This window comes from Phyllobacterium sp. P30BS-XVII (assembly GCF_014138335.1).
GTDB lineage: Bacteria > Pseudomonadota > Alphaproteobacteria > Rhizobiales > Rhizobiaceae > Phyllobacterium > Phyllobacterium meliloti.
Map to the genome: position 1 here is coordinate 342071 of NZ_JACGXO010000001.1, position 55985 is coordinate 398055.

Consider the following 55985-nt stretch of genomic DNA (forward strand, 5'->3'; position numbering starts at 1 on the left):
GTTCTTCGCAACGTGGGCAACGCCATCGGGAATAAACAGTGCCTCACCCGCCTTGAGCGTTACGGGCGGCCTGCCTTCAAGCTGGTACTCCATTGTTCCTTCAAGCACATAGGCAACCTCAACACCGGGATGGGAGTGCTTTATGGAGACAGCGCCCGGTTCGAAATCGACCCGCACCTGACTGAATTCGCGCCCGGCGACACCGAGGTCATTGTGCAGAACATCGGTCCTTTGAACCGCCTGTTGCTGTGCATGTGCCAGAGACAGCGGCATGCCGATCCCGAAAGCCAGCACCGCAGCAGCCATGATACGCGTTGTTTTCATGTCATCATCCTTTCGCACCTTAAATGGCGGATGAACTTCCCATTCATCCGACGTCCGGATTTGAACGCAGGCTTGTATCCGGGATATTTCGGCTTGGAGGATTTTTGTAACACCATGTATTTGCCCCAAAGGATATATCGGTCTGTGTGTTCCGCAGCCTGGGCTTATCGAACCAATTGTTTTCATTACGAAATCGTAATGCCACCAGTCATCTCCCGTTCATTTTCGCAACGCTACGTTGTCTTCACGGAGCGAAACAAACGCTCGCGCTACAAAGGAGACGACCATGAAACGCATTACTCTTCTCGTCCTTTCGGGCACCTTCCTCACGGTATTTGCCGCCGGTGGAGCATTCGCCCAGACCGAGACCCCTGCAAAGGACCCTGCCCCGGTAGCAACGGATGCAGCAGCAAATGCCGGCCATTCGAAACGCGCAAAAATCGATGCCAATGATGATGGCGTGGTTGATCTTGCCGAGTTCACCAACATGGATCGCCTGAAGCAGGCCGACACCAATGGCGACGGCACGCTTTCCAAGGAGGAAATCGATGCCATGGCCTTGAAGCAGCTGGTGGAACAGCGGGCGCGCCGCATCACCAACCGTCTTGATGTCAATGGCGACGGGGTGGTGACACTTGCCGAAGTTGAAAAACAGAAGGCAAAGCGATTTGCGCTATTGGATCGCAACGATGATGGAAAGCTCGATAAGAGCGAATTGCGGCACGGTTGGAAGCATCACAAAGGCCGCGAACATGGCGGGCACAAGCATCGTCATCATGCCGATAGTGAGAAGCCAGCCCCCAAGGAATAATTGACGAGTGGGTGGCGGTCGCCCCCGGCAGGCGACCGCCATCAGACTGGTATCAGCCAAGCCGCATGGATAGTTCAACATCCTCGCCAAACGGCGTAGAAAGATACCCGTTCGCAGGCGAGCGCACATAAGCAAGATATTCAGGGCTATAATCGGCATTATCAGCGACGATGAATGCTCCCGGCCGCAGACGGCTCTCCATCAGACCGAGGATTTCCGGATAAAGTGCCTTGGCACCGTCGAGCAGAAGCAGGTCCACTGTTTCAGGAAGGTCAACGCCCAGCGTCTGCAAGGCATCGCCCTCGCGGATTTCCACCAGATCGATGAGACCACCATCGGTCAGGTTCCTGCGCGCCCGCACCACTTTTGACGGTTCGAACTCACTGGTGATCAGGTAGCCACCGCCATTGTCCCGCAAGGCTGCGGCCAGATGCAGGGTAGAGATACCGAAAGATGTTCCGAATTCCACGATCGTGCGTACATTGCCGCTTCGTGTCAGCATGTAGAGCAACACGCCGGTCTCTCGCGAGACGGCAAGCGGCAGATCCTTGAGGCGCCCGTAAAAATCGAGGTAGTCGGTTTTGCTGCGCATAAGGCGCGACCGCTCGGCAGAGGAGAGCGCGGCCACCGCAGGGCTCTCCTGCACGGACTGGCTGTCGGCCTCTTCGAACAAGCGATCCAACAGCGGCGCCAGCGGGGTTGATGTCAGGGTGGTCATAGGCAGTCTCCGGTTTGAATTGAGCGCTTGCTTGCGCCGGATCAAAAATACGACTAATTCGTCATATTCGCTATTCGCATTGCCGGAGGCCGCCATGACGGATCGACCAAGAGCCCAGATTTCCTCAAGAAAACAGCCCAAACAGGCACGCTCGGCGGACCTTGTTGCCGCAATTTTGGATGCAGCTGTTCAGGTTTTGGAAAAGGAAGGTGCCCAGCGTTTCACCACCGCAAGGGTGGCCGAGAAAGCCGGTGTCAGCGTCGGCTCGCTCTATCAATATTTTCCGAACAAGGCAGCAATTCTCTTCCGGCTTCAAGGAGACGAATGGCGGCAGACGAGCGATTTGATGCGCAACATTCTCGAAAACGTTGCGCAGCCGCCTTTTGAACGGCTCCGTATATTGGTTCACGCCTTTATTCGCTCCGAATGCGCTGAGGCGGCGATCCGTATGGCACTCCACGATGCCGCCCCGCTTTATCGCGATGCACCGGAATCGCGGGAAGCGCGCGCCTCGGGAGCCCGCACCTTTGCAACCTTCATGCGGGAGATACTACCCAAGGCTTCGCCAGAGGTCCTCGCCTTGGCGGTTGATCTGATCGCAACGACATTCAGCAGCGTGGGAAAACAGTTTTCGGAAAGCCCACGAACTCCTGAGGAGATCGAAGCCTATTCGGAGGCCATGGCCGATATGTTTTGTGCTTACCTCAAGGACCTCGGCGGCCGCGCAAATTGATACTGGAACCGGGGCTAGAGCCTCAGCGGCATGGAAAGCAAAGCGCGGAACCTTCCGGTCTCATCATGCCCCGCATTGCACGAGCCAATACCGGGAAACCGGGTTTCCAAACGATGGGCAACGTTGGCAAGACCGATACCCATGCCCTGGATTTTAGCCGGCCCCGCCATACTGGACTTGGCACTGTCATTTTCCACCGTCAGATACAGAACCTGCCCGCTGCTTGTGGCGCTGATGGTTATCTCGACCATACCCGGCGTGGTACCCACACCATGTTTGATGGCGTTTTCGATCAATGGTTGAAGTATGAGGTTTGGAACAAGCGCGTCTTCAAGCTCCGCTGCAACATCGATGCGCACCTTCATTCGATCAGAGAAGCGCTCACCTTCAATGTTCAGGTACTCAGCCTGCAAGGCCAGCTCTTCACCCAGCCGAACGTCATTCATCGGGTCAATTTCAAGGGTGGTGCGCAGGAATGAGGAAAGAGACAACACCATACGCCCGGCGCTTTTGGTTGCGCCCTCTTCTATCAACCCGGCTATGGAATTGAGCGTATTGAAGAGAAAGTGCGGATTGACCTGATAGCGCAGCGCGCGCATTTGCGCCGAGAGGGCTTCCTCCCGCGAGGCCGCCAGCAACCGTTCATTTTCCCGCATCTCATAGGCATAGAGGATGGATATGAACAGACAGGACCAGCCGAAAAACAGCGACATATCGTAAACGAGTGTATAGCCAAAATCAGTGAAGTTGAATTTTGCCACCTCGGGCCATGCACTCACCACATAGACAAGGTGATCGCAGACCGAATGCATGGCGCCACCCACTATGGCCAGCGAAAAGCACGCGAATATTTTTACGGCCAGATTGGCGTTTCTCAACCTGAACAGGACGAATGTAATTGAGAATGTTATGAGCAAACTGAACAATGACAAGATGAGCTTGGCAATGATCGAGTTGATCTGCGTCAGGCCCAGAATCTGGAACAGCGTATTGCTGATGACAAATTCACTGGCCCAGTAAAACAGACCCAAGCGGAATGCTGTTCGCCGTATGTCTGTGACATACGAACCATCATTCACCGCGACCCTTTCTTGGACATATTCCATAGCGCTCTTATCCCCCAAACAACCGCATCTGTCGAGGAACGCGTAACCGTCTGAGCCAACGGGATTGGCGGGAAGAGAAAACCCAAATTCTCTATTGTTTTCAGAGCACCAGAGCTGCCTGGGCTTGTTAGCGAATGAAACGGACGCTATGCCCATCCGGTAACAAAGAGAAAGGCAATTCCATGAACATGATGTCCCTGCCAGCTATCCTCGGCATATCGGCTGGAGCCGCTATCGTGACCACATTCTCAAAAAAGAATCGCGAGAAAACAGCAGCAAAAAGGGCATTGTTATTTGTTGGCGGCTTTGCGGCCACTCTCGTGGTGCTTCTCGCTCTCAACTTCGGCATCTATTATTCCAAGACTGCCTGATGCCTTTAAGGCAGCTTTGATGGAAACGCCGCCCTTACCGGCGGCGTTTGATTTTCGTAACAACGATCAGACCGGCTGTGCCAGAAAATCGATGTGATCACCGTCAAATGTGTTCACATCATTCATGATTGCAGCAATGTCAGTTCCCCGATGAAGCAGGTTTCCTTCCGGGGTAATGACCGAAACCTTGTAGCCAAGCGAAAACAGGAACCCCAGATAGTCTTCCGGTTTGACACTCGATATCCATCCGATCAAGCTGGGATTGAATTCACTGATAATCAGCGGACGGAAACGCCGGAGTGTCCGGATCATCCCGTTCAGTGCCTTATACTCCGCCCCTTCAATATCGATCTTGACGAAATCCACCCTGTCCCATTCATGCAGGACATCATCAAGACGCACACATGGCACGAGCCGCTTGATCTCAAGCGACTGGCCGGAAAAGACTGTCGCCGTTGTTCCGTTTGATGATGACCCGCTCAACGAGAGAACATCCGTCCTGTCGCTCACCGCTGTCAGCAGAATTTCGATCTGGGTGAAGGCATTGGCGTCACGGCTTGCGGCAAGCAACCGGCCATTTTCCACATTCGGCTCAACAGAAAGAACGCGCCCGGTATGGCCCACCAGCGCCGCCGACAGCATTGAGAAATATCCGATATTGGCACCAATATCGACCACGCGCATGCCCGGCTTCACACACTCCTGGAAAATGCGGGTGACATTCGGCTCATAGGCACCGGAGACGATGTGTTCGCCGACATCACCGTCGTTACGGTCGGCAAAGACCCAGGTGTTATTGATGAACACTTTCTCCAAACCCGTCTGCGCCGGGGGATCGAGCATGCGACGGCCCTGAAACTCAAGGGAGTTCAGATATTTCCTCACGACAGTTTCAAGCGGCAAACCAACAAATGTATAGTGGTCTTTCTCCACTTCGTTCATCAGGCGTCCAAGTATCAACCGGAAACAGTAGTCAATGTCTGCCGCTGTCGCTTCCATAGGCCGGTCGTCCTCCTTTTAACTTTACGCATCACCTTATGACGTCATGTATACAAAATTAGATTGCAGAAAATCGAATATCACAAGATTTTTTTCGTTCGCCTATTTGAAAAAATACTTTGAGCGATTTTAACCGCTCGCCAGTTTAACTTTATGCCTTCGACGTAAATCATTGGAAATCGACAGAAGCGTCAATCAATGCTTTGATTGGCATATTCAATCGATCGCGAGGGGGTTCGGTCGATAATTTTTGCGTTTTATATGAAAATAAAACAATTGAAGTGAAACAAGAAGCTGCTAGAACGGCCTCATTCACAGCGGGGAGATATCCGATGAAACTATACGGACACGGTTTAAAACTGATTTTGGCAATGGGTTTTCTATGCGGCACGATCAACTGGGCGCAGGCGGATGCCACGAATCCCACAAGCGATCTTAAAGGAACAAGCGACAATGCGCAGGTTAAGCGCTATGACGGCTCCTTCATTGTCAGCTATGAGAAGTTCTCCTTCACGGACTTCTCCGTACCGCTTGCCCCATTGAAGGCGAGCGAAAACACCGAGGAGCGGGACAGCATGAACAACAGTGTTTTTGCTCCGGAAAAGAAACTCGATGTCGAGGGCGCGCTGACCCGGATCACCTATGTGACACCGGCCGAGCGTTCACCGCTTGAAGTGTTGCGCAATTACGAGGACGAAATCACAGCTGCCAAGGGCGAAATCCTGTTCGAATGTAAATCCGAAGGTTGTGGTGGTGACGCGACACGCTCGGCCAGCGGCGGCGGCGGCGATATGAGCCTGATGATGCAGTTCTTCCACGAGGCTGATCTCAAGGATGCGGCGTTTTCCAACGGCGCCTGTGCGCTCACATCACATATCAAAGATCAGCGGTTCTTCGCGGCGAAACTGTCAGCAGCTGATGGTGACACCTATGTCACCGTGCAGACCTATACTCTTCTTGATGATCTCTATTGCAAGGAGTTGAATGGACGTACGATCGCTCTGGTGCATGTGCTTGAGCCTAAATCCCGCGACAAGAAAATGGTTGTCGTCGGCGCCAAGGAAATGGCCAGCTCTCTCGGCTCGCAGGGGAGTATCTCGCTCTATGGTATTTATTTTGACACGGACAAGGCAGAGCTGAAGGCGGAATCTGCGCCGACATTAAAGGAAATCGCCGGTCTTCTCGAATCCGATCCCAAATTGTCCGTGATCATCGTTGGCCATACGGATAATCAGGGTAAATTTGCCTACAATGCCGATCTCTCAGGCAAGCGGGCGGCGGCGGTCAAGAAGGACCTTGTCTCCACCTACAAGATCAAGGCGGATCGCCTGACAACTGCAGGTGCCGGGATGATGGCACCTGTTGCCAGCAACGACAACGAGGAAGGCCGCGCCAAGAACCGCCGGGTCGTTCTGGTCAAGCTGAACTAGATGGAATTCAATCGGGCCGCGCCTGAAAAGGTGCGGCTCATGGTTGAGAAGTTTGCGCGGGATGGTTAGGTTATGAGGAGAAGCAGCATCAATACAGTGCGTGGTATGTGGTGCGTGGTTCGACAAGCTCACCATGAGGGAGATGGGTGATGAAAGGCTAATGGCAGAGATTGCACTTCGCCAAGTTTGCAGAACTTGACTCCCTTTCATCACCCATCTCCCTCATGGTGAGCTTGTCGAACCACACACCCATAAACCACTCACTCTTGCGCTGCAAAACGCCCCATACTGGAGTAGATAATGCGGTTTGTCGTTCTTGCCTGTGCGTTGATGATCCTGAACGGTTGCGGTGGCGGCGCCATTGCACGGCTGAACCCATCACCGGACTCTGAAGCGCAATACCGTCTTGGCGGGTGTCAGCTGCGGGGGCATGGAACCTGCAAGGAACAGCTTGATCCGGCAGCCACGCAAGCGCCGCCGGGCACGCCAGCCAGCTGAAATTGCTCTTCAATCCGAATTAATACATTGGCGCATTTTGTCGATTCTTGGCGCGCGAAAAGATTATTATTCTTGTGCTCTTGAAAATCGAACGCAGCAGTTATATTTTAGTGTTGCGTAACGAGCGGTTCTCCTCCCATTTTTTCGCTCGTTACGTGTTCCCCTCTGGACGCATTTGCGTTCACAATTCGCCGGGCTCTTGCCCGGCTTTTTTGTATCTTGATCCGGCAAGATGATATTCCGAGCCAATTGGCCACCCGGATCGCCCGTTCGCAGCGTATTTTTGCTACCATCACCTGAATTTTACTTCCCGTTTTGAATTATCGCGTATCAAAGAGAGTAAAATCGGGGGGACGGACCAATCATGAACGCTGGCGAGAAAATGCGCGTCGACTGGGTCGATATTGCCAAAGGCATCTGCATTATCTTTGTCGTGATGATGCACTCGGTGCTCGGCGTCGAGAGCGCCGCCGGAGCGCGTGGCTGGATGCACCCGGTCGTGTCTTTTGCCCAGCCATTCCGCATGCCTGATTTCTTTCTGATCTCCGGTCTGTTTCTCGGGCTGGTAATTGATCGCTCATGGCGGCGCTATGCCGATCGAAAGATTGTGCATTTCATCTATTTTTATCTGCTCTGGCTGACGATCCAGTTTCTGTTCAAGGCACCGGGTATCGTCGGCGAAAGCGGCGTTGGCGGCGCTGTCAGCGCTTATCTGCTTGCACTTGTTCAACCGTTCGGCACGCTCTGGTTCATTTATCTCCTGCCGATATTCTTTGTCGTCACGCGGCTCGTCAAATCCATCAATGTCTGGATCGTTCTGCTCATTGCCGCTGCTCTCGAAACGTTCCCTATCCACACGGGTTGGCTTGTGCTTGACGAATTCTGCAGCCGCTACGTCTTTTTCTTTGCCGGTTATGCCTTTGCGCCGGTGATTTTTGAGCTGGCGCAGTGGTTGAGACAACGGCCATGGACGGCGCTTCTCATTCTTGGCGTATGGGCGTTCGTTAATGGATGGCTGGTGTTTCATCCGGCGTCGGCACCCTTTGCTGCCTGGATCCCCGAAGAGGCCTATACGTCAGGCGGGCTTGGCGGATGGAGCAATGTGCCCATCATCTCACTGCTGGCAGGTTTTGCCGGGGCATTGGCCATCGTTTCGATTTCGGCTTTGATCGCCAGGCTTGGCTCCGTACCCGCAGTACAATGGTTTGTCCGTGCTCTGCGTTGGCTTGGTGCCCATTCCATTGTCGTCTATCTGGCGTTCTTCCTGCCGATGGCGATCGCAAGAACCCTTCTGCTGCGATCAGGCTTCATTACGGATATCGGCACGATTTCGGTGCTCACCATCATCAGCGGCGTGCTGGGACCAGTTATCCTTTATGGACTGGTCCAGTGGACAGGTTATGGCCAGTTCCTGTTCAGGCGCCCGCAATGGGCCCATATAGACAGCGCGCCCACACCGCATGGCAGGGGCGCGCTCGCATCGGCTGAATGATCTATCAGCTGTGGGCGAAAATATCCTGTTCGTCCCAACCCATCAGATCAAGCTTGGAGCGGGTCGGCAGGAACTGGAAACAGGCAGCAGCCTCTTCCGCGCGTCCGTCACGCTTCAGCCGCTCGATGAGAATGGCACTGAGGCGATGCAGATAAAGCACGTCCGACGCCGCATATTCGAGCTGTGCCTGTGACAATTCAGGGGCGCCCCAGTCTGACGATTGCTGCTGCTTGGACAGGTTCACGTCAAGCAATTCGCTGCAAATCTCTTTCAGGCCATGCCGGTCCGTATAGGTGCGGGTCAGGCGCGAGGCAATCTTGGTGCAGAAAACCGGCTTCGGCATGACACCGAAGGCGTGATAGAGGACTGCAAGGTCAAAACGGCCAAAATGGAAAATCTTGGTGATGGCGTCATCACCAAGAAGTTTCACCAGATTGGGGGCTGATGTCTGTCCCTTGTCGATCTGGATGACATCCGCCGAGCCATCGCCGGGCGAAATCTGCACAACGCATAGCCGGTCACGATGGGGGTTGAGCCCCAGGGTTTCCGTGTCGATAGCGACGGCATTGACCTGATAATTGGCAAGGTCGGGCAGATCATTGCGGTGAAAGCGGATGGTCATCAAAATCTCTCCGGTTTTATTTCGCCAGCACGTCAAGAATGCGTGCCCACGAGCGCTGCCCCTTGTGGAAGGAATTCAGCTCATATTTTTCATTGGGGGAATGGATACGGTCATCTTCAAGACCGAAGCCAACGAGCAGCGATTCCATGCCGAGCATATGCTGGAAATCGCCAACAATCGGAATGGAACCACCCATGGCGATGAGAACAGCTGGCTTTGGCCATTCATCGCTCAGCGCGGTCTTCGCCTTGGCCAGAAGCGGCGAGTCGTAGGAAAGCTGAATTGCCGGCGAGCCACCATGTTCGTGGAATTCCACCGAGCAGTCGGCAGGAATACGCGCCTTTACGAAGGCACGGAAAGCCTCGCGGATTTTTGCCGGGTTCTGCTTGTGGACAAGACGGAAAGACACTTTTGCGGAGGCCTGAGCCGCAATCACTGTCTTGAATCCCTGTCCGGTATAGCCGCCGATAACGCCGTTGATCTCCGCAGTTGGGCGCGCCCAAACCAGCTCCAGAATGGAACGGCCCTTCTCACCGGATGGAATGGACAGGCCGATAGGTCCAAGAAAGTTTTCAGGCGTGCAATCAAGCCCCTTCCATGTCTGCAATATCTGCGTTGGCGTCTCTTCAACTCCATCGTAGAAGCCCGGAACAGTCACGGCACCTGTCTCATCATGCAGATCAGCCAGAATCTTTGTGAGAATATGGATCGGGTTGGCAGCGGCGCCGCCGAACGAGCCGGAATGCAAATCGCGATCCGCAGCCTTCACAACAATTTCTTCGCCGACCAGACCGCGCAGACCAACGGAAATTGCCGGGGTTTGCATATCCCACATGCCCGTATCGCAAACGAGCGCGAAATCCGCCTTGAGTTCGTCCTTGTGGGCATTCAGGAAAGGTTTTAGCGACGGCGACCCGGACTCTTCCTCTCCTTCGAACAGAATGGAGATTTTTACCGGCAGCTTACCGTGTACTTCCTTGTAAGCGCGGCAAGCTTCGACAAAGGTCATCAACTGCCCCTTATCATCAGCCGTGCCACGACCGGTCAGAATCTTGCGGCCATTGCCCATATCCTTGATCTCAGGTGCAAAGGGATCGTTTTCCCACAGCTCAAGCGGGTCGACCGGCTGCACATCGTAGTGACCATAGAAGAGAACATGCGGCGCATCGGCGCTTGGTCCCTCATGGTGAGCCACGACCATGGGATGCCCCGGCGTGTCGCGCACGCTGGCGTCAAAACCAATGGTCTTCAAATCGGCAACCAGCCATTCGGCAGCCTTACGGCATTCTGCCTTGAATGCTGGATCGGTCGAAATGGACTTGATCTTCAACAGTTCGAACAGCCGTTCCAGACTTTTATCGAGATTGGCATCAAGGGCGTTCAAGACAGGTTCAAGCGCTGACATGGTATTTCCTGAATTTGTTGGACCGGGACTTATGAAGGGAATTCTTCTTAACCCATTTTCGGGAAAACGGCAGAAAAAAATGGACCCGAAAAAGAAATGGCCGCCGTGGCGGGGGGACCACAGGCGACCAGATCACTACACTCAGATGCGACAACCCGGAGAGGGGGGATGAGGTTGCCGCAAGTCCGGGGAAGGCGGGGGACGAGCCTTAAATCCCGGACATCGATCTAACGTCGACAAGTTGGATTTGGGTCTCAAACCGTGGCATTTCAAGGGCACGGAACATTACATCTTTGTAACAAACGCGTGATGAGCAGGTGATATGTTCATGCCGCGGGATTTCCGGCATAACGTTCGCTCAAACGAGGGGCGAATCTCATGCCGAAAGCCGCGACGGACTTGCCAGTGCTTTTCTTCCCGACAGGCGCAGATTGGGAAGCATGGCTGGTGATCAATCATGAAATCTCTCAAGGCGCTTGGCTCAAATTCTGCAAGAAGTCAGCCGAGATAAAAACCCTGTCCAGACAGGAGGCAATTGATGGTGCGCTTTGCTATGGCTGGATCGATGGCCAAGCCGACAAGTTTGACGAGCATTATTGGCTCGTCCGCTTCACACGGCGCAAGAGCACGAGCCCTTGGTCCGACATCAACCGCAAGCGCGCCAATGAACTGATCGACCAGAACCGCATTAAACCTGCCGGTCTTTTGGAAATCGAGCGGGCAAAAGCCGATGGGCGTTGGGACAAGGCCTATCTGCCGCAAAGCAAGGCAACCGTGCCCGACGATTTGCAGGCGGCCCTCGACGCAAATCCCGAGGCAACAAAAATGTTCCAGTTGCTGACCAGCGTGAATCGCTATGCCATCATTTACCGCGTCAATGATGCGAAGAAGCCCGAGACAAGGTTGCAGCGCATCGAAAAGTTCGTGACGATGCTAGCGCGCGGTGAAACCATTCATCCGCAAAAGACCAAGCCAGCAGGGTGAAAGCCATCGACTCCTGAATTCTGTCAGGAGGAGTCTGTAATTTCACGATCTTTCAGTGCATGGGAAAGACAGATCATTTCCTTTTTCAGGATGTTCATTTAATCGTAGGCACCATGAAAAAAGGTGATCATCTCTTTCTCGTCGACGGCTCCGGCTATATCTTCCGGGCCTATCATGCGCTGCCGCCCCTCACACGCAAATCGGATGGCCTGCCTGTCGGTGCCGTGTCCGGCTTCTGCAACATGCTGTGGAAGCTGCTGCGTGAAGCCAGGGACACATCCGTGGGCGTTACGCCGACGCATTTTGCCGTCATCTTCGACTATTCGTCGAACACATTCCGCAAGGATATTTACCCCGAATATAAGGCCAATCGCTCGGCACCGCCGGAAGACCTTATTCCGCAGTTCGGGCTGATTCGTCAGGCAACCAAGGCCTTCAATCTGCCGTGCATCGAAAAAGAAGGCTACGAGGCTGATGATCTGATCGCCACCTATGCGCGCATGGCTGAAGCTGTTGGTGCGGAAGTGACCATTATCTCATCAGACAAGGATCTGATGCAGCTCGTTACCCCCATGGTGTCCATGTATGACAGCATGAAGGACAAGCAGATCGGCATCCCTGACGTTATCGAAAAATGGGGTGTGCCGCCGGAAAAGATGATCGACCTGCAGGCACTGACAGGCGATTCCACCGATAATGTGCCGGGTATTCCCGGCATTGGTCCAAAGACTGCCGCACAGCTTCTGGAAGAGTTTGGCGATCTCGATACGCTGCTTGCACGCGCGGGTGAAATCAAGCAGCAGAAGCGCCGTGAAAACATCATTGAATTTTCTGAAATCGCCCGCATCTCGCGCCAGCTTGTGACGTTGAAGACCGACACACCCATTGATGTTGGTCTTGAGGACTTTGGTCTGGAACCACAGGATGGGCCAAAGCTGGTTGCCTTCCTCAAGGCGATGGAGTTCACGTCCCTCACCCGCCGCGCCGCTGAAGCCACCGGCATTGATGCGTCCCTCATTGAGGCATCGCAGGTAGGGGTTGATACGGTTGCCGAGGCGCATGGCCCGGATGTTGAAATCTCCACCGGTGCGGCGGCATCAGCTGCATCAGACGACAAGCCACAGGATAAATCGGACACGGGCGCAATGCTGCCCGCCGATCTGGTCAAGGCCCGCACGGACGAGGCGCTGGCCTCCAAGATCGACACATCAGGCTATACCTGCATTCGCGATCTTGCGACATTGCAGGCTTGGATCAACGAGGCGATGGAAGCAGGTATCGTTGCCTTCGATACCGAGACAACATCGCTCGATCCCATGCAGACCGAGCTTGTCGGCGTCTCCCTCGCTATCCGGCCCGGACATGCCTCCTATATTCCACTCAATCACAAGTCGGGAACCGGTGATCTTCTGGGTGGCGGCACTGTCGAAGGACAGATCCCGCTTGATGATGCCTTGCGCGCGTTGAAACCGCTGCTTGAAAACCGCTCGGTGCTCAAGATCGCGCACAACATGAAGTATGACTGGCTGGTCATGCATCGCTATGGCATCGATGCACATCCCTTCGATGATACGATGCTGATCTCCTATGTGCTTGATGCGGGTGAAGGCACCCACGGCATGGATGCCCTGTCAGAGCGCTGGCTGGGTCACACACCCATTGCTTATAAGGACGTGACCGGCAGCGGTAAGTCATCGGTTACATTCGATATGGTGGATATTGATCGCGCCACCGCCTACGCGGCTGAAGATGCTGACGTAACCCTGCGCTTGTGGCGCCTGCTCAAACCGCGGTTGGTCGAGGATGGTCTTGTCTCGGTCTATGAGCGGTTGGAGCGGCCGCTCGTTGCCGTATTGGCGCGGATGGAAGAGCGCGGCATATCCGTCGACAGGCAAATCCTGTCGCGACTGTCAGGTGATCTTGCCCAGGCCGCAGCCGCCATCGAACACGAGATTTACCAGCTTGCCGGGGAAAAGCTCAATATCGGCTCACCCAAGCAGCTTGGCGATATTCTCTTTGGCAAAATGAGCCTTCCCGGTGGATCGAAGACCAAGACGGGACAATGGTCAACGTCGGCGCAGGTGCTGGAGGACCTTGCTGCGGAAGGACACGAACTGCCGCGCAAGATTGTCGACTGGCGTCAGCTGACCAAACTCAAATCCACCTATACGGACGCCCTGCCCGGCTATATTCACCCGGATACCAAGCGGGTGCATACATCCTACGCCATGGCGGCGACTTCTACCGGACGGCTTTCCTCATCGGAACCGAACCTGCAGAACATTCCTGTGCGCACCAGCGAAGGCCGCAAGATTCGCACGGCGTTTATTGCTGCGCCGGGCAACAAGCTGATATCGGCCGACTACAGCCAGATCGAATTGCGGGTTCTGGCGCATGTCGCCGAGATTCCCCAGCTTACCCAGGCCTTTGCCGACGGCATCGACATTCATGCGATGACGGCTTCGGAAATGTTCGGCGTTCCCGTCAAGGATATGCCATCGGAAGTGCGGCGGCGCGCCAAGGCGATCAATTTCGGCATCATCTATGGTATTTCCGCCTTTGGTCTTGCCAATCAGCTTTCCATCCCGCGCGAAGAAGCCGGGCAATATATCCGCACCTATTTTGAGCGGTTCCCCGGCATCAAGGACTATATGGAAGCCACCAAGGCCTATGCCCGCCAGAACGGCTATGTCGAGACGATTTTTGGACGCCGCGCGCATTATCCTGAGATTCGCTCATCCAACCCGCAGGTTCGCGCATTCAATGAACGCGCATCGATCAACGCGCCGATTCAGGGTTCAGCCGCCGATATTATCCGCCGCGCCATGGTGCGGATGGAACCGGCCCTGAATGATGCAAAACTTTCGGCACGTATGCTGTTGCAGGTGCATGACGAATTGATTTTCGAAACCGCGGAAGCGGAAGTCGAAGCAACCATTCCCGTTGTTCGCGAGGTCATGGAAAATGCCGCCATGCCGGCCATTTCCCTGTCCGTACCGCTACGGGTTGATGCCCGCGCTGCGGATAATTGGGACGAAGCACATTAAGGCGGGTTTCTAACGAACTGAAAGTGGGCATGTGGGCAGGGTCGCTGTGCAGCAGCGGGGGGACGCCCCTCGATAAACGCTGCATGATTTTGGTTCCGCCCCCCACCCCGGACCTTTGGTCCGACCCTCCCCACAAGGGGGAGGGTAAGGGTGGTGCCATCTTAACCCTTACTGTAACCGGTCCAGCACTTTGCGCTGGGCATGCATTTCCAGAAAAATACGGTAATCCCGATCAAAGCGTGTCCGAGCCTTCGGTTCCGGCTGGCGGGGATGCCCGCCCTGTTTCATGGCCATGCAGGCGGCGGGCAGATCAGGATAAAGTCCCGCAGCCGTTGCCGCCACCATGGCAGTTCCAAGCAGCACTGCATCTTCAGCCGCCGATGTAATGACGGTGCATCCCGTCGCGTCGGCATAAAGCTCCATCAGCAATGGATTTTTGGTGTGCCCACCGGTGACATGCATCGTATCAATGGCATAGCCGCGCTCGTTCAGCGCATCGAGAACATGGCGCACGCCAAGCGCAATGCCGACGGAAGTGCGCCAGTAGAGACGGCACAGGCTGTCAAATGATGCATCGAGCGTCAGACCGCTGATCACGCCCACCGCATGCGGGTCCGCCAATGGCGACCGGTTGCCGTGAAAATCCGGCAGAACATGCAGGCGGCCAGCCAGATCAAGCCCTTCCTTTTCCCGCAGTTCCATAACGCGATCGGTGATTTTCTTGTGCAGGGCCGCATTGGGCTCGCCTGCGGCACCATGCCAGCGAATGATATGATCGAGCAGCGCGCCGGAAACGGACTGCCCACCTTCACTCAACCAGCAATCCGGCAGCGCGGCACCATAATAAGGCCCCCAGACACCATTGAAGGAAATCGGCTCTTGCGAGAGGGCCATCAGACAGCTGGAGGTTCCGGCGATCAAAGCCAGATGCCGGTCAATCTCCGAGAGGTCGCCAGCAAAACCACCGAGGACACCCAGCGCTCCCGCATAAGCATCGATCAGACCTGCGCCGACATGGCAGCGGGTGGTCAGGCCCAAAGCCTTTGCCGCCTCCGGGGTCAACGTGCCAACATCGGTGCCAACAGGACTTGCGCACTCGGGCAGATTGCCGCGCTCAACCATATCATCAAGACCGACAGCCTTGAGATAATCCGTCTGCCAACCCGGCTCTTCATGGGCGAGATAAGTCCATTTGCAGGTAATCGTACACTGCGAGCGTGCCAGTGATCCCGATGCTTTCCAGCTAAGGAAATCGGCAAGGTCAAAGAAATAGCCTGACTTGTTCCATGTTTCTGGCAGATGCCGCTTCAGCCACATCAATTTCGGCGTTTGCATTTCCGGCGACATGACGCCGCCGAGATATTTCAGGACATCGTGCCCCGTTGCCGTGCATTCATCTGCCTCATCAAGTGCGCGGTGATCCAGCCAGACGATCGTGTCCCAACGATTATCGCCTTCGGTCGACACGGTCAGCGGCTTGCCGTCCGTGTCGCGCACCACCAGCGAGCAGGTGGCATCAAAGCTGATACCGGTTATATCCGATGGATCGACCTTTGCCGCCGCTATCGCGCCCTGTACGGCAATACAGACGGACTTCCATATATCTTCCGAATTGTGCTCGGCATGGTCAGGCAGTGGGCGATTCATCAAAATGGGGTGCTCGACCCGCCCCAGCAGATTGCCATTGGTGTCAAGAATACCCGCCCGGGCGCTTCCTGTTCCCACATCCACAGCACATACGAAATCTGGCATTCGAACCTTCCGGCTTGTCGTGAACCGGAACGCTCTATTGAACGTTTGTTCGGGCTTGCAATAGCGATAGCAAACCTGGCAATTCCAGCATGTCGCCGAATATAAGGTCTGGCCCGAGAGACGCAAGCGCAGCTTCCAGCCTACCACCGCGTGCATGGGTTCCGCCGGTAAAGGCAAAAACTTTCATCCCGGCACGTTTGGCCGCTTCAATGCCCGCAGGACTGTCTTCAATGACCACGCACTCTTCAGGCGCAGTATTCATGGATTTGGCCGCGTGCAGAAACAGATCAGGCGCCGGCTTGCCGTGCTTGACCATCGTTGCGCTGAAAATATTCGGTTCGAGCAGATCAAGAAGCCCGGTCAATTTGAGCGAGAGCCGAATCCGTTCCGGTTGGCTTGATGAGGCGACGCAGCGCGGCAGGTCAAGCCGGGTCAAGGTCTCTGCAATACCGGGGATCGGCTTCAGGTCCTTTCGGAAGCGCGCGTAGAGATTGGCGCGCATATCCTCCAGATCCGCATCACTGGCGGCAAAGCCATAATCCTCATGCAGAATCTTGCTGATCGTCGTCATGCTGCGCCCGAGAAACATCTCATATGCTTCATCTTCGGACAATGACGTGCCGCTTTTCGCGATCATGTCGAGCAATACGGCAATGGAGATCGGCTCGCTGTCGACGAGCACCCCATCACAATCGAAGATGACGAGCTTTGTCATGGCGTCAGAGCTTGTCAGCGAGATAGAGCGTCAGCGTCTCGCGCGTGCCCTTTTCCCAAAGGGTTTTGAGAATACGGGAAAAGGATTCCACGAAAACGGGTGATGTTCCGACGTCACCGAAAATATCTGACATTGCCAGAAATGCCTTGGGATCGCTTTTGGCTTTCACTGCTACCGTCTTCAATCGCTCCGCATTTGCATCAAGATAGTTCGTCGGCTTGCCGCTATCGGTCGTTCCCTCGCAGAACCGGCACCAGAGTGCCGATACCAGCGAAAGGCCGGTAATGCTCTGTCCTGCCCTCAGCCGGTCCGCCGTTGTCGGCAGGATAAATTTCGGCTGGCGGTTGGAACCGTCCTGACACAGGCGCTGGATCGTGTCGCCAATCTTCGGGTTGGAAAAGCGCCGGTCGATCAGGTCGTAATATTCCTCGAAGGTAATGCCGGGCACTGGTGGCAAAACCGGAATGATCTCTTCACGTTCCAGTTTGCCGAGAAAGCCACGGATCAACGGCTCTTCCATCGCCTCATGGACGAAATGGATATCCATCAGCGCAGCCGGATAGGCAATGGTTGCATGGCCGCCATTGAGAATGCGGATTTTCATCAATTCATACGGCGCAACGTCCTGCACAAAGGTAACGCCGACCTTCTCCAGTGCCGGGCGGCCCGTGGGGAAATGGTCCTCAAGCACCCATTGCTTGAAAGGCTCACAGAAAACCGGCCAATTATCCTCGACACCGAAATCGCTCGCAAGCATTCCGCGCTCGCGGTCAGAGGTTGCCGGTGTGATGCGGTCAACCATGCTGTTCGGGAAAGCAACATTCTCCTTCACCCATTCGGCAAGGTCCGCATCGACAAGCGCGGCAAGGCCGCTGATGGCGTCGCTGGTGACATGGCCATTGCCCGGAATGTTGTCGCAGGACATGACAGTAAACGGTGCCGTGCCCTCAGTGCGGCGACGGATTAGCCCAGCCAGTATGAGGCCGAAAACCGTTTTGGGATCACTGATATTGGCGGCATCGGCAACGATTGCAGGATGCTGCGGGTTGAACACACCCGACGCCGGATCGATGAAATAGCCGCCTTCGGTGATGGTCAGCGACACGATCCGGATTTTGGGATCGGCAAGACGCGCAATGGTATTTTCCGTTTCACCCGGCTTCAGATAATCGATCATCGACCCGGTGACATGCGCCGTGCGATGACCACTGTCCTGTTCGACCACAGTCGTCAGCCAGTCCTGTTCTTTCAGCTTCTGGCGCATTGTTTCATCGGAAGCCAGAACACCGGCACCGATGATGGCCCAATCATGATCGCTGCCCGCATTAAAGAGATCATCGAGATAGACAGCCTGATGGGCGCGATGGAAATTGCCAATACCGAAATGAATGATACCGGCGGTCAAATCGGCCTTGTCGTAGCCGGGTACGGCGACATTGGCGGGAAGCTGCGGCAACGCGCTTCTGGAGAGTTTAACAGTCATCGGGCTTAACCCCTTCTTTCAAATGAAGATGCGCCTGCGCCCATTTTTCAGGGCGCAATTCCGCCTAGTTCATCCAGTTGCCGCCATCGACATTATATGTCTGCGCAACCACGTAATCGCTGTCACTGCTGGCAAGGAAAACCGCCATGCCGGTCAGGTCCTCAGCCGTACCCATGCGGCCATAGGGAACCGCCTCGCCAACCAGACGCTTTTTCTCGCCAAGTGGCCGGTTTTCATATTTGGCGAAGAGCGCATCGACCCCTGCCCAATGTTCGCCATCGACAACACCCGGCGCAATCGCGTTGACATTGATCCTGTGCTTGATGAGATCCTGCCCGGTCGACTGGGTGAGGCTGATAACGGCGGCCTTTGTTGCGCAATAGATCGCAACCAGCGCTTCGCCGCGACGGCCAGCCTGACTTGCCATATTGATGATCTTGCCACCCTTTCCGCGCGCAATCATCGCTTTCGCCACAGCCTGAAGCGTGAAGAGCGTGCCGGAGAAGTTCACCGCAAAAAGCTTGTCATAGCTCGCACGGGTGATCTCGACCGTCGGCGACATATCGAACAGCGCCGCATTGTTGATCAGGATGTCGATCCCGCCGAACGTGTCGACGGCTTCCTTGACAGCGGCATCAATGGACGCCTGATCCGTTACATCAAGTCGAACCGCATAGGCACCGTTACCGAGTTCCGACGCGGTTTCCTGTGCCCGCTTCAGATCAATATCGGCAATCACCACATGGGCGGCGCCTTCCTTGAGATAGGCTTCCGCGAAGGCACGGCCAATGCCCCGCGCCGATCCCGTGATGAACGCCGTCTTGCCTGCCAGTCTGCTCATTTCAAATCACCTGTCCGTCCGCGCCAAATCGATGAAGCCGCGCCGCATCCGGCGTAAGGAAAATCGGCTGGCCATGTTTTGTGTCAAAATCGCCATCGGTCCGCACGGTCACCTGACCGATACCGTCGACATGGGTATGAATGAAGGTGTCAGAACCAAGATGCTCGGTCACACCGACCTTGCCCTTCCACGCGCCTTCCGTTGTCGAAATGCGGATATGCTCCGGGCGAACGCCCAGCGTCGTCGCCTTGTGCCTGGCGGCTTCTGCGCCTTCAATAAGGTTCATGCGCGGTGAACCGATAAAGCCCGCAACAAACACATTCTTCGGGCTGCGATAAAGCTCCATCGGCGAGCCAACCTGCTCAATGCGTCCGGCATTCAGCACCACGATCTTGTCAGCCATGGTCATGGCCTCCACCTGATCGTGGGTCACGTAAATCATGGTTGTTTTCAGCTGATGGTGGAGATCGCTGATCTCCAGCCGCATATTGCCACGCAGCGCCGCATCGAGATTGGACAGCGGCTCGTCAAACAGAAACGCTTTTGGCTGACGGACAATCGCCCGGCCGATGGCAACGCGCTGACGCTGACCGCCCGACAATTGTCCCGGACGGCGGTCCAGATAATTGGTCAGATTGAGGATATGCGCCGCGTCCTTGACCTTCTTGTCGATGGCGGACTTTTCCTGCCCGTCCATTTTCAGCGGGAAGGCAATGTTGCCGTAAACGGTCATATGCGGATAGAGCGCATAGGACTGGAACACCATGGACAGGCCGCGCTTGGCCGGAGCCGCGCTCGACATATCCTTGCCGTCAATGATGATGCGCCCACCGCTCAGGTCCTCAAGACCGGCAATCATGCGCAGGAGCGTGGACTTGCCGCAGCCGGACGGACCGACGAACACAACAAACTCACCATCATTGATTTCAAGATCGATTTCAGGAATGACCGAGGTGGTTCCAAATGACTTCGATACTTTTTCGAGTGTAATGCTTCCCATAATATTTTTCCAATCTCTATTGGCTACGCCAAAGGCCGAAATCTATTTCACAGCGCCAAACGTCAGACCGCGCACCAGTTGCTTTTGCGAGAACCAGCCCATGATGAGGATGGGGGCAATCGCCATGGTGGATGCGGCAGATAGCTTGGCCCAGAACAAACCTTCGGGGCTTGAGTAGGATGCGATGAACTGTGTGAGCGGCGCTGCATTGGAAGTCGTCAGGTTCAGCGTCCAGAAGGCTTCGTTCCATGCCAGAATGATATTGAGCAGCATGGTCGAGGCAATACCGGGCACAGCCATGGGCGTGAGCACATAGATGATTTCCTTCATCAGCGATGCGCCATCCATGCGCGCCGCTTCGAGAATTTCGCCGGGAATTTCCTTGAAGTAGGTGTAGAGCATCCAGACGATGATCGGCAGATTGATCAGGGTCAGTACTCCAACGAGACCGATACGCGTATCGAGCAATCCCCAGTCGCGGAAGATGAGATAGAGCGGCACCAACACACCGACAGAAGGCATCATCTTGGTGGACAGCATCCACATCAAAATGTCCTTGGTGCGCTTTGTCGGCGAGAACGCCATCGCCCATGCGGCCGGAATGGCAAGCGCCAGACCAATCAGCGTTGATCCGACCGAGATCACCACGGAATTGCTGAAATGTTTGAAGTAGTTGGAGCGGCTCTGCACCTCGTGGTAATTTTCCAGCGTCCAGTCAAAGAACAGGAACTGCGGCGGCGTTGCGATAGCCGTGCCTTCCGTCTTGAAGCTGGTCAGGAACGTCCACAGGATCGGGAAGAAGATCAGAAAGCCGATCGTCCAGCCGATAACCGTAAAGATGACCTTGCTGCGTGTTGTCGTTGAGCGGGCCATGATCAGAGCCCTTTCTGGCCATATTGGCCGTATTCTGTTTCACGGATGGCGAGACAATCCGCGCGGAAGGTGGCGAGGCCGATGTGGTTCATCGGACGAAGGTGCCTGACAAAGCGGGTGTTAGCCAGCCGGAAACCCGAAGGGACGGGGCCTGTTGCGCCAATTCCGGCACAAAACCACTCGCCGGCACGAAGAGTGCGGGACTTCCTGTCTTTGCTTGATCTTGTCACAACATGCCTCCGTCAGAATTGGTCAATATGGTCAGAAAGGGCTCTTACCTCTCCAGGTTCTTGCCGATAAGGCGAATGAGGAAGAAGGCAACGATGTTGGCAAGAACCACCGCCACGATACCGCCAGCGGAAGCGCCACCCACATCGAACTGCAAAAGTGCCTGCATATAGATGAGATACGGAATATTGGTCGTCTGGATGCCGGGTCCGCCATTGGTGGTGACAAGAATTTCGGCGAAGACACTGAGCAGGAAGATTGTCTGGATCAGGATCACAACCGTGATCGCCCGCGACAGATGCGGCAGCACCAGATAAATGAAGCGCGAGATCGCCCCGGCGCCGTCCATTTCAGCCGCTTCCTTCTGCTCGCCATCCAGTGATTGCAGGGCGGTCAACAGAATGAGCGTGGCGAAGGGCAGCCATTGCCAGGCGACAATGAGAATGATCGAGAACATCGGCACCTGCGCAAACCAGTCGATCGGCTGGAAGCCGAACAGCCGGGCAATCCATGCGAAGAGCCCGTTGACCGGATGCATCAGCATGTTCTTCCACACCAGCGCCGACACCGTCGGCATGACGAAGAACGGCGCGATGACCAGCAGCCGGACGATACCCTGTCCGAAGAAAGGCTGATCCAGCACCAGCGCCAGCATAATGCCGCCAATAACAGTGATGAGCAGCGTGCCGCCCACCAGAACCAGCGTATTGCCAAGCGCGGTGAAGAATGCCGGATCGGTCAGAAAGTACTGATAGTTGAGAAAGCCGATAAATTCCTCGGTTCCCGGCATTAACAGATTGTAGCGCAGGAACGAGAAATAGAGGGTCATGACAAGCGGCACGATCATCCAGAGAAAGAGCAGGATGACGGCGGGCGACATCATGATACGGGCTGTTGCACGTGTCTGAAGCGTAGCCATGGTCAGGTTCCGATACAGTTTGTGAAAACCGAGAATCCAAATACCCTAAAGGAGGCCCGGGCGGCTTCTGACATTCGCGTCAGGAGCCGTCCGGAGCCAGGAGGATTCTACTTGATATAGCCGCCCTTTGTCATCTCACGCGTCGTGAGAGCCTGAGCGCCCTGCAAAGCCTGATCCACAGTCATGGAACCGGCAAGCGCAGCGGAGAACTGCTGGCCCACGGCGGTGCCCAGACCCTGGAATTCAGGGATGGCAACAAACTGGCCACCCGTATAGGGCACCGGCTTGATGGTTGGCTTGCTGGTGTTCGCGGCGGTCATCGCATCAAGCGTGATCTTGGCGAAAGGCGCGGCCTTCTGATATTCCGGATTGGCATAGAGCGAGGAGCGCGTGCCCGGAGGAACGTTCGCCCAGCCTTCCTTGCTGGCGACGAGTTCCGTATAGGCCTTGTCGGTTGCCCAGGAGACGAACTTCTGCGCGGCTTCCGCCTTCTTCGTGCCAGCCGGAACGCCAAGATTCCATGCCCATAGCCAGTTGCCGTGGTTTTCAACGCCGCCGGTCGGGAAGAGCGCATAGCCCACCTTGTCGGCAACTTTCGATTCTTTCGGGTTGGTTACGAAGGACGCAGCCACCGTCGCATCGATCCAGATGCCGCACTTGCCTGTCTGGAACAGCGCAAGGTTTTCATTGAAGCCGTTGGACGATGCGCCGGGAGGTCCAGCTTCCTTCATCAGGTCCACATAGAACTTCAGCGCATGTTTCCATTCCGGCTGGTCGAACTGCGGATGCCACTTTTCATCAAACCAGCGCGCGCCAAACGAGTTGGCGGTTGCAGTCAGGAGCGCCATGTTCTCGCCCCAGCCAGCCTTGCCGCGCAGGCAGATGCCGTAAGTCTCGGTGGACTTGTCAGTCATCTTCTTCGCCGCATCGGCAATCTGATCCCAGGTCGGCTTTTCCGGAATGGTCACACCGGCCTTTTCAGCCAGATCCTTACGGTACATGACCATGGCGCTTTCGCCGTAGAATGGCGAGGCGTAGAGCTTGCCATCAACCGAAACCGCATCGCGGATCGCAGGCAGCAGATCGTCCTTGTTGTAATCCTTGGCAAGGCCATCGAGCGGCAGCAGCCAGCCCTGCTTGGCCCAGATAGGCACTTCATAAGTGCCGATGGTCATGATGTCGTACTGACCGCCCTTGGTGGCGATATCAGTGGTGACACGCTGGCGCAGCACGTTTTCTTCGAGCGTTACCCATTCCAGCTTGATGTCAGGATTTTTCTTGGTGAAATCATCGGTCAATTTCTGCATGCGAACCATGTCGCCATTGTTGACCGTGGCAATGGTCAGCGTCTCAGCCCATGACGTACTTGCGGCAAAGCTTGCCATAGCCAGAACCGACGCAGCGCCGAGCAGAAGCGTTCTCGTTAACATCTCATTCCTCCCGTGAATGTTATGAGCAATTGCTTGTCTTATGGGCAAATACTCACACAAATGCAAAACAAGTCAAGAGGCAATCGTTGCTGCGGCGCAGCATCGCCCCTTCAACCTGAGCGGAAAAAATGAAATTATGTGGCCAACAACAACGCTTCGGCGGTTCGCTCATCCGTGATCAAGCCATTGATAAGGTTGCCCTTTATCGCGGCGACAATACCCGGCAGCTTCTTCGCACCCTTGGCGATGGCAATCACCATTGCCGTCTCGCGCGATGGGATATGCGCGCTGGCCACGCGGTCATTGGTGAGGCCCTGAATGGCCACGCCGTCGCGATCAAACGCCCGTCCGACGATCTCGCACACGGCGCCCGCCTGCCGCAAAGCCAGCAATTCGGCGCGGGAAATGAAGCCATCAACATAGAGCGGCGCGTCATCTTCGAGGTCGCCAATGCCGAGAAAAGCCACATCGGCCTGCGCCGATAATTCCAGCACCGGACGGATCATCGCCTGCGCATGCAGCAGCTCGCGCTCTTCGGGCGAGGAGGCGATGACCGGCAGCGGCATCGGGAATGAGCGCGCCTTGATCTTGTCGGCAATGTTGAAAATGACATTGTAAAAGGCGGCCGAACCATCGGGCGAAATATTGCCGGTGAGCGACACAACCTTGTGTTGCGGACAGTCAATGGGCGACAGAAGTTCAATCGCCGCTTTCAGCGTGCGGCCCGTGCCAATGCCCAGAATGATCGGCGCTTCGGATTTCAGCCAGCGCGTCATTTCCACCGCCGCCGCATCGGCCACACCCAGCGTGGTCGAGGACGATCCCGGATCAGTCGGCACCACCTCGACCATTTTCAGATCAAAGTGCTTTTTCAACTTCTCCGCGAGGTCAAGACAATGGGCGATGGGATGATCCAGCGTCACCTTCACCAGCCCTTCCGACATGGCCAGCGACACCATGCGCTGCGCCGACTGGCGGGATATGCCAAGCTTTGCCGCAATCTCGTCCTGCGTGTTGCCCGCGACATAATAGAGCCAACCGGCCCGCGCCGCATCATCCAGCCGCGATGTCGTAATCTCCGGCTTACTCATTTCCGGCCTGTCTGGAAGAGCCGGTGGCATCGTTGTTGCGTGGTTCGACGGGCTCACCATGAGAGAGAGCGGTGCTTGCCCCGCCGGCCTTATGTCCATCGGAGTGGCCAAGATCGCGTTCGGGCCAAACGATATCGCGCACCTTCTGCTTGAGCACCTTTGCCTCGGGAAAACCACCATCGCGCTTGCGTTCCCAGATGAGATCACCCTCGACGCGGATTTCAAAAACACCGCCGGTGCCGGGGATCAGCGCCACTTCGCCCAGATCCGCGCCAAAGGTGGAGAGCAGTTCCTGCGCCATCCAGGCGGAGCGGAGGAGCCAGCTGCATTGGGTGCAATAAAGGATGGTAATGCGCGGTTTGACTGTCATACCGGCTTCTTAGCATTTCCGCATCGGGATGTAAGCTCCCCGTTTACAGGCAGGGCTGCGGTGTCAGTATTTCAGTATTGAGATAGGCCCTCACCCCCCTCTGTCCTGTCGGGCTACCGGGGGGTTAATGCTTGCAGAACCATCGTTGCGCCCTTCGACAAGCTCAGGATGAGGGAGAGTGAGGATTGCAGGGAGCCAAGTTCTGCAATCTTTGCACTGCAACACCTGTAATCTGAAATGTCGGCGATTATCTTTGCAACCCTCCCTCTCCCTCATCCTGAGCTTGTCGAAGGGCGCGGCTATGGTTCTGCAACCACTCATTTTCAAAAAAATCGTGCCAACTTATCCAACACCATCCCACCTCGCTTATTCTGATGGTGTCCTTTCCGGCGGGAATGCTCCGGAAAACTTTCTGAAGTCAGGAAAGGATCGGTGATTTCATCTGCGGGGAGAACCCAGCCGCAGGGGAAGCGGTTTTATCTCACAAGGGTAAAACCAGTCATCGGGACGGGTGATCCGGTTGTTTTCTTGATTGAAACAGGAAAATCTCCGGGGAACGCATGACTACACTACCAATACCAAGACACCCGCGTTCCCCCTTTGGATCGCCCGTCTTTCCCACCTCATCAATAGCCAGACGCAAAAGCGGGCGTGGTCATGAGGGAGGTATGTGGCTCTTTCTCAGAGGTGGAATTTACCAGAGCGTCACATACAGATCGTCCCAATCGGGATTGATGCTTTCGATCAGTTCGATCTTCCATTGGCGATACCAGCGCTTCAACGATTTCTCCCGCTGAATCGCATCGCCAATCCGCATATGCTCCTCATACCAGACAAGCCGTGTGCAACCATATTTCCATGCAAAACCGGGCGTATGTCCCTCGCGGTGCTGATAAATGCGTCCCTCAAGATCAGACGTCACGCCGATATAAAGCGTTCCCCGCTTATGATTTGTCAGAATGTAAACATACCCAGCCACGCCAAGTCTCCTTGGCGGATTTTGGATGGGACTGATGATTTCGTAAATTCGACGAAAGGTGGAGATGTAGAAAACATAGCGGCTCTTTCTTCGTACATCGCAGAGTATGCCTCCCTCCTCCATCCTTAGATGTCTCTCATCTCCGTCATTCTCGCCCCCTTTCCGTCATCCAAAAACATCCCCCATCTCCGTCATCCTCGCCCCTTTCTCCGTCATCTTAAAGCATCCTCCTCTCCGTCATCCTCGGGCTTGACCCGAGGACCCACCTCTAGAAACCTCTGGAATGCGCAGCACTTGGTGCAAATGAGGTGCTCCTCAGTCGTGGGTCCTCGGGTCAAGCCCGAGGATGACGGTAAAGGGAGAGAGGAGTGAGCCGCTCCACTTCACCCCGCTTCCCGGCGCTGCAACTCCCGGCGCACCCGCCGCCAGATGCCCTGCTGGAGTACATCACAACGGCGCCATGCGCGGTCTTCCTCGATATAGGCCCGAAGGGCGGCGCGTGGACCATGCTCTGCAATCAACTGATCGGCCATCCCGTCGATTTTCTCCTTCGGGATCAAGCGCGGCTTTATGGAAAACTCCCACGCATCAAACAGAAAAATACCCCAGATGGGAGAGGTGAAAATGAACCACTTAAAAAAACAAAACACGATTATAACCTATAACGAAACGTGGTAGTATAATCGCTCGTATTGTACATCGACCCGTGGCATTTGCCAGAACATTTTGTTCCGATGGAACAGTTTGCATCGAACCTGAAGAAACGCGCAGCCGAACTCGGCATTTCCAACTCGGAAGCTGGCCGCCGGGCGGGTTTGAGCGAAAGAAGATACGGAAACTACATCGCTAATAGCCGCGAGCCCGATCTTGCAACGGTGGTTCGCATTGCCAAAGTCCTGGAAACAACACCGAACAAACTGTTGTCATTCGGGGAGGATACGAATGACCCCGAGCCGATTGAGCGGCAACGTATCCGGGCTGCTATCAGGGTACTGTTGCCCGACGATCTTGAGACCGTTGCGATCATGGTCGAGGCTCTGGCAAGCAAGCGCTACAAGAGCGTGGAATAGATTATTGGCAGCATTAACATAATGCGTGGTTCGCCCTTCGGCAGGCTCAGGAAGCGCACCATGAGGGAGGGGGATGCAATGCTGATTACAACGTCGCAGAACTTGGCTCCCCGCAATCCTTATCTCCGAAGACCACAGTGGCTCCATCCTCGGACCTCCCTCGCCGCCATCCTCGGACCTCCCTCGCCGCCATCCTCGGATACCTCCTTCACCGTCATCCCCGGATACATCCTTCACCGTCATCCTCGGGCTTGACCCGAGGACCCACGGCAAAGAAGCACACGCGCGTTGCCCCGGAGCATTCCAGCTATTTTTAAAGGTGGGTCCTCGGGTCAAGCCCGAGGATGACGGAGAGGTGCGTTGCAGGGAGCCAAGGTCTGCAACGCCGTGATTAGCGTTACTGCACCACTCTCCCTCATGGTGAGCTTCCTGAGCCTGCCGGAGGGCGAACCACGCCCACAACCCCGTCGTCAACCCAGATCAGCGGCGGGTCATCTCGCGGGCAATGCGGGTAAAATCGGCCTGCTTGATGCCGATATCGGCGCGGTCTGCCGGGCTCATGGCATTCAGCAAAGCCATGGCATTGCGGAAATCCTGATCCTTACGCCGACGCCCGCGCGGGGTGAAATCAAATATGAAGCTCATTGGTGGTATCCGTGTCTCTGTTTTCTGGACACAGGATAGTTCCACAGGCTCAGATTGTGCAGTGCAATATTGGAATGGCAGGTATACCAATATAACCTTATCAAGTAAGTCTGTTCTTTAGATGGGAAGGCAACCAACCAATAACTATTATTTCCTCCAGTGAGTCCCATAGAAAATATATTCTCAAACAATATCGTTCGTCTCTGGAATTCCCCTTCTCTATATGCCCATGGAGAAAGCTTCGACGTCCATTTCTAGTAACAAAATACTCGTGCCCATACTCACTCGCCCGCTCCTCAGATATGGAGCCGGTCATAACCAAATGATTGCTATTTAAAATCGCATCGAACTCCTCTCTTCGCATTCTACCTAAGCAAACCTCTCGATAGTCTTCAGCCAACAGTTTAAGAGTATCACAAACAACATCAATATTTTCGTACACAGCGCTCTTAAGAGCTTTTCGAGCCCGCGCATGTAGTACTAATTTACCTGGGAAATTGCTCTCGACCCATTCGGAAATCTCAATATAATTCGTGGGTCGGCTTCCAACCTCTAATGCTCCGCCAAGTTGAGCAATTTTGATTTCCAACGCTTCGGAGCGAGCCCTCATCGAATATAGTTGGGCGCGATAACTGTCTCGCTCAGCCTCCATTTTGATGCGCAGCTCTTCTTCTTGCATCGCCAGAGATAATGAAGCGTCGGCTTGAGATTCCGCTGCAACTCGTGCATTAATTTCGGCTTGAAGTATATCCGCGTCAGTTGCATCCGTAACATTCAGATTGACCAAACGTGACTTTGAAGCCGCTGCCCTGATATCGGCAAAACTTGGAACAGAAGTGGCAAGATTTTCGCGATCAATAGTCGCTCGGAAACAATCCCTGCGAATGTCTCCCTCATAAGAGCGTATAAATCCTTGCGGTGCTTTTTCGAGTATTCGTTTGATTATAAGAGGATGCCGGGTTACTTCGTCTTCTTCAGAAAATTTTGGCCTGTATATTCTTATTCCCTTATCGAAAACCGAATATTCCTTTCCAATAATACTCGAAAGATGATAAGAAGCGTCAGGTATTATCCTCGCAACATGCGCGACACCACTAAGTTTGTGGGCCATATTCTCAACATTTGCTATTGTATTAAAGCTATCATCCGCGGCAACAACGACAACATTTCTCCATCTTTTCTTATTCTTTATGAGATCAAATAGAAATAGAGCATCATCTTCATTTTTTATTTCTATCACAGATGAAGTTAATCTAATCCCATAATCTTTGTATCCATAATGATCCGTGATCGACCGCAAAACCCTCGGCACTGAATGATCAAAGCCAAAATCATAATTCTTCGAATAGCAGTTTAGCCTGCTACCCATTAGTATCTCATCTCCAATTCGGCCTAGCGTTAACTCGACGCTCCATGATCTTCCGACGGTCTCGTCATCTGGTTCGGAGAATCGTATCGCCCAAATATTTCCACCGGGAATATTTAAGGTCTCTATTGAAATTGAACCATCAGTATTTTCATACTGTTCGATACTCAATATATTCTGCGGAAGGCTTCCAAGCTTTCCTGAAACATAAGAAATAATTGAGCCTTTTAGTTCATACACTCTTTCTTCTATGCCATGATCCGACGGAACTACCCCGCTTGTTGCCAGAATCAGCCTAGTTCTTGGGCTCTGAACGGTCGACAGCATGAATTACCCCGAATTATTCTATTTTTTATTTCGGAATAATAGCAGACATTATGGACATATATAATATTCGCCATAATTTAATTCACAACCATTGCAACTTCCGGAATATAGAGAAGAAACTACAATGTTAAAAAATAACACACTTATATTGATAATGTTTGAGGAAATTGATCCTTTGGGTAGTTTTTACTTGAAGATTCAGCTGGTTACCACCCCACCTGTTCGGCCTCGTCGACCGTCAGCGGTTTGATACCCGGTGCTAATGGCTCGGGTTTTTCATCCTGAAGGACAGGGGTTGCCGGGGTGGGTTGCCGGGCCGTGGTGCAGGCGGCAACGCAGGCAAGAGTGCAGATAAGAAGCGTGCCAAAGGCAAACACCCGCGCCAAAGCGCGGGTGAGCCTGAAAACATCTGCCATGTCTGAAAAGCCGGTTTTCACGTTTTCCAGTAGGATCAGTTATCGCTCATCTTCAGGGCCTGAATAAAGGCTTCCTGCGGGATTTCGACCTTGCCGAACTGGCGCATACGCTTTTTGCCTTCCTTCTGCTTTTCCAGAAGCTTGCGCTTGCGCGAGACGTCGCCGCCATAGCACTTTGCCGTCACGTCCTTGCGCAGGGCCGAGATGGTTTCGCGCGCGATCACCGTGCCGCCAATGGCCGCCTGAATCGGGATCTTGAACATGTGCTTGGGGATGAGGTCTTTCAGCTTTTCGCACAGATCACGCCCGCGCTTTTCGGCGGCGGCGCGATGCACCATCATCGACAGCGCATCGACAGGCTCGCCATTGACCAGCACCGACATTTTGACGAGGTTGCCCTCGCGGTAATCGGACAGGTGATAGTCGAACGAGGCATAGCCCTGACTGATGGATTTCAGGCGGTCGTAGAAATCGAACACCACTTCGTTGAGCGGCAGGTCGTAAGTGACCATGGCGCGCTTGCCGACATAGTTGAGATCGATCTGGATGCCGCGCCGGTCCTGACACAGTTTCAGGATCGAACCGAGATAATCATCGGGGGTGAGGATCGTTGCGCGAATCCACGGCTCCTCAATGGAGGCGATCTTCATCACCTCGGGCATGTCAGCGGGGTTGTGCAACTCCTTCTGCGTGCCATCGGTCATGTTGAGCTTGTAGACCACGCTTGGCGCGGTGGCGATGAGATCAAGGTTGAACTCACGCTCCAGCCGTTCCTGAATGATTTCAAGATGCAAAAGCCCAAGGAAGCCGCAGCGGAAACCGAAGCCGAGCGCCGCAGAGCTTTCCATTTCGAAGGAGAACGAGGCATCGTTGAGGCGCAGGCGGCCCATGGCGGCGCGCAAATCCTCAAAGTCAGCCGCATCAACCGGGAAGAGGCCGCAGAACACCACGGGTTGCGCCGGCTTGAAACCGGGCAGGATACTATCGGTCGGGCGCTTATCCTCGGTGATGGTATCGCCGACGCGGGTGTCGGCCACTTCTTTGATCGAGGCGGTGATGAAGCCGAATTCGCCGGGTCCAAGCTCATCCACAGCAAGCATTTTTGGCGTGAACACGCCTGTACGCTCAACCGGATATTTCGCGCCGGTGCCCATCATGCGGATGGTCTGGCCCTTTTTCAGGACGCCATCAATGATGCGCACGAGAACGATAACGCCGAGATAAGCATCGTACCAGCTATCAACAAGCATGGCTTTCAGCGGCTTGGTGCGGTCGCCTTCGCGCGGCGGCGGCAATTGGTTGACGATGGCCTCAAGCACATCGGGAATGCCAAGGCCCGTTTTGGCCGAAATCAGCACGGCCTGGCTGGCATCAATGCCGATGACCTCTTCCACCTGCTCGCGGATACGCTCCGGCTCGGCGGCGGGAAGATCGACCTTGTTCAGCACCACGACAATCTCGTGGTTGTTGTCGATGGCCTGATAGACATTGGCAAGGGTCTGCGCCTCAACGCCCTGCGAGGCGTCAACGACAAGCAGCGAGCCTTCGCAGGCGGACAGGGACCGCGACACCTCATAGGCAAAGTCGACGTGGCCGGGCGTATCGATCAGGTTGAGGATATAATCCTCGCCATTGTTCGCCTTGTATTTCAGCCGGACAGTCTGCGCCTTGATGGTGATGCCGCGCTCGCGCTCGATATCCATCGAGTCGAGGACCTGTTCCTTCATGTCGCGCAGCTCAAGCCCGCCTGTCTGCTGGATCAGGCGGTCGGCAAGGGTGGATTTGCCATGGTCGATATGGGCGACGATGGAAAAATTACGAATATGGTCAAGTGGAGTGCTCATGCGCGCGATTTAGCAGTGAACCGGCAAAACGCAAAGCGGGAAATGCAGGTACACCGTCACATGTCTGCATCGAACGTGCTATATTTTGCCCCTGTGCCACACACGGGGGATGTGATGATGGACGAATTCTTCAATTTCAAAGAGACGGACGGGTTCCGCGTCAAGCTATGGCGCGGCGAATATATGTGTCTGCTGGGCTTTGATGTGGATGCGCCGGAGGATGATTTTGTCGGCTTCGCGGTGGAATATAAGGAGCCGAAGGGCACGAAATTCCTCAATCTGCGCAACCGCATCGCCTTTGATTATGGCGAACCCGCCAAGAAGGCGGTGACGGGCGGCGGCAAGTTTCCCACGACGGAAGCGCCGCTGCAGATGTTCCGCTGGGTGCATTTTCCCTATGAGCCGCAGGACGGTATCTACACCTATCGCATCACCAAGATGCATATGCCCGAAGATGGCAAGCTGGTGCGCGGCACGGTGATCGAGCTGCCGATCCGCTATGATGCCGTCACCTATGACGGGTTTCTCGATATTGGCTTTACCCGCAACTTTGCCTCGTCGCAGGCTTTCGAGGACAAGAAAAAGCGGCTGCACCTGACCAATGACATCATCCCCGCCAATGCGGATGATGGTCTTGCCTTTGCGTCCAGGAAAGCCGAAATCGCCAAGACAGGCATTTATGACTGGCTGGGTTTTGAGGCGCACCGGCTGCTGTTCGGCTTTCTCGACTGGGCGGTGAAAGACCCGACCATCGAGGTCGATGCGCTGGCCTATGATCTGAACGAACCGGATTTTCTGGCGCAGCTGGAAAAGCTCGGCAGCCGCCTGCGTGTTATCATTGATGACTCTGGCGAGGTCGACAAGAAAACCGGCAAGATGAAAAGCGGGCACGGAGCGCCAAACAGCGGCGAGACGGCAGCGGCGGCGCGGCTTGCTATCAGCGCCGGGGCTGACCATGTAAAGCGCGGACATTTTCGCGGGCTGCAGCACAACAAGGTGCTGATTGCCAAGCGCAATGGCGTGCCGGTGCGCGTGCTGGGCGGGTCGATGAATTTTTCGTTTCGCGGGTTTTACATTCAGGCCAACAATCTGTTCATCTTCGATGATGAAACGGTAGCAGGGCTGTTCGAACAGATGTTCATGCTGGCCTTCACCGACATGGCGAATTTCCATAAAGACCCCTTTTCCAAGGTCTGGCATTCGGTCAAGCGCGAGGGCCGTCCGGCGGTGCATATCTGTTTTTCGCCGCACAAATCATCGGAGCTGTCGCTACAGCCAGTGGGCGGAGCCATCGATCAGGCCACATCCTCGGTGTTCTATTCCTTCGCTTTCATGAACCAGACGAAATCCGGCCCGGTGCGTGAGGCACTGGACCGGCTGATCAAGAAGCCGCTGTTCAGCTATGGCGTGGTCGACAAGAAGGGCGGCATGGAAATCCAGAAGCCGAGCGGCGAAAACGGGCTGGTTGATTTTGCCTATCTCGCCAAGAATGCGCCGGAGCCGTTCAAGAGCGAATGGTCAGGTGGTAGCGGCATCAATATTCACCACAAATTCGCGGTGGTGGATTTCGACAAACCAACGGCAAAGGTGTTTACCGGGTCGAGCAATTTTTCGCCATCGGGCGAAATCGGCAATGGCGATCATCTCGTTATCATCGAGGATCAGCGGGTGGCGACAGCCTTCGCCATCGAGGCGCTGCGCATGTTCGATCATCTGAACTTTCGCAACCGCATGCAGGTGGAAATTGCAACACAGCCCAAGAAGATAACGCTGAAAAAGCCCAAGGCGATTTCTGGAGAGGCCAATGCGTGGTTTGACAAATTCTATGTGGCGGGCAGCCAGCGTGAGCGGGACAGGCTGACCTTTTCGCGTCAGTCGTAACGCAGCTCGCTCGCCTTGCCGCCAAATACCCGGTAGGCAAAGATCGAATAACCGATGATGACGGGCAGCACGACGATGACGCCGACAAGGATGATGCCAAGGCTCTCGGGCGCGCTGGCAGCTTCGAAAATCGTCAGCCTGTCAGGCACCACATAGGGATAGAAGGAATAGGCAAGCCCGGTAAAGCCGAGGGCAAAAATGCCCGCCATCATGACGAATGGCAAGGCGGAATGCCGGTCATTGGCGGCGGGCAGATGATCAAGCACATACCAGAGCGCACCGAATAGCGATGCCGTAACGAGCGGCAGCGGTGCAAGCAGAATGATCTCCGGCAGTGAAAACCATTTGGCGAAAATGCGCGGGCTGGCGAGAGGCGTTGCCAGCGAGATCGCGATCATGCCGAGCGCGACGAAAACCAGCGAGCGGCGCATGAGCAGCACCGCTTTATGTTGCAGCGCGCCTTCGGTTTTGTGGATGATCCACGCAGCGCCAATCGCCGCATAGGAGGCGGTGAGGCAGAGCCCGACAAGCAGACCAAAGAGAACGCCGGTCCATGATTGATCAAGCCCCAGAATATAGACGCCGAGCATATAGCCCTGCGCCATGGAAGCGGTGATCGAACCGGCATAAAAGGCGAAATTCCAGCGCGGTTTCACATGCAGATCGACCTTGGCGCGAAAATCAAAGGCGACACCGCGCAGGATCAGGCTGATCAGCATGATGACAACGGGGATATAAAGGGTCGAGAGGACAACGCCATGCGCGGCGGGAAACGCCACCAGCAGCAGACCGATGGCCAGCACCAGCCAGGTTTCATTGGCATCCCAGAACGGACCGATAGCGGCAACCATGATATCCCGTTCGGCATCATCAGTCCCGGCAAAGAGAATGCCGACACCGAGGTCGAAACCGTCAAGGATCACGTAAACAAGGATCGAGAAGCCCATCAGCCCGGCAAAAATAAGGGGAAGAATGGTGGCTGCGCTGTGGGTCATGCCCGCACTCTTTCGCTGGGATTGCATGGGGATTGTCGGTGGTTCGACAAGCTCACCATGAGGGAGATGAATGGGCTGCAAAGCCAATCGGAAACTTTGCAGAATATAGCTCCCTGCAATCCACCCATCTCCCTCATGGTGAGCTTGTCGAACCACGCACGATCTTCATGCAAGTGAACATGCCGGACCACAAACCACGCATAATCAAATGGCCACATAATCAACTCTCCCTCACCGGTTGGCCCAATGGCTGATCCTCAACACCCGGTTCCGGTTGTTTGTCACCCTCTTTGGCGGCCTTGACCGCGAGGCGGATGATCACCCCGATGTAAGCCAAAAGAAGCACCGCATAGACAATGAGATAAGCCACAAGCGAGGAAGCAATCACTCCTGCGGGCACTGGCCCAAGCGCATCGACTGTTCTGAGCACACCGCTGACCAGCCAAGGCTGGCGGCCAATTTCAGTGGTGTACCAGCCCGCGAGTGTTGCCACCCAGCCGGAAAGCGCCATCGGCACCATCAGCATGGCGAGCGGACGTGCGATGGTTCCGCGCCGCCACAGCATCCATGCGGCTGTCCATGATACGAGCAGCATCAGCACACCGGTTCCAACCATGATCCGGAAAGCGAAGAACAGCGGCAAAACAGGTGGATGGTTTCCCTCGAACTGGTTGAGACCCGGCACCACGCCATCGGCACTGTGCCGCAGGATCAGGCTGGCTCCATCGGGCACCGCAATCTCGAAACGGTTTTCCCTCGTTGCCTCGTCGGGCAAGGCGAAGAGTACGAGCGGCACATTGCTTCGGGTTTCCCAATTGGCTTCCATAGCGGCGATCTTCTGGGGCTGATGCTCGAGCGTGTTGAGCCCATGCTGATCACCAGCAAAAATCTGAATCGGGATAAGCACAGCCGCGAGATAAACCCCGGTGCGCAGGGTCTTCCACATGGCATCCGTGCGGTCGCCCAAAAGCCAGCGCAGCGCAGAAATACCGGCGATCAGAAACGATGCGGTCAGGCCCGATGCCAGCAGCATATGCACGAGGCGGTAGGGCATGGACGGGTTGAAGATGATGGCAACCCAATCAGTGGCATAGGCTTTGCCGCCGCGCATTTCGAAACCGGCTGGTGTCTGCATCCACGAATTCAGCGCGATGATCCAGAATGCCGATATGGTGGTGCCGAAGGCAACAAGGAAAGTTGCCAGCGTATGGACGCGGTTGGACACACGGCGAAAGCCGAAAAGCATGATGCCAAGAAAGGCAGCCTCCAGAAAAAAGGCGGTGAGGATTTCATAGGCCAGCAGCGGACCGGCAATATTGCCGACAGTCTCCATATAGCCCGGCCAGTTCGTGCCGAACTGGAAACTCATGGTGACACCTGAGACGACGCCGAACGCGAAGGACAGGGCGAACACCTTGACCCAGAAATGATAGGCCTTCATCCAGGCATCGTCGCTGGAGCGAATATAGCGGAGCTTGAAATACAAAAGTACCCAGCCGAGCGCGATCGTGATCGTCGGGAACAGGATGTGGAACGAGATATTTGCAGCGAATTGTATTCTCGACAGAATGAACGGTTCCATGACGGCGTCCTTTCGCTGCGGACATATGTCACCGGAATGCGTTCAATGAGAAGTAGACATGCTGTCGCGCGGCATCACCTCTCGATAATAATGGCCGCGGAGAATTCGCAGCCATTGGGTAGAAGCGGGATCGGGTGAGCGCTAGTTGAGCGAATTGACCTTCACCGCCAGCAATTCGCCCTCATACATCATCGGGACGAAAATCGTATCGTCATTTGATCCGATATCGACATCTCCAGGTTTGAACTGGGCGGCCAGCCGGGGCGACTGTCCTTCCACAATTTCATAAAGCGCGCCCTTCACAGGATCGCTCAGATAAAGGCGTCCGCGTAGGGCAATAATCCCGTCGACATTGGCAAAGCGAGTGGCCTTCAGGAAAGGCGTGACGGCCTTGCTTGCCAGATCAACAGAAACGAGCCCGCCCTGCTCGTCCGTGCTGAAATCCGCATGTATTCCTGCGCCCCATGAGCCGACGACCAGTCGGTTGCCGTCAACGATAATCCCATTGGGTGACTTCAGGTCAGCGCTTTCCAGCCACAGTTCAATCTTGCCGCCGGAATAGCGATAGATCCGGTTGGCCAGCATATCCGTGACAAAGACATCGCCATTCCCGGAAGCCGCCACATCATTGAGGAACACCGCCTTGTCAGCGGCTAGGCTTTCAACGATTTTGCCCGTATCAAGGTCGACAATCCGCAATTTGGTAATATCCGAGACAAAAAGTTTGTTGCCGACGATAGCCATCCCCTTTGGCCCGTCAAAGCCGCTGGCCCAATCCATCTTGATAATCTGGCCATCCAGCGAGATGAGTGACAGATAGCCATTGCCATCCACGGCATCCGGCGCACCATTGATGTTGCTGACGATCAGACGCTGGTGCGCCTTGTCATAGAGAGCGGATTCCGGCGTTTTAAAGCCGGAGACCTTCCAGACTTCCCTGGCAGGGCCAGCATAGGCCTGACCAATGAAAACACTCGCGGCAACCGCGACAGCCGATAAAATCCTGAAACCTGCGTGCATGATGTTTCTCCTTGCATAATCAAGGGAAGCATTAGATCATTGTACTTTATGCGAAAGATGCCTTCATTGAGGCATCATAATCCGATACTTCTATGCTCGATCCGGGATACATTCTAATGAACAAGATGCTGTTTGAAGCCTTGAAGCGCGGCCTGAAAGCCAAGAACATCACCTATGGCGATCTGGCCCGGCGGATGAAACTGTCGGAACCAACCATCAAACGCATCTTTCAGGAGAAGGATTGCAAGTTTGGCCGTCTTATAGAGATTTGCGAGGCGGCGGGAATCGAGATCGAACATCTGATCGGATCAATGAACCGCGCACCGGATCAGGGCACCAAGGTGACGCTCGATGTACAGCGGCGGCTGGCGCAAAATCAGTCGCTGTTCTTTGTGTTCATCCTCATTCTGGAAAAGTTCACGCCTGAGAGCATCATGCGCATTCATGGCCTGAGTGAAGCCAGCATGTTTCTCTATCTACGTGATCTGGAAAAGCTTGGCCTTTTGCAGATCGGGCGCGGCCTGAACTTTCGCCTGCTGGTGGAGCAGCCGGTGCAATGGGACTTTGATGGGCCGCTGCATCAGACATTCATCATGATGAACCGCAATTTCATCAGCTGGTGCATTGCCCATCGTGGCAATGATGGCCACTTCCTCAGCTTTTCCCGCCCCATGCGCCGCCAGACGGCGGATTTGCTGCGGCAGGAAGCGGAAGAACTGGCCGAACGCGCCAAGCTGCTCTCCCACTACGATCAGCAGACCACAGCGGAAGCGGATCTCGTCGGCTATAAATGGGCCTGGGGTTTCGGCGGCTCGCCCTTTGGCGAGATGATGCATGTGGACCCGCATCCACGCGAACGGATAGCATCGAAACTGGCAACGGCGGACTGAACCAGACGTTCGATCCGCCGCCTGCCTGTTCACATTATACGGCGATCTTGCCGCCACCCTTTTTGGTGATGGCAACAACGGCGGGGCGCACCGGCATATCATCCTTGAAATCGGGCCAGCGGGTGGACAAGTCTTCGTAATAGGATGGACGGCCAAACCCCTTCCAGTCCTCACCGCCATCACCCGGATGCTGGACGGCAACCATCATGGTCTGCATATCAGGCAGCATGAGCGGGCCGCACATTTCTGCACCCACAGGCACGCGGAAGAACAGTTTTGATGTGGCACGCGCGCCGCCTTCCGTATCGATAGCCCAGATGCCATCGGTGCGGCCTGTATCCTTCGGCGAATTGCCATCGGTGGCGACCCAAAGGCGACCGGCGGCATCAACCGCACAATTGTCGGGCATACCGAACCAGCCGTTCTTAGTCGTCTCGGTGGAGAACGACGCGCCGACATCGGCCACAGCCGGATCGCCGCACTTCAGCAGGATTTCCCACTTGCCCTTGGTCGCGGCAAAATTGCCGTCTTCCTCGGCGATTTCGACGATATGGCCGAATGCGTTCTTGGCCCGCGGATTGACGGCGTCAACCTGATCATCCTTACGCTTGGTATTGTTGGTCAGCATGACATAGACTTTGCCATTGACGCCATTCGGGCCGATGTCTTCAGGACGGTCCATCTTCGTCGCCCCAAGCAAATCACCGGCGCGGCGGGTTTCGATGAGAACATCGGCCTGCGAATGGAAGCCATTGGCTTCGGTGAGCGGGCCTTGACCAAAGACAACAGGCAGCCAGTTAAGCGAACCATCGACATCGAACTTGGCAACGTAAAGTGTTCCGTCATCAAGCAGATCGAGATTGGCGGCGCGATTATCGGGATTGAATTTTCCCGCTGTCACGAACTTATAGACATAATCAAAACGCTCGTCATCGCCGAGATAGAACACGACACGGCCATCCTTGGCGACGATGGAATCAGCGCCTTCATGTTTGAAACGGCCCATTGCTGTGCGCTTCTTGGGAATGGAATTGGGATCATTCACATCGATCTCAACAACCCAGCCAAAGCGATTGGCTTCATTCGGGTCTTTCGACAGATCGAAACGGTCATGGAACTTGCCCCAGTCGTAAACACCTTCCGGGATACCCATACGCTTGTAATTGGCGGCTTCCTTGCTGTTCTCAGGCAGTTTCCCGAGGAAATAGCCGTGAACATTTTCTTCGCCTGATACATAGGTGCCCCACGGGGTCACGCCACCGGAGCAATTGTTGATCGTGCCGAAAACTTTGGTTCCGGTGGAATCAGCATTGGTCTTGACGCGGTCATGACCGGCAACCGGGCCTGACAGCTGCATTTGCGTGTTCGCTGTGATGCGGCGATTGAGCTTGCCGTCCTTCACCACCTGCCACTTGCCCTCGACCTTCCTGATCTCGACAACTGTGCCGCCATGGGCTGCCATTTCAATATCGACCCGCTTCTTGTCGGCGGGCGCGACGCTGATCTTGCCCTCAACGACCTTGACGATGCCGGGGAACATCAGATGTTCATTGGTGTATTCATGATTGACCACGAGAATTCCGTGTTCGGATGAGCCGTCAATCGGAATGAAGCCAACATAATCATTGTTGTAGCCGAACTGCTTTGCCTGCGATTCCGGGGTCTGGTTCTTCGGATCGAACTCAGGTGAGTCCGGGAACAGGGCATCGCCCCAGCGCAGCAGCACATCGGCATCATAACCCGCGGCAACATGATGCTTTTCATCAATACCGACTTCGACTTCTTCGAAAGAGAAGACTGATTTGGCGTCGGCAGCGCGGGCGTCATCAGCCAGCATCAGCGCCATCGGGCTGACGGTTGCGGCAATGGCGGAAACGGCGAGCGAACCCTTGAGGAAACCACGGCGCGAAAAGCGCGCGGCAATGATCTCACCCATGGTGGCATTGTCGGAGAGGTTGTGGCCGGGGCCGTCATTCTCTTCAAGCTGGCTGGTACGGAATGGCTGCTGGGAGGGAAGTTCGTTCATGATGCTGACCTCTGGCTATCTGGCTGGGGGGAGCGGCTTCGAACCGTCCCCGACCGCTAGAAGGTCAGCGTAACAACTTCATGACAAAGCGATGAATATTCGCAAGTACCCGACCAAGGTATAAGAAGCGCTGTCACACCGGTCGATAAATCTGCGCCACCGCTCCACCGGGGAACGCTCTTGAGCTGATCAGCTTGAGAGGCATTGGCGCGGCGAGTTCGCAGAAGAGTGGTAGGCCGTTGCCCAGCACCACGGGCGCCACGATGAGAGCGAACTGATCGACCAGCCCTTGCGCGACAAGACTGCGGGCGAAACTCACCCCGCCATGCGCGATGATCGGCTTGCCCTCGCCAGCTTTCAACTTCGCGATTTCTTCCGCGAGATTACCGGTCGCCACATAGGCCTTGGCCCAACTTGCTGCGCCGGGCTGCAGCTCGGCAGACTGTCCCGCCGCCGCGATATTCACATTCCCAAGGATCGCCTGCCCTTGCCGTGAGAAGACGACTTTGGGAATCTGGTTCATCGGCGGCGCGAACTGGTCGGTGGAGGTCTGCCAGTAATTGGCCATGGCCTGAAAGCTGTGGCTGCCCATAATATGCAGGCTGGCATTCGATATATAGTCAACGCCCCAGGCCTTCGCCTCCTGATCAGCGCCGAACATCCAACTGTTACGGCCATCGGAATCACTCACAAAGCCGTCGATCGATATAGCCATCTTCAAGATCAGGTCTCTCATGGTTTCCTCCTTATGGCGCTACTGCCCAAGGACGCGCCAGATCGACCGATTCCGACAAGGCGCATTTGAAAAACCGAAAATACCCCGGTCCCGACGGCCATACCGTTCTAAGCCGCTGCGATAAGCCCGCCATAAATATCAAGATCGACATTGCCGCCCGACAGCACCACGGCAATCGTCTTGCCTTTGATCTCTTCCTTGCGCGCCGCCGCACCGGCAAGACCAACACAGCCACCGGGCTCGACAATGACCTTGAGATAGGTCGCTGCATCACGCATGGCAGCCGCAACTGCGGCATCCGAAACAGCAACACCGCCAGCCAGATTTTGCTTGTTGATCGGAAAAGTCAGTTTACCGGGCTGCGGCGTTAGAATGGCATCACAGATGGACCGATGACCCGGCTCATTGGCAACAGGCTCGCCCGCAATCAATGAACGGCGCAGATCATCAAAATTGTCTGGCTCGACGCCCCAGATACGCGTTTGCGGTGAGCGGGCTTTGACGGCAACGGAAATGCCGCTGATCAGACCGCCGCCGCCACTTGGCACGAAAACATCATCAAAGGTAATGCCGCGCTCCTGCGCCTCATCAATCAACTCAATCCCGATTGTGCCCTGCCCGGCCATGATAGCAGGATCGTCATAGGGCGGGACCAGAATCATGCGGCGATTATTGATGAAGTCAGCGGCGATCTCCTCCCGGCTTTCCTTGTAGCGGTCATAGAGCACAACTTCCGCGCCATATGATCTTGTATTGGCAATTTTCAGTTGCGGAGCGTCTGACGGCATGATGATGACAGCCTTGATGCCAAAGAGCTGGGCGGAACTTGCCACACCCTGTGCGTGATTGCCGGAAGAGAAGGCGACAATACCGCGCTTGCGCTCATCAGCCGTCATCTGGCTGATGCGATTATAGGCACCACGGAACTTGAATGAACCTGTTCGTTGCAGGCATTCCGGCTTGAACAGGATGCGTGCGCCATATTTGGCGTTGAGCCCTTCCGACTCGATCAGACGCGTCGGAACGAGCTGGCCCTTGAGACGGGCGGCGGCATCCACAATGTCGGTATTGGCAATGGCTAAAGCAGTCATCATGTCCTCGGCTACACCTGCGTGATGGTTTTGCCATTCATAGCACCACGCGCCAATCCCGGCATCCAAATCATTGTCATCATTGTCCCATGTGCCCTCTTGAAAGTCTGGCTATAACGCTATAGTTTAGAATTATTCTAAAGTAGGAAAATATTATGCTCAGCCGCTTCTTCGGACCCCGCCGCCACGAACTTCACGCATTGTCGGAACAGCAGATTCTGGCGCTCGCCATTTCATCGGAAGAGGATGATGCGCGAATCTATCTCGCCTATGCGGACGGGCTTCGTGAGGACTTTCCACAAAGCGCCAGAGTGTTCGAGGATATGGCGGAGGAGGAAAATCACCACCGGCAGGTGCTTATCGATCTGCACCGCGAACGCTTCGGCGACCGGATTCCCTTAATCCGCCGCGAGCATGTGCGGGGCTATCTCGAACGCAAGCCCGATTGGCTGGTGCGTCCGCTCGGCATCGACAAGGTGCGCGAGATGGCCGAAAAGATGGAAGAGCAGGCCTATCGCTTCTACACGGAAGCAGTGAAGCTTGTCAGCGACGCCTCGACCCGCAAATTGCTGGGTGATCTGGCAATTGCTGAAAAAACCCACGAGTCACTGGCACACCGGCTGGGCGAACAGCACACGCCCGATGCGGTGCAGCAGGACGAGAAGCTGACCGAGCGGCGGCAGTTCCTTCTGACCTATATCCAGCCCGGGCTTGCCGGGCTCATGGATGGTTCGGTTTCGACGCTTGCACCCATCTTTGCCGCAGCTTTTGCCACGCAGGACACATGGCAGACATTTCTTGTCGGTCTGTCCGCTTCGCTGGGTGCCGGTATCTCGATGGGCTTTACGGAAGCCGCGCATGATGATGGCAAGCTGTCCGGGCGAGGATCGCCCTTGAAGCGCGGCCTTGCCAATGGTGTGATGACGGCCATCGGCGGATTGGGTCACGCCCTGCCCTATCTCATTCCGGATTTCTGGACAGCAACCACTGTCGCGGCAATGGTGGTTTTCGTCGAACTTTGGGCGATTGCCTATATCCAGCACAAATATATGGAAACACCGTTTTTGCGCGCGGCCATTCAGGTCGTGCTTGGCGGCAGTCTGGTGCTGGCCACGGGTATTCTCATTGGCAATGCCTGACGGCCAGCCATGTAAGTTTTGTCTTTACGACGAATCAAAAGTGACAAAACCCGGTGGTTAACACCGGGTTTCTTTTTATCTTTTCAACCGGAGAATTGCGGTCTGCCCTAGGTCTTAAAGCTAATTTTCGATGAATTTAAGCTGTTTTAACCATCCGCATTCAGCAAGCGTTCATCTTTAGAGGTTAAATTTTAGCTAAATAATCGCTAACCGATTTTTTCGGGCGATTGAGATTCAGGATACGAGAAAATGACCATGATTGTTCAACTGCGCGATACGCTTCGCGTCGTCCGTGAATTCATTGTTCCGAGTTACCGTCCGGAGCGCCATTACATGCGCGGCCCCGGCCCCGCTTGTGCCCAGCGCAACCACGGTCAGGCATGATGGTAAACACGCGCATCAGACGGAGCCTCATCACGGGCTCGCAAGCCATAGTCACGCATAACAGCCGCAATCCGCAGCCGGTAATCGGCAAAGACCCCGGCGCGGCCTGCGCTCTGGGCAGCGCGATGTTCCTCGGTCTGGCGCCAAGCCGCAACTGAGGCTTCGTCACGCCAGAATGACAGGGAAAGATAACGGTTCTCGTTGGCAAGGCTGCGGAACCGTTCGACGGAGATAAACCCGTCCATCTTTTCCAGAAGCGGGCGCAGATTGGCCGCCCGCTCGAAATATTCTTGATCGAGACCTTCCGCAGGCTCAACTTCGAAAATCACCGCAATCATTTGATCAATCCCCCATTATTGCCCGTTACCCGGCACAGGAACGTACGGTCCTCGCGGCGGATGAATTTTCTCTCACGCGAGAACTCGTAATTGGCACGGCCAAGCGGATCAGCCGTCAACCGGGCACGATAGGCCTCATAGGCCGCCAGATCTTCAATATTGTAAATACCATAGGCGAGCGTGGCAGAACCTTCATGCGGCGCATAATAGCCGATCAGATCGGCACCGCAGCGCGGGATCGCCTCGTTCCAGTTGCGCGCATAGTCAACGAACGCATCTTTCTGATACGGATCGATTTCATATCTGATAATACAGGTGATGCTCATAATGGCCGCTCCCTTGTGTGGACTGGCCTTTTGTAGAGCGGGCTGGCGCGTTGATGCTTCGATCCCGGCCGAAGTGTTGACCCGGCGCCAGGCGCCGGGTCAAAGAATGATCAGGCGTCGAGGCCGTCAAACAATGCCGTCGACAGATAACGCTCGGCAAAGGACGGAATGATCACAACGATATTCTTGCCCTTGTTTTCGGGGCGCTTGCCAAGTTCGATAGCCGCAGTCAGCGCTGCGCCGGAAGAAATTCCAACGGGCACACCTTCCAGCTTTGCCACCAGACGCGCATTGATGAAGGCATCTTCATTGGAAACCTGAATGACCTCATCATAGATGTGCGTGTCGAGCACCTGTGGCGCAAAACCGGCACCAATGCCCTGAATCTTGTGCGGGCCGGGATTGCCGCCTGACAGAACAGGTGAATCCTTTGGCTCAACCGCAACAATGCGCACATCAGGCTTGCGCTGCTTCAGCACCTGACCGACGCCGGTGATCGTTCCGCCTGTGCCGATGCCCGATACAAAAATATCGACCTTGCCGTCAGTATCATTCCAGATTTCCTCGGCCGTGGTCTTGCGGTGAATTTCCGGATTGGCCGGATTGTCGAACTGACCGGGAATGACCGCATCCGGCGTGGTCTCAACCAGTTCATTGGCCTTGGCAATCGCGCCCTTCATGCCCTTGGCGCCTTCGGTCAGCACCAGTTCGGCACCCAGCAGTTTCAGCATCTTGCGACGCTCGACCGACATGGTTTCCGGCATGGTGAGGATCAGGCGGTATCCCTTGGCAGCGGCAGCAAAGGCCAGTGCAATACCTGTATTGCCAGAGGTCGGTTCAACAAAAGTGGTTTTGCCGGGCGTTGCCTTGCCCTGCGCTTCCAGAGCTTCAATGAGGGCCACGCCGATACGATCCTTGACGCTGGCAATCGGATTGAAGAATTCAAGCTTGGCCAGAAGATTGGCACCAACACCCTGATCCTTTGCCAGCTTATCAAGGCGGACAATCGGCGTATCGCCAATCGTATCGACAATGGAATTGTAGATACGGCCACGACCGGGTTTGCGCGCGTCACCAGTGCTCATGAAAGTGCTCCCTCGAATTGGACAGGTTGATATCTTATGGCGCGAGCATGAAAATTCATAGTCGAACTCATGCGCAATTGCCCTGTCATTGAGAAAAATCTGCTAATATAGATATCCGATTAGAATAAAATTCTACATTTACGAGGTCCGGCCAGCGATAGCCAAAGCGGCACCCGCCATGAAAGCCGCCGCTGTCCGGTTCAGTCTTTTCAAGGCACGCGGGGATTGCAGGAACCAGCGCGCCTTGGAAGCAAGCGCCAGATAAGGCACGAGCACGACTATCAAAGTCAGGACTGTCACCACGGCCAATACGGCATAATCCGCCAGTGTAATGGCGTGCAGATCAATCAGGGTCGGCGTGAGCGCGATATAGAAAATCATGGTTTTCGGATTGCCGAGCGTTACCGCAAGGCCCGAGAGAATGCCGGAAACAACGCCGCCATTGCTGCGTTTGGCTTCAATCTTTTCAGCCGAAATGCCGGAGTTCCAGAAACACCAGGCAAGATAGGCAAGGTAGGCCACGCCAGCCCATTTGATCAGCAGAAACACGGTGCCAAAAGTCTGCGCGACCATGGCAAGGCCAAGCACCACGGCGGTCAGATAAGTCAGATCGCCAATGACGAGGCCAAAAGACATATACAGCGCCGAGCGGAAACCCGAACCCAGCGCACGCGCAATCAGCGCGGTAATACCCGGCCCGGGAATGGCGGCAGCAATGGCAAGAGCGCCTGAATAGGTGATGAAACCGGCAAGTGTCATGATCAATCTCTATGTGGAACAGACGGCGAGAATACTCTGATTTTCGGGAGTGGCAACACGGCTCAAAGAGACGCCGAACCAAGGTAGCGTTTCAATTTTCAGGACTGGAGAAATTTATAATAATTTCTTTCAACTCATCATAAAGGGCCGGATTTTCCGCAATCACACTATAGGGCGCACAACGGATAATTGCACGAATGCTGCTTTTCGCCAGCAGGTCAAAACTCTTTGCTTTGGATGGTTTGATGATTTCAGGCTTGCCAATAATCGTACCGTCCTTGTCCAACTTGAACTTCACAGTGACAGTGCGTGCAATATCCTTACGCATATCTGGTATATTCCAGCAGGCCTGAATGCTCAGTCTTATCTTTTGAGCAATTGCTTGGACTTGCAGATCCAAAGCCTCTTTGTCGGAAGCCTGAACTGCTGATGTCCCGAGGGGTATCGCCAAAGAAAGAGCAATGACAGCTCGTCCAAACATCCCTGACATCCCATTCATGACACCAGAAAACCCTGTCCCAACGGATCATCATCCTCGACGATAAACTCCGCCTTGCCGCTGTAATAGGCATGCCCGGAAACCCGCGCCGTAATGGCATCGAAAGCGCCCGCCTTTGTTGTCGAAGCCACAGCCCCGGCAAAACGCGAGCCGACAATGCTTTCAAAAATCCGGGCCTGACTTGCATGAATCTGGCCCTTGGCATGCATGGCGGCAAGACGCGCTGTGACGCCCGATCCCGTTGGCGAGCGATCCAGCTGCGCATCGGCAAAAATACAGACATTCTTCGTCGGCGCTTCCGACCAGCTACCGAGCCCGTCAGTCAGGATCGTACCATAGAGAAAGGCAAGGTCCTTATGATCCGGATGCTCCAGCGGCACAGCCTCTTTCACGGCCTCGGTCAAAAGCCTTGCCGCGTCAATGAATTTGCGGGCGGGATCGCGGCCAAATTCCAGACCGAACTGCTTGCAATGGGCGAGCGCATAATAGGCGCCGCCATAGGCCACATCGAATGTGACCTCGCCATAGGGTTGAAGGTTGATGGTGCGGTCTCCAGCAAACAGGAAAGCCGGAACGCTCTCGAAGGAAACACTGGCTGACTTGCCGTCCTTCACCTCAACCGAGGCCACCACCATGCCACAGGGGCATTCGATATGAACCGTGGTGACAGGCTCGACCTTTGCCACCAGACCATAGTCGATGGCATAGCGGCCAAGCGCGAGGATCGCGTGGCCGCACATGGTCGAATAGCCTTCATTGTGCATGAACAGCACGGCGAGATCAGCGCCGGGTAAATTCGGTTCGACCAGCAGCGCACCATACATATCAAAATGGCCGCGCGGCTCGAACATCAGAATCTTGCGCAAATGGTCAAGATTGTCCCTGACATAGGCGCGCTTCTCGAGGATCGTGCCTTTTGGCAGCACAGGATATCCCCCGGTGATGATACGCAGCGGCTCGCCGCCCGTATGCATGTCGACAACAGTCAGTGGCGCGGCCATCAGGCGATGCCCAGAAGCGCGGGCAGCTTGCGCATATCGTCGAAGAGGATACCGCCCGCCGCAACGAGACCTTCATGGTCAGCATGTTCATCGCCGCAATATGAAAAGACCCGCATTCCCGCCGCTGTTCCCGCCGTCGTTCCGGCAACGCTGTCTTCAATCACCACTGACCGGGATGGTTCAAAGCCCATCTGCTTTGCCGCATGCAGGAAGAGATCAGGGAACGGCTTGCCCCGCGCCACCATCGAAGCGCTGTAAAGCACGTCCTGAAAGTGGCCGATCAGCCCGGTTTTCCCGAGGGTCAGGTGCATTTTTTCGATATTGGCCGAGGACGCCACACAATAGGCAAGCCGGGCCTGTTTCACCGCATTGATGACATCCTCAATATGCGGGATGGCCTCAACGCCATTTTCAAAGATGACTGGAATGGCCTGATACCAGCGCTCAACAAAATCCTCGCCCAGCGAATAGCCTTCCGCCTCGACCTTTTCTTTTACCGCCCGCATCGGCATGCCGCACAGGTTCTTGCGCGCTTCATCGAAGGTGATGGGATAGCCCGAAGCATTGAGCATCTTGATGAGATGATGATTGGCAAGCGTTTCGGTATCGACCAGAACCCCATCACAGTCGAAAATCACCAGATCGGGGCGCGTCATATTTACTTGTCCTTGTCGATGCCTTGGGAATAGAGGTTTTGCAGCTCTGCGAACGTCACACCTGCCGTTGAGAACCCAAAAGTACCATTATCGAGCACTTCGCGGGCCGCATCGCGAATAGCGGTAAAGGCGGCGGTGGTCAGCCTTGGTCCCAGCGAAACACGCCGCACACCAACAGCCGCCAATTCACTGACACTAAGCGGAGCCGGAGCCAAAACGCTGACCGGCTTCGACACCGACGCGCAGATGGTGCGGATACTTTCAAGATCGGAAATGCCGGGGGCGAACAGCACATCGGCGCCCGCCTTGTCAAAAGCCTGCAGTCGCTTGATGGTATCATCAAGGTCGCGACGGCCACGCAGGAAGTTTTCGGCCCGGGCGGTGAAAACGAAATCATTCTTCAATGCTCGGGCAGCTTCCGCAGCCGCTGCAACACGTTCAACCGCATGGGAAAAATCGTAAATCGGCTTGTCCGGGTCGCCGGAAAAATCCTCAATGGAACAACCGGCAAGACCCGCAGCTTCCGCAGCAAAGATCGTTTCGCCCGCGCTGTCGGCGCTATCGCCCTTGCCTTTTTCCAGATCACCGGAGACAGGCAGGTCGGTTGCCGTAACCAGATCGCGGCAATGCTGCATCATGACATCAAAGGTAATGGCGCCATCGGGCAGAGCGCGCGAAAAGGCAAATCCGGCACTGCTGGTCGCCAAAGCCTTGAAGCCAAGAGAACCGAGAAACTGCGCTGTGCCGGGGTCCCATGGATTGGGCATCAAGAGAATTTCCGGCCCCTGATGCAGCTGACGGAAAATCTTGCCCTTGTCCATGATATCCTCCTACATCATCAACTTACGACGTTCCCGTTGATCCGAACCCTCCGGCACCGCGTGCCGTCTCACTGGCATGCTGCCGCTCTTCAACGGCAAGCTGGACCACTGGAGCCAGCACGACCTGCGCAATGCGCATGCCACGCTCGACATAGAAATCGTCATCTCCGAGATTGATCAGGATTACTTTTACCTCACCCCGATAGTCGGAATCAATGGTTCCCGGTGTGTTAAGACAGGTAATTCCGTTCTTGAGCGCAAGGCCGGAACGCGGCCTGACCTGCGCTTCATACCCCTCCGGAATTTCGAAGATCAAACCGGTGGGAACCAATGCCCGGCGACCGGGTAACAAAAGGAGCGGCCTGTCCTCCGGCACGGCGGCACGCAGATCCATGCCGGCAGAACCTGACGTTTCATAGGAGGGCAAATCAAGGTCCTGCCCATGCGGCAGCCTGACAAGACCGAGAGCGGGACGCACAGATCGTGCGGAATCGGATGATTGAGACATGAGATCACCTTTTTCACCAGTCCGCGGGATTGGTCAACCGGCAAGATTTGCCGCGATCATTCTTTGCACACAATCTCTTTCTAGCTGTCAATGCGGCCAGACGATTCCCAAGCGCCGCGTGACGCGCTATTGTCAGCCATATCAGACGTGAATCGGGTGAATCATGTGTCGTTGGGCAGCCTATCTCGGACCTCAGCTTTATCTGGAAGATGTCATTGCCTCGCCCTGTCATTCGCTGATCGCCCAAAGCCATGATGCCCATGAAGCCAAGACCCGCACCAATGGCGATGGTTTCGGCGTTGCCTGGTATGGCGAGCGCTCCGAGCCCGGCCTTTACCGTGATATCCTTCCCGCCTGGTCCGACCAGAACCTGAAGAGCCTTTCCCGGCAAATCCGTTCCCACCTGTTTCTCGCCCATGTGCGCGCTTCCACCGGCGGCGCAACCAGCCGGACCAATTGCCATCCGTTTGTCTCGGGCAAATGGAGCTTTATGCATAACGGGCAGATCGGCCACTTTGACAAGCTGCGGCGCGGGCTGGAAGCCAAGCTCGATGATGCGCTCTATGTGCAAAAGCTTGGATCAACGGACTCGGAACTGATTTTCCTGCTTATGCTGCAACACGGGCTCGACAAAGATCCGGCACAGTCGCTGGTCGAGACGGTCAATGTGATCACGGCGGAAGCGGAACGCGCCGGTGTGCCCCCCTTCATCCGCCTGACGGCTGCCTTTTCCGACGGCGCACAGCTTTATGCGGTGCGCTACGCCACGGATCGCTTTGCCCCGACGCTCTATACGGCGACCCTTTCACCAAGCTCAGGCCTTTGCGTTGTCTCGGAACCACTCGATGGTGAAGCGGAGAACTGGATGCCCGTGCCGCCGAACAGTTTCGTGACGGTCAAGAACAGCAAACGCATCGCCATTGAACCTTTTATGGCGCAGGAGAAATCCGGGCCGGTGCTGGAGAATGCTTGATCCGCGACATCACTATCAAGCAGCTTGGTGTGTCATGGAATCGAGCGCGACGATCTTGTCGATTTCCGCCTGCTTGTTGCGGCTTTCAGTCTTGAGATCATAGGACGTCTGCATATTCATCCAGAACTCAGGTGAGGTTTTGAAAAACTTTGCCAGCCGCAAGGCGGTATCCGGCGTGACAGCCGTCTTTTCTGCGACGATGCGTTCAATGCGCGTCCGTGAGTCAAGTCGAATGTATCATGCCATGATACAGCCTTAGTATAATAGCTATTTGAATTGATGGTCGACGGCAGCGGCTTCGGCTGATAGAAGGCGCGCAACCCTTGAATTATTGAGTTTGAGCCTTTTCATGTCTTCTGCCGACCATCCCGTTTCGAAACGCCGTACCTTTGCGATCATCGCGCACCCGGACGCCGGTAAAACCACGCTGACTGAAAAGCTGCTGCTTTTCGGTGGAGCGATCCAGCTTGCCGGTGAAGTCAAGGCCAAGAAGGACCGTATCCAGACGCGCTCCGACTGGATGAACATCGAGCGGGATCGCGGGATCTCGGTCGTCACATCCGTGATGACCTTCGAGTACAAGGATTGCATTTTCAATCTGCTTGATACGCCCGGTCACGAAGACTTTGCTGACGATACTTATCGTACACTCACAGCTGTCGACAGCGCCGTCATGGTCATCGATGCCGCCAAAGGTATTGAAGCACGGACGCTGAAACTGTTCGAAGTCTGCCGTATGCGCGATATTCCAATCGTTACCTTCGTCAACAAGATGGACCGGGAAAGCCGCGATCCCTACGAAATTCTTGATGAGATCGAGCAGAAACTGGCGCTGGATACCGCACCGATCACCTGGCCGATCGGCCGCGGCAAAAGCTTTGCCGGCACCTATAATCTGCAGGATAACACCGTAAGGCGGCGTGATGAGGAAGAGAAGCCAACGCCAGTCAACGGCCCGGAGGCATCAGGTGCTTCCGGACTGCTGCCCGAAAACGAGCGGCAGGCATGGATTGACGAGGTGACGCTGGCACGCGATGCATGCAATCCGTTCGATTTGCAATCGTTCCGCGAAGGTCACATGACGCCTGTCTATTTCGGCTCAGCCTTGCGCAATTACGGTGTGCGCGACCTCATTGAAGCCTTCTGCGATTTCGGCCCAAGCCCGCGTGCGCAGGATGCCGATACACGCCGCGTCGAGGCGACCGAAGACAAGATGACCGGTTTTGTGTTCAAGATTCAGGCCAATATGGACCCTAATCACCGCGACCGCATCGCGTTCCTCCGCGTGTGTTCCGGCAAGCTATCGCGCGGTATGAAGGCGAAGCTGGTGCGAACCGGCAAGCCGATGAGCCTTTCGGCGCCGCAATTCTTCTTTGCCCGCAGCCGCCAGATTGCGGATGAGGCATGGGCCGGTGATGTGGTGGGCATTCCTAACCACGGCACCCTGCGCATCGGCGATACGCTGACCGAAGGCGAGGACATCCTGTTTCGCGGCGTACCGAACTTTGCGCCTGAAATTCTGCGCCGCGTGCGGCTTGATGATGCGATGAAAGCCAAGAAGCTGCGCGAAGCACTGCAGCAGATGGCGGAAGAAGGCGTTGTCCAGCTATTCCTGCCCGACGATGGCTCGCCCGCAATCGTCGGTGTTGTTGGCGCCCTGCAGATCGATGTTCTGACAGAACGCCTGAAAGTGGAATATACACTACCAGTCGGTTTCGAGCCCGCACGCTTTACCATTGCGCGATGGATTACCGCCGATGATCCGGCGGAGTTGCAGCGTTTCATCAATGCACACCGGGCCGATATTGCCCACGATCTCGACAATGATCCGGTGTTCCTGGCGCAGAATTCATTCTCATTGTCCTATGAGGCGGAACGCTGGAAAGACATTCGTTTCGCCGCCATCAAGGATTATCAGGTTCGCGAAAAAGCGGCCTGATAGCGTAATTCTCCAATCAAAACAGCTATTAAGCCTTTCCCTCTGCTTTTTGTAGCAAGGGTAAGGCTCCCCTGTCCATGCGCAGAATTAGATATTAAACCAAACGGTTGACAATTATGTTCAAGCGTTTATATTAAACCCTATGGTTGAATATAGCACACCCACTCTCGACGCGGTTTTTCATGCCCTTTCCGATCCAACGCGAAGGGCAATGCTGCACCGGCTGTCAACAAGCGAACGCACCGTCAGCGAGTTGGCGACGCCGTTCAACATGTCGCTCGCCGGAGCTTCCAAGCACATCAAGGTGCTGGAAGCCGCGGGACTGGTTCGTCGCCATATAGAGGGGCGGACGCATATCTGCGCCCTTCAGGCGGCCCGACTGGCTGAGGCACAGGAATGGCTGCGTTATTACGAGCAGTTCTGGGAAGAACGTCTCGACGCTCTGGAAGATATTCTGCGTGCAGAAGATCGCGCGCTTGCCGACAAGACAAAACACGAGCGCCGCAAAGCCTCGAAATCGAAATCCGACACCAAGGAGTAGAAGATGAGCCTGCATCAGGGAAATGACCAACTTGGAGTAGCAATTGCCCAGCGCACCGTTCGCATCGAACGGCTGCTCCCCGGCCCCGTTGAACGCGTATGGGAATACCTCACAGACCCGGAAAAGCGCGGCAAATGGCTGGCCAAAGGGCCAATGGCCAATCATGCTGGTGGGCCTGTCGAGTTGATATTCCGCCATTCTGAATTGTCGACCGCACCCACCCCGGAAAAATACCTGCAATATGAAGGGCACAAGAATGCCGGAACCGTTATCCGCTGCGAACCGCCGACATATCTTGCCATGACCTGGGAAGAAGGCGCAGGCGAGCCATCGGAAGTCAGCTTTGAACTACGGGCCGTCGATGGCAATACCCTGTTGACGTTGACGCATAGCCGCCTTGCCGATCATGGCGCGATGGTGAGTGTCTCAAGCGGCTGGCATACGCATCTAAGTGTGCTGATCAATGTGCTTGATGGCGTTGAGACCACCGACTTCTGGGGAAAACTCGAAAGCCTCGAAGCGGAATATGATCGGATACTACCGGCCTGACCAAGCCTTTCGCATCAACACTGGCATACCCATCAAAGGACAGATCACATGAACCCGCATTATGAAGGCAACCATAATATCGCGATGAAAGTGCCACCGCACCAGTATGAAGCAACAGTCGCCTTCTACCGTGACGTAATTGGGCTGAAACCGCTGGAAAACCATCTGCCCTATGTCGGGTTTCATTTCGGTTCCATTCAGCTCTGGATCGACAAGGCACCCGGCATGAGCCAGGCCGAGCTATGGCTGGAGATTGCAGCGGATGATGTACGCTCGGCGGCCGTACATCTGAAGGATGCAGGCATTGTGCGCTGCGACGAAATTGAAGCATTGCCGGAGGGGCATCAGGATTTCTGGATCACCAGCCCCTGCCAGATCATCCATCACATCTCGCAAAAAGGCGATGGATGGTAAGTATCAGCTTACTAATTATATAAGAGGCCGGCTTCACGCCGGCCTTTTGTATATAGCAAATCAGTGCCGGAACTTGCGCTCGAGCAGCAAAACTTTTTCGCCCGTGTATTGGATCTCGTCAATGCGCTTAAAGCCCGTCTTTTCAGCAACCCGGACGGAAGCGGTATTCTCTGGCGAGATGATGCAGCGGGCATAGTCCTGCTTGAAGAAGCCATCGCCCCAGGCAGCGGCGGCGGCGAGTGCCTCACTGGCGTAACCCTTGCCATGGATCTCCGGCGCCAAAACCCAGCCCATTTCGGGTGTATCGCCAAAAGGCGGTTCGATATCACGCAGGAAATTGGCAAAGCCAAGGTCGCCAATATAGCGGCCGGTGGCTTTTTCCTCCACAGCCCAGAAGCCGTAGCCGTTCAAAGCCCAAAGACCAGCATATTTTAGCAGGCGTCCCCAGGAAAGTTCGCGGGTCGAGGGCTTGCCTGTAATGAATTCGTAGACGGATGGATGCGTCCACACGGTGTGCAGGGCTTCAAAATCTCCAAGGCGATGCTCACGCAGGATAAGGCGCTCGGTTTCAACAACAGGAATGGTGGAGGTCATGTAAAATCCGTGGTCGACAGTGATACGACTTTTTGACGGCTATTATTTATCAAGTCAATTGACTTATAATGTAAGTAAACACTTACATATTACGACCAGCGCTGCGTCGCGCGCTAAAACTGATTGCCGTCACACCTCGATTGTCTGCAAGGCTGCAGCAATACGGGCAGCCAGCCGCTCCGCCACCTCTTCCTTGCTCATATCGGGCCATTCCTCGACCCCTGAGCGGGTGACGATACGCACCGCATTGCGGTCACCGCCCATAACACCCGTCGTGTGGCTGACATCATTGGCCACAATCCAGTCGGCACCCTTCTTGTCGAGCTTCTTGCGGGCATTGGCGAGCAGATCCTGTGTCTCGGCAGCAAAGCCAACCACGAGGCGCGGACGCTGCTTGTTATGCCCGACACCGGCAAGAATATCGGGATTCTCCACCATTTGCAGAGCGGGCGCTGCTTCACCTGATTGCTTTTTGATCTTCTCGCCTGCCTCGTTTGCGGTGCGCCAGTCGGCGACAGCAGCCACCATCACCGCCGCATCGGCGGGCAAAAACTGTTCCACAGCATCGCGCATTTCACGGGCCGATTCCACATGCACCACCGAGACTCCCTCGGGATCGGAAATCGTAACCGGCCCGGAGACCAGATGCACCTTTGCACCCAGCCGCGCCAATGCAGCGGCTATGGCATGGCCCTGCTTGCCGGAGGAGCGGTTGGCGATATAACGCACGGGATCAATGGGTTCATGCGTCGGTCCTGACGTCATGACAATGGTTTTGCCGGAAAGCGGTTTTGGTCGGCGGTCCAGCAATTTTTCAATTGCGGCCACAATCTCCAGCGGTTCCGCCATGCGGCCGGCACCGCTCTCGCCACTTTCGGCCATCTCGCCACTGTTCGGCCCGACAGACTGGATGCCATCTTTCGCAAGGGTTGCGCGGTTGCGCTTGGTTGCAGGATGGTTCCACATCTTCGGATTCATAGCCGGAGCAATCAGCACAGGTTTGTCGGTTGCCATCAGCACCGCCGAGGCCAGATCGTTGGCAAGGCCGTTTGCCATCTTCGCCATCAGGTCTGCCGTTGCGGGGGCAACGACAATCAGGTCCGCCTCGCGCGATAGGCGGATATGCCCGACATCATGTTCGTCTTCGCGGGAAAACAGCTCGGTAAACACTTTGTCTGCCGCCAGCGCACCAACAGAGAGTGGCGTAACGAACTCTTCCGCTGCCTTGGTCAGCACAGGACGCACATGCACACCGCGCTCACGCAATCGCCGGATGAGATCAAGACATTTATAGGCAGCAATGCCGCCACCAATGATCAGAAGAATATCCCGCCCGGCGAGAAACTGAG

General features: G+C 55.3%; 58 protein-coding genes and 1 pseudogene (2 of these 59 running past the window's edge). 18 read left to right on the forward strand and 41 right to left on the reverse strand.

Annotation, left to right across the window (positions count from 1 at the left end):
• Positions 1 to 324 carry the 5' portion of a cupin domain-containing protein gene (locus FHW17_RS01660; protein WP_182509074.1) on the reverse strand. Its footprint begins 78 nt before the window's first position, so the window shows 324 of its 402 coding nt (coding positions 1-324); it begins with the start codon at positions 322 to 324; its stop codon lies beyond the left edge, outside the window.
• A 286-nt stretch (positions 325 to 610) separates the two neighbouring features.
• On the opposite strand from FHW17_RS01660, the gene FHW17_RS01665 reads away from it, so the two are divergent.
• Positions 611 to 1135 carry a calcium-binding protein gene (locus FHW17_RS01665; protein ID WP_182509075.1) on the forward strand — a complete coding sequence of 175 codons (525 nt, stop codon included), beginning with the start codon at positions 611 to 613 and terminating at the stop codon, positions 1133 to 1135.
• Between the two features lie 52 nt (positions 1136 to 1187).
• Here FHW17_RS01665 and FHW17_RS01670 read toward each other — a convergent pair whose 3' ends face one another.
• A complete protein-coding gene (locus tag FHW17_RS01670) occupies positions 1188 to 1853 on the reverse strand; it encodes a class I SAM-dependent methyltransferase (RefSeq protein WP_182509076.1) in 666 nt (221 codons plus the stop codon).
• Positions 1854 to 1947: 94 nt separating this feature from the next.
• On the opposite strand from FHW17_RS01670, the gene FHW17_RS01675 reads away from it, so the two are divergent.
• The gene (locus FHW17_RS01675; RefSeq protein ID WP_112528045.1) at positions 1948 to 2586 is read left to right on the forward strand and encodes a TetR family transcriptional regulator; all 639 of its coding nucleotides are present in this window, start codon (positions 1948 to 1950) and stop codon (positions 2584 to 2586) included.
• A gap of 14 nt (positions 2587 to 2600) precedes the next feature.
• Here FHW17_RS01675 and FHW17_RS01680 read toward each other — a convergent pair whose 3' ends face one another.
• A complete protein-coding gene (locus FHW17_RS01680) occupies positions 2601 to 3692 on the reverse strand; it encodes a histidine kinase (protein ID WP_112528043.1) in 1092 nt (363 codons plus the stop codon).
• Positions 3693 to 3874: 182 nt separating this feature from the next.
• On the opposite strand from FHW17_RS01680, the gene FHW17_RS01685 reads away from it, so the two are divergent.
• Positions 3875 to 4063 carry a hypothetical protein gene (locus FHW17_RS01685; RefSeq protein ID WP_091878927.1) on the forward strand — a complete coding sequence of 63 codons (189 nt, stop codon included), beginning with the start codon at positions 3875 to 3877 and terminating at the stop codon, positions 4061 to 4063.
• A gap of 66 nt (positions 4064 to 4129) precedes the next feature.
• Here FHW17_RS01685 and FHW17_RS01690 read toward each other — a convergent pair whose 3' ends face one another.
• Positions 4130 to 5062: an FkbM family methyltransferase gene (locus FHW17_RS01690; RefSeq protein ID WP_112528040.1), complete on the reverse strand. Its 933-nt coding sequence runs from the start codon at positions 5060 to 5062 to the stop codon at positions 4130 to 4132.
• 332 nt (positions 5063 to 5394) lie between these two features.
• Here FHW17_RS01690 and FHW17_RS01695 point away from each other — a divergent pair, with 332 nt between their 5' ends.
• From FHW17_RS01695 to FHW17_RS01705, 3 genes are all read left to right on the forward strand, one after another.
• Positions 5395 to 6492, forward strand: a complete 1098-nt coding sequence (locus FHW17_RS01695) for an OmpA family protein (protein ID WP_112528038.1) — start codon at positions 5395 to 5397, stop codon at positions 6490 to 6492.
• Positions 6493 to 6792: 300 nt separating this feature from the next.
• On the forward strand, positions 6793 to 6990 hold the full coding sequence (locus tag FHW17_RS01700) for a hypothetical protein (RefSeq protein ID WP_112528036.1): 198 nt from the start codon (positions 6793 to 6795) through the stop codon (positions 6988 to 6990).
• 364 nt (positions 6991 to 7354) lie between these two features.
• A complete protein-coding gene (locus FHW17_RS01705) occupies positions 7355 to 8482 on the forward strand; it encodes an acyltransferase family protein (RefSeq protein WP_182509077.1) in 1128 nt (375 codons plus the stop codon).
• A gap of 4 nt (positions 8483 to 8486) precedes the next feature.
• Here FHW17_RS01705 and FHW17_RS01710 read toward each other — a convergent pair whose 3' ends face one another.
• Complete coding sequence (locus FHW17_RS01710) at positions 8487 to 9104, reverse strand: ribonuclease D (RefSeq protein WP_182509078.1); 618 nt, start codon at positions 9102 to 9104, stop codon at positions 8487 to 8489.
• 16 nt (positions 9105 to 9120) lie between these two features.
• The gene (locus FHW17_RS01715) at positions 9121 to 10509 is read right to left on the reverse strand and encodes a M20/M25/M40 family metallo-hydrolase (RefSeq protein ID WP_112528032.1); all 1389 of its coding nucleotides are present in this window, start codon (positions 10507 to 10509) and stop codon (positions 9121 to 9123) included.
• Between the two features lie 378 nt (positions 10510 to 10887).
• On the opposite strand from FHW17_RS01715, the gene FHW17_RS01720 reads away from it, so the two are divergent.
• On the forward strand, positions 10888 to 11493 hold the full coding sequence (locus tag FHW17_RS01720) for a YdeI/OmpD-associated family protein (RefSeq protein ID WP_182509079.1): 606 nt from the start codon (positions 10888 to 10890) through the stop codon (positions 11491 to 11493).
• 113 nt (positions 11494 to 11606) lie between these two features.
• Positions 11607 to 14540, forward strand: coding sequence for a DNA polymerase I (polA, locus tag FHW17_RS01725; RefSeq protein WP_182509080.1), 2934 nt, complete (start codon positions 11607 to 11609; stop codon positions 14538 to 14540).
• A gap of 168 nt (positions 14541 to 14708) precedes the next feature.
• On the opposite strand, the gene FHW17_RS01730 is transcribed toward polA, so the two are convergent.
• From FHW17_RS01730 to FHW17_RS01790, 13 genes and pseudogenes are all read right to left on the reverse strand, one after another.
• On the reverse strand, positions 14709 to 16292 hold the full coding sequence (locus FHW17_RS01730) for an FGGY-family carbohydrate kinase (RefSeq protein WP_182509081.1): 1584 nt from the start codon (positions 16290 to 16292) through the stop codon (positions 14709 to 14711).
• Between the two features lie 34 nt (positions 16293 to 16326).
• Entirely contained in the window at positions 16327 to 17007 is a 681-nt protein-coding gene (locus FHW17_RS01735; protein WP_112528025.1) for an HAD family hydrolase, read from the reverse strand.
• A 4-nt stretch (positions 17008 to 17011) separates the two neighbouring features.
• Positions 17012 to 18490 carry a mannitol dehydrogenase family protein gene (locus tag FHW17_RS01740; RefSeq protein ID WP_182509082.1) on the reverse strand — a complete coding sequence of 493 codons (1479 nt, stop codon included), beginning with the start codon at positions 18488 to 18490 and terminating at the stop codon, positions 17012 to 17014.
• Positions 18491 to 18554: 64 nt separating this feature from the next.
• Entirely contained in the window at positions 18555 to 19331 is a 777-nt protein-coding gene (locus FHW17_RS01745; RefSeq protein ID WP_182509083.1) for an L-iditol 2-dehydrogenase, read from the reverse strand.
• A 1-nt stretch (position 19332) separates the two neighbouring features.
• Entirely contained in the window at positions 19333 to 20331 is a 999-nt protein-coding gene (locus FHW17_RS01750) for an ABC transporter ATP-binding protein (RefSeq protein WP_112528019.1), read from the reverse strand.
• 42 nt (positions 20332 to 20373) lie between these two features.
• Positions 20374 to 21204, reverse strand: a complete 831-nt coding sequence (locus FHW17_RS01755; RefSeq protein WP_112528017.1) for a carbohydrate ABC transporter permease — start codon at positions 21202 to 21204, stop codon at positions 20374 to 20376.
• Positions 21205 to 21206: 2 nt separating this feature from the next.
• Positions 21207 to 21434: a hypothetical protein gene (locus FHW17_RS01760; RefSeq protein ID WP_182509084.1), complete on the reverse strand. Its 228-nt coding sequence runs from the start codon at positions 21432 to 21434 to the stop codon at positions 21207 to 21209.
• Positions 21435 to 21478: 44 nt separating this feature from the next.
• Positions 21479 to 22351, reverse strand: coding sequence for a sugar ABC transporter permease (locus FHW17_RS01765; protein WP_112528013.1), 873 nt, complete (start codon positions 22349 to 22351; stop codon positions 21479 to 21481).
• A gap of 107 nt (positions 22352 to 22458) precedes the next feature.
• Positions 22459 to 23781, reverse strand: a complete 1323-nt coding sequence (locus FHW17_RS01770; RefSeq protein ID WP_112528011.1) for a sugar ABC transporter substrate-binding protein — start codon at positions 23779 to 23781, stop codon at positions 22459 to 22461.
• Positions 23782 to 23915: 134 nt separating this feature from the next.
• Positions 23916 to 24872, reverse strand: a complete 957-nt coding sequence (locus tag FHW17_RS01775; RefSeq protein WP_182509085.1) for a sugar-binding transcriptional regulator — start codon at positions 24870 to 24872, stop codon at positions 23916 to 23918.
• Positions 24873 to 24969: 97 nt separating this feature from the next.
• Positions 24970 to 25242 (reverse strand): annotated as a pseudogene (locus tag FHW17_RS01780) (SelT/SelW/SelH family protein); the annotation flags it as partial.
• Between the two features lie 694 nt (positions 25243 to 25936).
• Entirely contained in the window at positions 25937 to 26221 is a 285-nt protein-coding gene (locus FHW17_RS25155; RefSeq protein ID WP_112522548.1) for a GIY-YIG nuclease family protein, read from the reverse strand.
• A gap of 383 nt (positions 26222 to 26604) precedes the next feature.
• Positions 26605 to 26754 (reverse strand): hypothetical protein, encoded by a 150-nt coding sequence (locus tag FHW17_RS01790; RefSeq protein WP_182509086.1) that lies wholly within the window; start codon positions 26752 to 26754, stop codon positions 26605 to 26607.
• Positions 26755 to 26955: 201 nt separating this feature from the next.
• On the opposite strand from FHW17_RS01790, the gene FHW17_RS01795 reads away from it, so the two are divergent.
• Complete coding sequence (locus FHW17_RS01795; protein ID WP_112522549.1) at positions 26956 to 27291, forward strand: helix-turn-helix transcriptional regulator; 336 nt, start codon at positions 26956 to 26958, stop codon at positions 27289 to 27291.
• Between the two features lie 480 nt (positions 27292 to 27771).
• Here FHW17_RS01795 and FHW17_RS01800 read toward each other — a convergent pair whose 3' ends face one another.
• From FHW17_RS01800 to lepA, 4 genes are all read right to left on the reverse strand, one after another.
• The gene (locus tag FHW17_RS01800; protein WP_182509087.1) at positions 27772 to 27936 is read right to left on the reverse strand and encodes a hypothetical protein; all 165 of its coding nucleotides are present in this window, start codon (positions 27934 to 27936) and stop codon (positions 27772 to 27774) included.
• Positions 27937 to 28036: 100 nt separating this feature from the next.
• Entirely contained in the window at positions 28037 to 29629 is a 1593-nt protein-coding gene (locus FHW17_RS01805; protein ID WP_182509088.1) for a hypothetical protein, read from the reverse strand.
• Positions 29630 to 29835: 206 nt separating this feature from the next.
• Positions 29836 to 30045, reverse strand: a complete 210-nt coding sequence (locus FHW17_RS01810) for a hypothetical protein (RefSeq protein ID WP_182509089.1) — start codon at positions 30043 to 30045, stop codon at positions 29836 to 29838.
• Between the two features lie 35 nt (positions 30046 to 30080).
• Positions 30081 to 31889 carry a translation elongation factor 4 gene (gene lepA / locus FHW17_RS01815; RefSeq protein WP_113095169.1) on the reverse strand — a complete coding sequence of 603 codons (1809 nt, stop codon included), beginning with the start codon at positions 31887 to 31889 and terminating at the stop codon, positions 30081 to 30083.
• 114 nt (positions 31890 to 32003) lie between these two features.
• Here lepA and FHW17_RS01820 point away from each other — a divergent pair, with 114 nt between their 5' ends.
• Positions 32004 to 33770, forward strand: a complete 1767-nt coding sequence (locus FHW17_RS01820) for a phospholipase D-like domain-containing protein (RefSeq protein WP_210275778.1) — start codon at positions 32004 to 32006, stop codon at positions 33768 to 33770.
• Here the strand turns inward: FHW17_RS01820 and FHW17_RS01825 are convergent.
• The 3 genes from FHW17_RS01825 to FHW17_RS01835 all read right to left on the reverse strand — a co-directional run bounded on the left by FHW17_RS01825 (position 33761) and on the right by FHW17_RS01835 (position 37367).
• Complete coding sequence (locus tag FHW17_RS01825) at positions 33761 to 34765, reverse strand: cytochrome d ubiquinol oxidase subunit II (protein WP_182509090.1); 1005 nt, start codon at positions 34763 to 34765, stop codon at positions 33761 to 33763. The two genes, FHW17_RS01820 and FHW17_RS01825, sit on opposite strands and share 10 nt — an antisense overlap.
• A gap of 220 nt (positions 34766 to 34985) precedes the next feature.
• Entirely contained in the window at positions 34986 to 36347 is a 1362-nt protein-coding gene (locus tag FHW17_RS01830; protein WP_182509091.1) for a cytochrome ubiquinol oxidase subunit I, read from the reverse strand.
• Between the two features lie 141 nt (positions 36348 to 36488).
• Positions 36489 to 37367, reverse strand: coding sequence for an ATP/GTP-binding protein (locus tag FHW17_RS01835; protein ID WP_182509092.1), 879 nt, complete (start codon positions 37365 to 37367; stop codon positions 36489 to 36491).
• 116 nt (positions 37368 to 37483) lie between these two features.
• Between FHW17_RS01835 and FHW17_RS01840 the strand changes: the two genes are divergently transcribed.
• Positions 37484 to 38257: a helix-turn-helix transcriptional regulator gene (locus FHW17_RS01840; protein WP_112523063.1), complete on the forward strand. Its 774-nt coding sequence runs from the start codon at positions 37484 to 37486 to the stop codon at positions 38255 to 38257.
• A gap of 34 nt (positions 38258 to 38291) precedes the next feature.
• On the opposite strand, the gene FHW17_RS01845 is transcribed toward FHW17_RS01840, so the two are convergent.
• From FHW17_RS01845 to FHW17_RS01855, 3 genes are all read right to left on the reverse strand, one after another.
• Positions 38292 to 40283, reverse strand: coding sequence for a PhoX family phosphatase (locus tag FHW17_RS01845; protein ID WP_182509093.1), 1992 nt, complete (start codon positions 40281 to 40283; stop codon positions 38292 to 38294).
• 133 nt (positions 40284 to 40416) lie between these two features.
• A complete protein-coding gene (locus FHW17_RS01850) occupies positions 40417 to 41019 on the reverse strand; it encodes a dihydrofolate reductase family protein (RefSeq protein WP_182509094.1) in 603 nt (200 codons plus the stop codon).
• 107 nt (positions 41020 to 41126) lie between these two features.
• Positions 41127 to 42113, reverse strand: a complete 987-nt coding sequence (locus FHW17_RS01855; RefSeq protein ID WP_182509095.1) for a threonine/serine dehydratase — start codon at positions 42111 to 42113, stop codon at positions 41127 to 41129.
• 152 nt (positions 42114 to 42265) lie between these two features.
• Here FHW17_RS01855 and mbfA point away from each other — a divergent pair, with 152 nt between their 5' ends.
• Entirely contained in the window at positions 42266 to 43249 is a 984-nt protein-coding gene (mbfA, locus tag FHW17_RS01860; protein WP_182509096.1) for an iron exporter MbfA, read from the forward strand.
• Between the two features lie 249 nt (positions 43250 to 43498).
• Entirely contained in the window at positions 43499 to 43633 is a 135-nt protein-coding gene (locus FHW17_RS25320; RefSeq protein WP_255784149.1) for a hypothetical protein, read from the forward strand.
• Here FHW17_RS25320 and FHW17_RS01865 read toward each other — a convergent pair.
• The 9 genes from FHW17_RS01865 to dut all read right to left on the reverse strand — a co-directional run bounded on the left by FHW17_RS01865 (position 43624) and on the right by dut (position 49626).
• On the reverse strand, positions 43624 to 43971 hold the full coding sequence (locus tag FHW17_RS01865) for an antibiotic biosynthesis monooxygenase (RefSeq protein ID WP_182509097.1): 348 nt from the start codon (positions 43969 to 43971) through the stop codon (positions 43624 to 43626). The two genes, FHW17_RS25320 and FHW17_RS01865, sit on opposite strands and share 10 nt — an antisense overlap.
• A complete protein-coding gene (locus FHW17_RS01870; protein ID WP_113095177.1) occupies positions 43968 to 44297 on the reverse strand; it encodes an NIPSNAP family protein in 330 nt (109 codons plus the stop codon). The genes FHW17_RS01865 and FHW17_RS01870 overlap by 4 nt, the downstream gene beginning before the upstream one ends.
• Positions 44298 to 44407: 110 nt before the next feature.
• Positions 44408 to 45382 carry a cysteine synthase A gene (gene cysK / locus FHW17_RS01875; protein WP_091878974.1) on the reverse strand — a complete coding sequence of 325 codons (975 nt, stop codon included), beginning with the start codon at positions 45380 to 45382 and terminating at the stop codon, positions 44408 to 44410.
• A gap of 138 nt (positions 45383 to 45520) precedes the next feature.
• Positions 45521 to 46141: a LysE family translocator gene (locus FHW17_RS01880; protein ID WP_182509098.1), complete on the reverse strand. Its 621-nt coding sequence runs from the start codon at positions 46139 to 46141 to the stop codon at positions 45521 to 45523.
• Between the two features lie 91 nt (positions 46142 to 46232).
• Positions 46233 to 46622: a TonB C-terminal domain-containing protein gene (locus FHW17_RS01885; RefSeq protein WP_182509099.1), complete on the reverse strand. Its 390-nt coding sequence runs from the start codon at positions 46620 to 46622 to the stop codon at positions 46233 to 46235.
• A gap of 14 nt (positions 46623 to 46636) precedes the next feature.
• The gene (locus FHW17_RS01890; protein ID WP_182509100.1) at positions 46637 to 47641 is read right to left on the reverse strand and encodes a proline racemase family protein; all 1005 of its coding nucleotides are present in this window, start codon (positions 47639 to 47641) and stop codon (positions 46637 to 46639) included.
• A complete protein-coding gene (locus FHW17_RS01895; protein ID WP_182509101.1) occupies positions 47641 to 48297 on the reverse strand; it encodes an HAD family phosphatase in 657 nt (218 codons plus the stop codon). Before FHW17_RS01895 ends, FHW17_RS01890 begins: the two co-directional genes overlap by 1 nt.
• A gap of 2 nt (positions 48298 to 48299) precedes the next feature.
• Positions 48300 to 49118: an isocitrate lyase/phosphoenolpyruvate mutase family protein gene (locus FHW17_RS01900; RefSeq protein ID WP_182509102.1), complete on the reverse strand. Its 819-nt coding sequence runs from the start codon at positions 49116 to 49118 to the stop codon at positions 48300 to 48302.
• 22 nt (positions 49119 to 49140) lie between these two features.
• Entirely contained in the window at positions 49141 to 49626 is a 486-nt protein-coding gene (dut, locus tag FHW17_RS01905; RefSeq protein WP_091878983.1) for a dUTP diphosphatase, read from the reverse strand.
• Between the two features lie 163 nt (positions 49627 to 49789).
• Between dut and FHW17_RS01910 the strand changes: the two genes are divergently transcribed.
• Positions 49790 to 50599 carry a class II glutamine amidotransferase gene (locus tag FHW17_RS01910; RefSeq protein ID WP_112522565.1) on the forward strand — a complete coding sequence of 270 codons (810 nt, stop codon included), beginning with the start codon at positions 49790 to 49792 and terminating at the stop codon, positions 50597 to 50599.
• 15 nt (positions 50600 to 50614) lie between these two features.
• Here the strand turns inward: FHW17_RS01910 and FHW17_RS01915 are convergent, their stop codons facing one another.
• Positions 50615 to 50833, reverse strand: coding sequence for a HigA family addiction module antitoxin (locus FHW17_RS01915; RefSeq protein ID WP_112522566.1), 219 nt, complete (start codon positions 50831 to 50833; stop codon positions 50615 to 50617).
• A gap of 115 nt (positions 50834 to 50948) precedes the next feature.
• Here FHW17_RS01915 and FHW17_RS01920 point away from each other — a divergent pair, with 115 nt between their 5' ends.
• The 4 genes from FHW17_RS01920 (at position 50949) to FHW17_RS01935 (ending at position 54042) form a co-directional block, all read left to right on the forward strand.
• Positions 50949 to 52538: a peptide chain release factor 3 gene (locus FHW17_RS01920; protein WP_112522567.1), complete on the forward strand. Its 1590-nt coding sequence runs from the start codon at positions 50949 to 50951 to the stop codon at positions 52536 to 52538.
• A gap of 142 nt (positions 52539 to 52680) precedes the next feature.
• On the forward strand, positions 52681 to 53079 hold the full coding sequence (locus FHW17_RS01925; protein WP_182509103.1) for a metalloregulator ArsR/SmtB family transcription factor: 399 nt from the start codon (positions 52681 to 52683) through the stop codon (positions 53077 to 53079).
• 3 nt (positions 53080 to 53082) lie between these two features.
• Positions 53083 to 53628: an SRPBCC family protein gene (locus tag FHW17_RS01930; protein ID WP_112522569.1), complete on the forward strand. Its 546-nt coding sequence runs from the start codon at positions 53083 to 53085 to the stop codon at positions 53626 to 53628.
• Positions 53629 to 53676: 48 nt separating this feature from the next.
• On the forward strand, positions 53677 to 54042 hold the full coding sequence (locus tag FHW17_RS01935) for a hypothetical protein (protein ID WP_182509104.1): 366 nt from the start codon (positions 53677 to 53679) through the stop codon (positions 54040 to 54042).
• Positions 54043 to 54102: 60 nt separating this feature from the next.
• Here the strand turns inward: FHW17_RS01935 and FHW17_RS01940 are convergent, their stop codons facing one another.
• Together FHW17_RS01940 and coaBC are read right to left on the reverse strand one after the other, a co-directional pair.
• Positions 54103 to 54636 carry a GNAT family N-acetyltransferase gene (locus FHW17_RS01940; RefSeq protein WP_182509105.1) on the reverse strand — a complete coding sequence of 178 codons (534 nt, stop codon included), beginning with the start codon at positions 54634 to 54636 and terminating at the stop codon, positions 54103 to 54105.
• Between the two features lie 129 nt (positions 54637 to 54765).
• On the reverse strand, positions 54766 to 55985 hold the 3' portion of the coding sequence (gene coaBC / locus FHW17_RS01945; RefSeq protein WP_246706717.1) for a bifunctional phosphopantothenoylcysteine decarboxylase/phosphopantothenate--cysteine ligase CoaBC. 199 nt of this gene lie beyond the right edge of the window; the window shows 1220 of its 1419 coding nt (coding positions 200-1419); its start codon lies off the right edge, out of view; the stop codon is at positions 54766 to 54768.

Excerpts from the sequence above, each read along its gene's own strand:
- FHW17_RS01705 (WP_182509077.1), top strand. The coding sequence starts at position 7,355 with ATGAACGCTGGCGAGAAAATGCGCGTCGACTGGGTCGATATTGCCAAA.
- lepA (WP_113095169.1), bottom strand. The coding sequence starts at position 31,889 with ATGAGCACTCCACTTGACCATATTCGTAATTTTTCCATCGTCGCCCAT.
- FHW17_RS01820 (WP_210275778.1), top strand. The coding sequence starts at position 32,004 with ATGATGGACGAATTCTTCAATTTCAAAGAGACGGACGGGTTCCGCGTC.
- FHW17_RS01845 (WP_182509093.1), bottom strand. The coding sequence starts at position 40,283 with ATGAACGAACTTCCCTCCCAGCAGCCATTCCGTACCAGCCAGCTTGAA.
- cysK (WP_091878974.1), bottom strand. The coding sequence starts at position 45,382 with ATGAGCACTGGTGACGCGCGCAAACCCGGTCGTGGCCGTATCTACAAT.
- FHW17_RS01805 (WP_182509088.1), bottom strand. The coding sequence starts at position 29,629 with ATGCTGTCGACCGTTCAGAGCCCAAGAACTAGGCTGATTCTGGCAACA.
- FHW17_RS01750 (WP_112528019.1), bottom strand. The coding sequence starts at position 20,331 with ATGGGAAGCATTACACTCGAAAAAGTATCGAAGTCATTTGGAACCACC.
- FHW17_RS01900 (WP_182509102.1), bottom strand. The coding sequence starts at position 49,118 with ATGGACAAGGGCAAGATTTTCCGTCAGCTGCATCAGGGGCCGGAAATT.
- FHW17_RS01885 (WP_182509099.1), bottom strand. The coding sequence starts at position 46,622 with ATGTTTGGACGAGCTGTCATTGCTCTTTCTTTGGCGATACCCCTCGGG.
- FHW17_RS01730 (WP_182509081.1), bottom strand. The coding sequence starts at position 16,292 with ATGCCAGATTTCGTATGTGCTGTGGATGTGGGAACAGGAAGCGCCCGG.
- FHW17_RS01675 (WP_112528045.1), top strand. The coding sequence starts at position 1,948 with ATGACGGATCGACCAAGAGCCCAGATTTCCTCAAGAAAACAGCCCAAA.
- FHW17_RS01700 (WP_112528036.1), top strand. The coding sequence starts at position 6,793 with ATGCGGTTTGTCGTTCTTGCCTGTGCGTTGATGATCCTGAACGGTTGC.
- FHW17_RS01865 (WP_182509097.1), bottom strand. The coding sequence starts at position 43,971 with ATGATTGCGGTGATTTTCGAAGTTGAGCCTGCGGAAGGTCTCGATCAA.
- FHW17_RS01745 (WP_182509083.1), bottom strand. The coding sequence starts at position 19,331 with ATGAGCAGACTGGCAGGCAAGACGGCGTTCATCACGGGATCGGCGCGG.
- FHW17_RS01735 (WP_112528025.1), bottom strand. The coding sequence starts at position 17,007 with ATGACAAAGCTCGTCATCTTCGATTGTGATGGGGTGCTCGTCGACAGC.
- FHW17_RS01925 (WP_182509103.1), top strand. The coding sequence starts at position 52,681 with ATGGTTGAATATAGCACACCCACTCTCGACGCGGTTTTTCATGCCCTT.
- FHW17_RS01720 (WP_182509079.1), top strand. The coding sequence starts at position 10,888 with ATGCCGAAAGCCGCGACGGACTTGCCAGTGCTTTTCTTCCCGACAGGC.
- FHW17_RS01895 (WP_182509101.1), bottom strand. The coding sequence starts at position 48,297 with ATGACGCGCCCCGATCTGGTGATTTTCGACTGTGATGGGGTTCTGGTC.
- FHW17_RS01695 (WP_112528038.1), top strand. The coding sequence starts at position 5,395 with ATGAAACTATACGGACACGGTTTAAAACTGATTTTGGCAATGGGTTTT.
- FHW17_RS01685 (WP_091878927.1), top strand. The coding sequence starts at position 3,875 with ATGAACATGATGTCCCTGCCAGCTATCCTCGGCATATCGGCTGGAGCC.
- FHW17_RS01910 (WP_112522565.1), top strand. The coding sequence starts at position 49,790 with ATGTGTCGTTGGGCAGCCTATCTCGGACCTCAGCTTTATCTGGAAGAT.
- mbfA (WP_182509096.1), top strand. The coding sequence starts at position 42,266 with ATGCTCAGCCGCTTCTTCGGACCCCGCCGCCACGAACTTCACGCATTG.
- FHW17_RS01935 (WP_182509104.1), top strand. The coding sequence starts at position 53,677 with ATGAACCCGCATTATGAAGGCAACCATAATATCGCGATGAAAGTGCCA.
- FHW17_RS01830 (WP_182509091.1), bottom strand. The coding sequence starts at position 36,347 with ATGGAACCGTTCATTCTGTCGAGAATACAATTCGCTGCAAATATCTCG.
- FHW17_RS01890 (WP_182509100.1), bottom strand. The coding sequence starts at position 47,641 with ATGGCCGCGCCACTGACTGTTGTCGACATGCATACGGGCGGCGAGCCG.
- FHW17_RS01665 (WP_182509075.1), top strand. The coding sequence starts at position 611 with ATGAAACGCATTACTCTTCTCGTCCTTTCGGGCACCTTCCTCACGGTA.
- FHW17_RS01930 (WP_112522569.1), top strand. The coding sequence starts at position 53,083 with ATGAGCCTGCATCAGGGAAATGACCAACTTGGAGTAGCAATTGCCCAG.
- FHW17_RS01840 (WP_112523063.1), top strand. The coding sequence starts at position 37,484 with ATGAACAAGATGCTGTTTGAAGCCTTGAAGCGCGGCCTGAAAGCCAAG.
- FHW17_RS01880 (WP_182509098.1), bottom strand. The coding sequence starts at position 46,141 with ATGACACTTGCCGGTTTCATCACCTATTCAGGCGCTCTTGCCATTGCT.
- FHW17_RS01870 (WP_113095177.1), bottom strand. The coding sequence starts at position 44,297 with ATGAGCATCACCTGTATTATCAGATATGAAATCGATCCGTATCAGAAA.
- FHW17_RS01940 (WP_182509105.1), bottom strand. The coding sequence starts at position 54,636 with ATGACCTCCACCATTCCTGTTGTTGAAACCGAGCGCCTTATCCTGCGT.
- FHW17_RS01690 (WP_112528040.1), bottom strand. The coding sequence starts at position 5,062 with ATGGAAGCGACAGCGGCAGACATTGACTACTGTTTCCGGTTGATACTT.
- FHW17_RS01800 (WP_182509087.1), bottom strand. The coding sequence starts at position 27,936 with ATGAGCTTCATATTTGATTTCACCCCGCGCGGGCGTCGGCGTAAGGAT.
- polA (WP_182509080.1), top strand. The coding sequence starts at position 11,607 with ATGAAAAAAGGTGATCATCTCTTTCTCGTCGACGGCTCCGGCTATATC.
- FHW17_RS01825 (WP_182509090.1), bottom strand. The coding sequence starts at position 34,765 with ATGACCCACAGCGCAGCCACCATTCTTCCCCTTATTTTTGCCGGGCTG.
- dut (WP_091878983.1), bottom strand. The coding sequence starts at position 49,626 with ATGTCTCAATCATCCGATTCCGCACGATCTGTGCGTCCCGCTCTCGGT.
- FHW17_RS01810 (WP_182509089.1), bottom strand. The coding sequence starts at position 30,045 with ATGGCAGATGTTTTCAGGCTCACCCGCGCTTTGGCGCGGGTGTTTGCC.
- FHW17_RS01795 (WP_112522549.1), top strand. The coding sequence starts at position 26,956 with ATGGAACAGTTTGCATCGAACCTGAAGAAACGCGCAGCCGAACTCGGC.
- FHW17_RS01740 (WP_182509082.1), bottom strand. The coding sequence starts at position 18,490 with ATGACTGTTAAACTCTCCAGAAGCGCGTTGCCGCAGCTTCCCGCCAAT.
- FHW17_RS01755 (WP_112528017.1), bottom strand. The coding sequence starts at position 21,204 with ATGGCCCGCTCAACGACAACACGCAGCAAGGTCATCTTTACGGTTATC.
- FHW17_RS01775 (WP_182509085.1), bottom strand. The coding sequence starts at position 24,872 with ATGAGTAAGCCGGAGATTACGACATCGCGGCTGGATGATGCGGCGCGG.
- FHW17_RS01715 (WP_112528032.1), bottom strand. The coding sequence starts at position 10,509 with ATGTCAGCGCTTGAACCTGTCTTGAACGCCCTTGATGCCAATCTCGAT.
- FHW17_RS25320 (WP_255784149.1), top strand. The coding sequence starts at position 43,499 with ATGACCATGATTGTTCAACTGCGCGATACGCTTCGCGTCGTCCGTGAA.
- FHW17_RS01670 (WP_182509076.1), bottom strand. The coding sequence starts at position 1,853 with ATGACCACCCTGACATCAACCCCGCTGGCGCCGCTGTTGGATCGCTTG.
- FHW17_RS01710 (WP_182509078.1), bottom strand. The coding sequence starts at position 9,104 with ATGACCATCCGCTTTCACCGCAATGATCTGCCCGACCTTGCCAATTAT.
- FHW17_RS01920 (WP_112522567.1), top strand. The coding sequence starts at position 50,949 with ATGTCTTCTGCCGACCATCCCGTTTCGAAACGCCGTACCTTTGCGATC.
- FHW17_RS01790 (WP_182509086.1), bottom strand. The coding sequence starts at position 26,754 with ATGGCCGATCAGTTGATTGCAGAGCATGGTCCACGCGCCGCCCTTCGG.
- FHW17_RS01765 (WP_112528013.1), bottom strand. The coding sequence starts at position 22,351 with ATGGCTACGCTTCAGACACGTGCAACAGCCCGTATCATGATGTCGCCC.
- FHW17_RS01850 (WP_182509094.1), bottom strand. The coding sequence starts at position 41,019 with ATGAGAGACCTGATCTTGAAGATGGCTATATCGATCGACGGCTTTGTG.
- FHW17_RS01680 (WP_112528043.1), bottom strand. The coding sequence starts at position 3,692 with ATGGAATATGTCCAAGAAAGGGTCGCGGTGAATGATGGTTCGTATGTC.
- FHW17_RS01855 (WP_182509095.1), bottom strand. The coding sequence starts at position 42,113 with ATGATGACTGCTTTAGCCATTGCCAATACCGACATTGTGGATGCCGCC.
- FHW17_RS01770 (WP_112528011.1), bottom strand. The coding sequence starts at position 23,781 with ATGTTAACGAGAACGCTTCTGCTCGGCGCTGCGTCGGTTCTGGCTATG.
- FHW17_RS01835 (WP_182509092.1), bottom strand. The coding sequence starts at position 37,367 with ATGCACGCAGGTTTCAGGATTTTATCGGCTGTCGCGGTTGCCGCGAGT.